This is a genomic window from Mameliella sp. CS4 (genome assembly GCF_019392335.1).
Classification (GTDB): domain Bacteria; phylum Pseudomonadota; class Alphaproteobacteria; order Rhodobacterales; family Rhodobacteraceae; genus Antarctobacter.
In genome coordinates this window covers 1-46499 of record NZ_JAHXRQ010000030.1, presented here as the reverse complement: position 1 = coordinate 46499, position 46499 = coordinate 1, and the positions used below count along the sequence as shown (strand labels likewise).

Here is a 46499-nt window from a genome sequence, read left to right as displayed (position 1 = left end):
GCGTTCCGGTACGACGATCCGGCGGAAATTACCGTCTCATCAAGAGTCCTGACGTCAAACATACTGCCCCCAAAAAAGGATAAATTTATTTAGGTTGTCTGTTTCGATCACTTTCCGAACCCGGACATTTTCAAATCATTTCGACGGGCACGTCGATTAATCTTTTCTTAAAGACTTTGAGGGAATCCGAAAAGCCCCCCTTGCTCATATTTTCCGCGTTTCGGAAAATCCGGGACGTCCGCGCGCTTTTGTCCGGGCGCCTGGCGGGTTTCGTGGCCAGGCTCAGGCCCCGGGAAAGGCGTTGTAGCGCGCCACGTTGCCGCCGGTCACCGCGATCCCGTGGCTGAGAAGCCAGGCATGGGCCTCGAACCGGGGCCCTTTCTGGCCGGGGACGCCGAGCACCAGCCGGCTTTCGATGCCATGGCGGGTCAGCCAGGCGCGGGCGGCCAGCGCCTGTACAAGGCAGTCGCTGCGCCAGGGCACATAGCGGGCCGCCACCGCGATGGCCCAGGCGGCGCGGTCGATGATGCGGCGCTCGGCGGTGCCCAGCACCGGCCAGGGGGCCTGTGGATCGCCGATGCCGGTGGCCCGCGCCAGGTTGCCCCGGCGGACCCACAGCCGCGCCCGGCCCAGCAGGACCGTGGCCCGGGCGACATCGGCCAGCCGCCGCGGCGTGACCTTGCGCAGGGCCCGCAAGGATCAGGCCTCTTGCGCGACGATCAGGGACTGGGCGTCGAGATCCGGCATCACCGCCAGGATATCGCGGCGCAGCACCTCTTCGGAGACATCGTATTCCGCCCCCAGCGTGGCGCAGAGCGTGTTCACCGAGGCGCCATCGCCAAGCAGCTCCCAGATGCGCAGGCCGACCGGGTTCAGGCCGTAATAGGGTCGGTCTTGAAGCTGAGCAGGACAAGTTCATCGCCGGTCTGGGTCGACACCACCTCGGGATGGGTTTTGTAAACTGTGTTCTGGTCCATTCGGGGTCCTTCCAGGCACGGGCGGGACGCGACGACTGTGCGGCGGTCCCAGCCCTCTGTGCCATTGGTGCAATGCTTCAGGCTGAAGAGGTCTCTGTCAATGTCCGGGGTCATGGTAGCGGGCGGCCAGGGTGGCCACATACCCCAGCGCCTCGGCCTCGGTGGCAAACCGGCCCGGCGCGCGATCCGTCGCCTCCCGCGCGATGGTCGCCTGCGAGGTCGCCCCGTCGAAGCGCGACAGGCAATAGCGGTCGAGCTCCAGCCGGGCGGTGGACCGCGGCACATGGGCGCCGGACCGGCGGCGCAGATCCGCGGGGGTGACAAAATCGCCAAGCGCGAGCGACTGGGAGAATTTCAGATCCGCCTCCCCGGCCCGGGCAAAGCGGGTTTTCCAGGTCTTGTTGTACCCATCGTGGACCAGCCGGAAATCCAGCTCGATCTCGGCGGTATCGCCCGCGGCCATGACAACCGGGCGCTCGAAGGGCAGGAAGAGCTGGCCGTAGGTCCGTTTTGGCTGATCGGGGGCGTTCGAAAACCGCTGTCCGCCCGCCAGTTCCGCGTCGAACCAGAGGAGAAAGCCATGCGCCGGGGCGCCGCGGGCGGCGGTCAGCGTGACACGGCCACAGACATCCGGATCGCTGATCGTCCGGTAATCCAGTGTCGCGAAATCCGCCGTGTCCGAGAGCACGGAATCCGGTGTGACATAGACCTTGCGCTCGGCGTTGACGGCGAGCCGGCTGCCGGCGGAGAGGTCGAGGTCCATGCCGTTCGCCTGCCAGGGGCGAAAGGTCTCTTCCGCAAGCGTCTCGTCGCTGATCAGGGCGCAGCGCAACCGGTCACATTGGGTGATCAACACGCCGCCGGGGTCCAGAAGACGGGCCCTTGCATCGGCGATGGTGGGAATATGCTGCGTGTACAGCGGCACCACCCCCCGCAGATCGGCGATGATGACATCCGCCCGATACTCCGGGCCCAGGTCCTGCGAGACCCCCTGGATGAATTCGATGCGGTCGGCGCAGCCGTTGGCGCGCGCCATTTCGGGCCCCAGGGCGATCGACCCGGCCGGCTCCACGGCGATCACCCGGCCGGCGCCGTATTTGCAGGCGAGGATCGCGAAAAAGCCGAAACCGGCCCCAAGGTCCAGCACCGTGCACCCGGGTGTGATCGCGGCGCGCAGCGCCTCGGTATAGGCGGTCAGGCGCTGCCGGTCTTCGATCATGCCGCCGTATTGGGTGACGGAATAGGTGCCGTAATTCATATATCTCCGGGCAGAACCGATCGGGCTGCCATCTCCTGTTTGGCGGCCGCCCCGACCCGGTCGAGGGTGGACCGGACAAGATCGACCACCTCGGGCAGGCGGGCGAATTCCCGCGGATAAGACAAGGCAAAGCCGGGCACCGCCGCCGCGACGGCACTGGCCGCGGTCAGACGTTCATGCGCTGCGACCGGATCGGCCGGGTTCAGCGAAAAGCTTTGCCGGAGCAAGGACATGCAGAGCGTCACGGCGGTCACCGGCCGAGCCGCGATTGCATCCGTCCCGTCCCCGGCCTCCAGCAGCAGGACCGCCCGCAGGCGGGGTGTCCCGGCCGGACCACCGACATCGTCCGGGGCGAGGCGGAACTTGTCGAGGTAGTCCGCAACGGGCGAGAGGTCGGCGGGCGGGTCGGGAAACAGGTGGTCAAGCGAATCGGAGAACAGCCGCAGGCTGGGATAGGTCGCCCGCGCGCCGATTTCCGCGCCTTCTGCCCGCAGGTGCAGCGCATCGTCGCCGTGCAGGGTCCAGCCGGCCTTTTGCAATGCCGCCGAAAGGGTCGACTTTCCGCGCCCGGAGTCCCCGACAAGGCAGACCGCATCGGTGTCCCGGGACAGCAGCGCCCCATGGACAACCAGGGGTCCGTCCTCGGCGACCAGGCGCGGCAGAAGGATATCCGAGATGAAATGGTCGAGGTCATGCCGGGACAGGCCGGGGACAAGAGGAGAAACGCGCACTCTCCTGTCCGATCGGGACACCTCTGCCCGGGCGAGATCGGGAAACTCCACGATCAGGCCGCCCGGAGAGCCGGGGGAAGAGGCAACGATCAGATTGCCTGCCGAACACCTCCACAAGACGGAATCGGGGCCGCTGTCCGCCGCCTCGGATCCCGGTGAAAGGGACAATGTCCAGCCATAGCGCGCAAGAATTAGAGACGCTGCAGAGAGGCCGTCAGACATCGCGACGATGTCCCGGCGCAGCCCCTGGTGAACGATCATGGCTATTCGCGGAACGGAACCGCGTCAGCCCATTTCATCGGCCATTGAACCCATGTTCTCATTCCCGATGATCGATCCGCTCGCCGTCAGCGCGGAGACTTCGCCGAAGATTTCCAGCTTCGGTGCGGCATAGGCCTTGCGCGCGCCAGTGTCGGTCTGCTGTGCGGTCTTGTGAAGATTGGTCATAATCTTTTCCCCCGTTCAGGTTCAAATAAGATGCTGCGTATGCACACCGGTCTTGGCGTGCCGGTCGATGCCCGAGAATCCATTCAGGACACGGCCTTCAGATAGCTCCTTAAGAATACCATTTCGCGCCAGAGATCAAGGTCGCTCATGCGCCCGGCCCGGCCCGGTGTCGGGATCAGACCCGGCCTCGCAAAGCGCTGCATAGTTTTCTGGCAGTCGAAGACTCCGGGCTGCAGATCCGGAGATGCGGCGAACAGCGCCCGGGTGAAATCCAGCCCATGATGATCGCGAATCCGGTTCCAGCGGATGGAATCAGGCAGGCGCCCGGCCATCGCGCTGCGCAGGATGTATTTCCGGTAGCCGTCGCGCAGCAACTGGCTGTCGGGCAGCGACAGGACGAAGGCCAGCAGACGGATGTCGCAGAACGGGTCGCGCGGCTCGATTCCCTCGGCCGCGGCGATCCGGTCATAGCGTTCCCGGGCGACGGTGACATAGGGGGCCGTCATCCTTAGGGCGCGGTCCGCCTCCGGCGTGGGGCCCTGCGGAAAGTTGTGCGCCCGGTAGCGCGCCCAACGGTGGGCGAGATCGTATTTCCGGATCAGGGCCGGGGCGGCCGGGCACCGCGCGACGCGCCGCAGGTCCGCCCGCCGGACCAGCCGGGCATGGCGCCGCTGGCGGATCCCGGCGGGAACCAGGATGCCCCAGCCCGCCCGCGCCAGCACCTTCCAGAACGTTCGCCGCCGTCCCGTCTCCAGCGCCTCGTGGCGGGCGAACCGCAGGATGTCACGGGTCCGGGCCTCGCGGATGGCGGCCTCCAGGGCATTTCCCGCCGAAAAGCTCGTGTCGCCTGACAACCCGTCAAGCAGGACCTTCACCCCCGCCTGCGCCGCTGTCCTGTAGATGGCGGCGATTATGGTCATGTGGCCGTCGAAGGGATCGTCAAGATCGTCGAGCCGCGCGCGCAGCGCGGGCAGCAGCGCGTCCAGGGTGTCATGTCGCACGAAGGTGGGGGCAAGTCCCGGCAGGCCCGAGGCCAGTTCGGCCAGCCGGGTTTCGACCCGCGCCGGGTCCGGCCCGGTTCCCGAGAAGGTGGGCAGCGGCCCGCGGCCCTCTGCCGACAGCAACGGCGCAGCAACGGCGGCGACCGCGCCTGAATCCATGCCCCCGCTCAGCATCGACCCCGGGGTTTCCGGGCTGCGCAGGCGGCAGCGCACAGCTTCGGTGAAGACCTCGGTGAAGGCCTCGGCATAGGCGGCATCCGACGGCAGATCGAGCCGCTCTCCCGGTTCCAGCCGCCAGTAGCGCCGCAGCCGCAGGCCGCCCGCCCCGACCGTCAGGCAATGGGCGGCGGGCAGGCGCAGGATCCCCTCGAAGGGGGTGATCTCGTCGTCGATCGATTCGAGGTCACCATCTAGGAAATCCAGCACCCGCGCCTCGTTCAGCCGCTTTGGCACCGCCTCCAGCGTCACCAGCGCCCGGGCGTCGGTGGCAAAGGCGAACAGCTGCCCGGGTTGGTGCGTGTAGATCAGCTGCCGCACGCCCATGTGATCGCGGGCACAAAACAGCACCTGCCGCCGCGGGTCCCATATGGCAAAGGCGAAATCGCCCAGCAGGTGATCGACGCAATCCTCGCCCCAGCGCAGGTAGGCGCGCAGGATCAGGTCGCCGTCGCCGATGTCCTGCCCTGCCCCCAGCGCCGTCAGCAGCGCCTCCCGGTTGTCGATCCGCGCATCGGTGGTGATCGTGCAGCCGCTGCCGGGGTGGCTCAGCGGCAGGCGTTCCAGGGCGGCCTCGGGCGTGGTGACGAGGCTTGCATGGCCAAGCGCCACCGGCCCGTCCTGCCAGGTCTGTGTGCCGTCGGGTCCCCGACGGCGCATCCGCGCCAGGACCGGCGCCAGCGGATCGGGCGGCAGCGCCGCGCCCGCCAGATCCCACAGGCCGCAAATCCCGCTCATGCCGGTCCCTGCCCGGCCCGGTCGTCGGCGATGGGCACGACCCGGCCTTCCGCCAGCCGAACGGTGGTCTGCGCCAGCGCCAGGCTCGCGGGGCGATGGGTGATCAGGATCACCGTCCGCCCGGCCAGCGCCTCGCGCGCCGACTCCACGAAGGCCGCCTCGCCCTCGGGATCGAACATGGCGGTGGGCTCGTCGAGGATCAGGATCGGGGGGTCCTTGACCAGAGCGCGCGCAAGCGCGACCCGCTGGCGCTGGCCGCCCGACAGGCGCACCCCGCGTGAGCCGATGGTGGTGTCGAGCCCATCGGGCAGCGCGCGGGTGAAATCATCCGCGTGGGCCAGGTCGACCGCCCGGTGCAGCGCGGCCTCGGATACGTCCGGCCGTCCGAAAAGGATGTTGTCGCGCAGGGTGCCGTCGAACAGCAGCACCTGCTGCGGCACCACCCCGATGAAGCCGCGCAGCGTCGCCAGGTTCAGGTCCCGGATGTCGGTCCCGTCCAACAGCACCCGGCCGCTGTCGGGGTCCTGAAAGCGCAGGATCAGGTCGACCAGCGTGCTCTTGCCGGCGCCGTTCTCGCCGGTCAGGGCCAGCACGCGGCCCGCCGGAACCGTCAGGCTCACCCCGTCCAGTGTGCCGCGCCGCCCGCTATGGGAAAAAGACACATCCTCGAAACGGATCTCGCCGGCCACGCTCTCGGGGCGCAGGCCCGTGATCATGTCTTCGCCCGGCTCGTCCAGGACATCCTCGAACCGCTGCAGCGATCCGCGCACCGCCTCTGTCCGGCCCCAGAGGCTGGCCAGGCCCGAGATCGGCTGCGTCAGCATTCCGGCATAAAGCAGCAGGCTGACCAGTTCGCCGATCGGCAGTTCGCCCGAGCGCACCCGCGCACCGGACAGCCACAGCACCAGGATCACCGCCGCCGCCGCAACGAAGCGCAGCAGCGGTCCGGTCGCCACCTGCAGGCGGCCGACCCGGATCCCCAGATCCCTCTGGCGGTGCACCAGCCGGGCGTAGCGGGACGCTTCGCCGTCCTCCCGGGAGAAGCTCTTGATCGCGGGCAGGATGGCAAGGTTTTCCTCGGCCAGCGAGATCGCCGCGCCATAGGTGTCGCGCAGGTCCTGCGACAGCGGGCGGACGCTGCGGTAGGCCAGCTTGGCGGCCAGGACAAAGACCGGCACGGCCAGCGCCAGCGGCAAGGCCAGCGCGGGGTCGAGGCGCAGCATCAGGACCAGCGCGCCGATCAGCGTCAGCACCGTCGGCAAGAGCGCGACGAGGTCGCCGGTCAGGTAATCGGCAATGGTGTCCACGTCCCGGGTCAGCACCGAGATCTGGTCGCCGGGCCGCCGGGTGTGGAAATACCGGACCGGCAGGCTCTGGAAATGGTCATAGAGGCGGGTGCGCATGTCGGCCAGGATGCGCTGCGCCGTGGTCAGCAGCGCCAGCCCGCTGGCGATCCCCAGTGCCGTGCGCAGGGCGATCAGCCCGATCAGGGCCAGGGCGACGGTGGCGATGCTGACATCGGCGCTGTCGATCAGCCCGCCGGCCAGCCTGCCGCCGACCCAGGGGATGGTCAGCGCGGCCCCGGTTTCGACCATCTGGAAGGTCAGCGCCAGCGCCAGCCTGCCCCGGTAGGGCACCCCGAACCGCAGGACCCGTGTCAGCTTCACAGGTGGGTCCCTCCCTTGCGGAACAGCGCTCCGAGGCCTTGCATCGCCCGCCGCAGGTAGAGCCTGGGCAGCGTTTCACGACACCCGGCCCGGCCAAAGGCCGCGCGCATGTAGGCGGCGGGGGGAAAGGCGGTTTCCCGCAGAAAGCCGATCTTTTGCCCCATCCCGGGGGTGGCCGCCAGGTCGGCCAGCAGCCGGCCGCCGCGTCCGGCCCTGAGAAAGCGGACCGGGCCCTCGTCCTGCGGCGCCGCCTCGAGCGCCCCCAGCACCGCATCCGGCAGATCGAGGCCCGCCCAGTCCCGGGCGGCGACAAGCGAGCCGTGACAGATCCGCAAGAGCCCCTTGTCGCGGGCCCGCCTCAGGAAACGATCCCAGTCCCTCGCGGTGAATTCCCCGGCGAGCCGGACCATGTCCAGCAGCCAGATCAGGCGGTTTTCGCTCAGGTGCGCGGCACCCGCCACCATGATCGGTTTGGAAATATGCATGAAACGGTGGCAACAGGCGAACAGCATCGCATCGACGTGGCCGGGACGCAGAAACCCGGGGTGCAGCCCGCCCAGCGGTTCGGCCCGCGCCCGCAGCTCGGCATAGGTGAACAGGGCGGCCAGTGCTGCATGGTTGTTCGTGCGCCGGTGCAGGTCGATGACGTGGTACAATCCGTGCGCGTCGCGCATTTCGTAGGAACATTGCGACGATACGATATGCCCGCCGGGCTCGAAGGCCAGCGAGAACCCCTGTGCCTCCAGGATTTTCCGGGCCGGTTCGAAATCCGCCTCGGCGACCAGCATGTCGGTGTCGCCCCGGGGCCGGAGGACGGGGGTGTCATAGACCGAATAGGCCAGCGCCGTGCCCTTCAGGATCAGCGGCGCGATCCCCCGCGCGGCGAAGTCCGGCGCCAGCCGGGTCAGGAGGCGCCTGTGCGCCAGTTCCTGAAAGGCGTGCCCCCGCGCCACGGATTGCATGCGCCCGGCGATCTCCGCTGGCAGGGTCTCCATCAGGAGAGGATCGTCGGCGAGGGTGCCGGTGATGCCGTGATAGGTCATCCGCGCGACCAATGCGTCAGGGTGTTCCGCGTCCGGCCCTGGCCAGTCGCCCCCGGGGGCGCGGCGCAGGCAGGCGGAAAGCCATGCATCGGTCCGGTCCGGTGTCACGGAATTCTCCGAAGGCCCCATGACGCTCCCCTTTCAACCGCCTTGCGGCGTCCGCTCCGGGCGGCCTTGTCCGGCAAGACGGCTCAGCCGTCTGCCCGGCGGTGCCCGCAGTACATGTTCCCGATTGCGCTCCGGACCGGACCAGACCCGCAGGGACTGCCGGGCAGCGCGTTCTCTGGGGGCTCAAGGCCGGTCATGGTCGCAATCCTGAATGAAACTGGGGTAAATCGGCACCATTCTGTCTATATCGGGCCGACCGCAGGCGACAAGCGTCAAATCGCGGCCCTTTTCAGCGCGCGCAGCGGTCCCGCAGAACATAGTCCAGGGCAAAGTAGTCGCGGATGAAATCCTCGATGTCGGGCGTCAGCATGACCGCATTGGGCAGGTTCTTGAACCTGTCCAGCCTGGCCGGGGGCACATCGGCCAGCGCCTCGTCCACCGTGCCCTCGTGGCGCGGGGCCACGTTCTGCATCCCCAGCCGTTCCCCCTGCAGGTCCTGCCCGCAGCGGTCCAGCACGAAACGTTCAAAGGCGTCGATGTCCTCGATCCGGAACAGGTGGTCCCAGCGGCAGGTTTCCAGGTAGCGCGACTGCGGCGCCCAGTGCGGGTCCATCTCCTCGCGCGGGGCGAGGTTGATGTAATGGCAGAACTGGCGAAAGGTGATCCCCGCCTCGACCTGCTCTTCGGTGATCTCCTCGCAGCCCAGCAGGAAGCGGTAGACCGGCGTGGTGTGATGCAACACCGATGGCACCCGGCGGTTGCGCACGAACTTGTCCCAGTAGCAGCTGATCAGCCGGTCGACCGGATCGCGCAGCAAGGCCACCCGCGCCCAGTCGGGATCGCGCATGATCCGGTCGACCTCCCGTTCGGACCGATAGCGCGCCTGCAGCCGCACCTTGCCGCTGTCCAGCAGCGTGTGCACCGGCTTGTCCACCGTATGTCCCGACAGCCGCAGCGCCCAGTCCTTGACCGAGGTATTGGCGACCTTGGCGATCGGGCAGAACAGGATCCGCGCCGCGTCCACCACCAGGATCGACCCGTCCCAGCGCCCGCGCCGATGGGTCGCCAGCACCGGCCCCTTCTTCCAGTACTCGCGCGAGTTCACCATGTTGTTTTCCAGCCGCCGCAGCGGCAGCTGGCGGTCGATCAGCGCCTGCGCCGTTTCCGGGTGCGGGCTGCGGCCGAGGTAGAACCGGTAGGTGGCCTCGATCAGGTCGGCGTCGACGGGGGCCTTGGGATCCGGGTCTGTGCGATCCATGCGGTCTCTCCTGGGGTCAGGCCGCGCCGAGGCGGGCATAGGCCGGGGGCAGCGCGTCCAGCACCGCCTCCCATGTGTACTGTGCCACGTCCCGGGGGCTGCGGCTGCCGGTCAGCGTATCGGCGAAAAGCGCCCGCACATGGGCGCGGAACTCGGTCTCGTCGGCGGCGACATGGACGCCGCCGAGGGTCATGGCCTCTTCAAAGCCGCGAAAGGCCATGCGCATGGCGATCACCGGCTTCAGCGTCAGCAGCGCCTCGGCGGTCTTGAGGTTGGTGCCGCCGCCGGAATTGATCGGCAGGCAGATGCCTTTCGCATGGGCCAGCAGCGCCTGCAGCGTGTCCTCTTCGACCCGGCCGGTGATGCGCACCAGGTGGTCGTTGAGGCGGCGAAAATGGCGGTGGCGGCTATCCGCGCGCAAGAGATCGCCGACCCCGCCGACCACGGCCAGGCGGGCGTCGGGCGGGATGCAGCCGGGGATGCGGCCGATCACGTCCCAGTAGCCCTCGGCATTGGGCCCATGGCCGCTGCCGGCCAGCATCAGGTAGTCCTCGGCGATCGGGCGCGGCACGGATCTGTCCAGCGCCGGCGGCCAGCAGCCGTTGGGCGCCACGACGACGGGGGTGTCCTGTCCGGGCGCGCGCCAGCCCTCCAGCACCGCGGCATCCGCGGCGCTGACCGCCAGCACCAGGTCGGCGCGGGCCACCGCCTGCCGCTCCATCGCCTCGGTCTCGGCGCGGTAGCGCGCGGGCGCCAGCACGCTCTCGATGTTCTGCGAGCCGTAGACGACGGCGGGGCGCCGCTCCAGCCCCTCGGTCAGGGCGTCCAGCAGCGGCATCAGCCAGGGCTGTTCGACATGCAGCACCTCGGGGCGGATCTCTGCCAGCCGGCGGCGCGCGGCCTCGAAGACGGGCAGGCCCGGGCGCAGCAGGGTATGCATGTGCAGGTCCTCGCGCAGCCCGGCCCGGGCCAGCTCGCCGTGCAGCTCCACCGGCAGCGCGGTCAGCGCCTCCTCGGCGTCATGCTGCGGGTAATGCGGCCCAAAGAAGAAGGGCATGGCCCGGACCTCGTGGCCCGCCCCGCGCAGCACGCGGCAAATCGCCTCCAGCCGGCGTTGGCCGCCGTGGAACGGAGAACTGACGGGATAGGTCGAAAGCGTGACGATCTTCACGGGGGCAGAGCTCTTGTTGGCCGGGGTGCGCGCGGTTCGGGCGGTGTATCGCCCCGTTCGGGGCCGGAATGCAATGTGCCAACTGTGCCACGCTCTCCGGGTCGGAGATCTGCCGCGCATGGGGCTGCGTCGGAAAGAAGAGGGGGCCAGCCCCCGGCGGTTCAGCCGGCGCGGCTCTTGACGTCGTCGTCCTGTCCGAAGGCCTCGAAATCGGCCAGCAGGTTGGCGCGGAATTCTTCCCAGCTGTAGCCGCCGAAGGCCCGCGCCCGGGCCAGGGCCTCTGCATAGGCCTCGGCATCGCTCATCAGGGCAAAGGCGCGGGCCATCCAGGCCTCTCCGTCCATCAGCGGCAGCGTGTCCGCCGCGCCCTGTGCGGCCTCGACGATCGAGGGCGCGTCGGAGGTCAGGCAGGGCTTGCCGTGGTTCAGGCTTTCGACCACCGGCAGGCCCCAGCCCTCGTAGTGCGAGGGGTACAGCGTAAACCGGCAGTTGTCATAGAGCACGCCAAGGGCGGCGTCATCGACATCCGTCAGGATGCGGATCGCCCGGTGCGGCAGGCCCACGTCCTCGGCCAGCATCTCGGCAAAGCCCTCCATGCGCCAGCCGGGCTGGCCGACAAAGACCAGCGGCGGCACCTCGCCCGGGTGGCGCTTGTGCAGCTCGCGCCAGAGCCGGTAGGCGAAATCATGGTTCTTGCGCGGTTCCATCGTGCCCACCATGAGCACATAGCCGCCCGGATCGAGGTCATGCCGGGCCAGGGTGGCGCGGCTGGTCTCGGCGTCGGCGGGCGCGGTGCTGTCGGCGCCCAGCAGCACCGGCGTCACCCAGCGGTCGTTCAGCGGCGGATAGCCGTGGTCGGAGACATGCGCCAGCAGGTCCTGCCGGGTGGTGTCGGAGATGGTCCAGACCTGGTCGACCCCCCAGAGCACCCAGTGCAGCGCCAGCGGGAAGGTTTCCTTGGTGGTGGGTTCGGTCAGGTGCCGCCAGAGCACCGGGATCAGGTCGTAGATCAGGTAATGCACCGTCCAGCCATGCGCCTTGCGGGCGTGGTAGGCGTATTCGTAGCGGTCGTCCGACCAGAAACCGCCGACGGACAGGTACTGTGTCACCTCTTCCGGGGCGATGGCGTTGTCCGGGGCAAAGCGGGCCTCGGCCTGCGCGTCGAGCTGGCCGTGGTGCAGCTGGTGGTTGACCATGTCGGTGCGCGACATCCAGGGGCCCAGTTTCGGCGCCAGCCGTTCGGCCGGACCCAGCCAGCGGCGCAGGCTGGAATATTCCTCGAGGCTGACGCAGGAGAGCGCGCCGGCGATGGCCGCGTCGCGGCGGATCTCGGTGGCGGGATCGCTGTCGGGAAAGCTCCGGATCGCGCGGCGGATGTCGCGCGCCAGCCGCAGCCGCCGCAGGTGGCGCCGCCACCGCGAGGGCGACATCGCCACCCGGTCCCGTGCCGGCACCTTCCAGGCCCGTGCCGAGAGCAGCGCGTCGATTTCCCCGGGCGGGACCCGGTAGTAGCCGCCCAGGACGGGATGGTAGATGCCGAAGGTGACCGCCTCGCCATAGGCGGTGCGAAAGGCGCGGATCACCTCCTGTTCGACCCTCAGAAGCCCCATCGCCTTCCAGTGGCGGAAATTGTAGCTGGTGGTGATATCGATCAGGATCATGGATGGCCCGGTGCGGGGAATTTGGCGCGTGGCTATAGCAAGCGGCGCAGCCTGCCAAGGGCGCGCGGGCGACAGTGGCGGAGCGCCGCATTCCGTGGCAGAAGCGGCGCGGTCAGAGACCTGGACGAGGACATGGGATGGTGGCGAAGCCCGGCGCGGCCCCGGTGCGGGCGATCCTGCACATCGGGGCACCGAAATGCGGCAGCTCGGCGTTGCAGCGGGCGCTGAGCGCCACGCCGGTGCTGCGGGGGGCGGACGGCACGCGGCATGTCTACCTGGCGGGGCGGCAGGGTGAGGCGGGGCTGGTGCCGGTCACGGGTCGGCGGCTCTCGGCGATGATGCGCCACGCGGTGCATGGCTATGTCTGCTGGCCCAATGTCGCGCGGCAAGACGATCCGGGCGCCTACTGGGCGGCGGTGGGCCGCGCCGTCGGTGCCGAAGGCGCGCGCGGCCATGTGCCGATCCTCTCCAGCGAGGGCTGGGTCGCCCATGCGGGGGAGGCCCCGGCGCTGGCGCGCGCCGCGGGGCTGGATCTGCTGGATGCGGTGGCCTTTGTCCGGCCGCCGATGGACTGGCTGAATGCCGCCTACTGGCAATGGGGCATCTGGCACACCGGCTTCTTTCACAACCGCCAGGTGGAACGCTGGCTGGAGCGGGCGCGCTACGATGTCGGGCCGCATGTGGCGGCCTGGGCGGCGCAGCCGGGGGTGCGGCTGGCGGTGGAGAGTGCGCGCGGCGACGTGGTGGCGGGGTTTGCCGCGCGTTACGGCCTGCCCCTGACCCCGGCGGGCCAGGTGAACCGCGCCCCGCCCCCGGCGCTGACCGGGTTCTTGCTGCGCAACCGCCGCTTTCGCCCGACCCCGCATGACAGCGCGGTGGAGTTTGTCGTGCAGCGCTGGTGCGATTTCGCGCCTTCGCAGAAACTCTGGGCCTTTCTGCCGCGGCATGCGCAAGGCGTCTGGCCGCGCCTGCAGGAGGACGTGGCCCGGATGATGGAGGCGCTGCCGCCGGAGGTGGCAGAGCGCCTGCTGGCCGAACCGGGCTGGACCTCGCTCGATCCCTACTGGGCGCGGATGAAGGCCGGGCCGACGCGGCTGGATGCCCCCGAGGACCTGGCGGCGCTTTTCGACGGGCTGGCCGAGGGCGCGGCGCGGGCCGGTGCAAAGCTGGGCGCGGGGGGTGTTTCGCGCGCGAAACCCGCCACCTCGGCCCCGGTCGAGGACTGGGACAGGGCGATCGCCGGGCTGCTGGACCCGCTTCTGGAGGCGGATCTGCGCTGGCGCCGCCGGGGGGCGCTCAGGCGGATGATCGGGGGCTAGAGCAGGAAATCCTCGTCGGTCAGCAGGATCGGCAGCAGGCCGGTGTTGCGGATCTCCAGCCTGTCGGCGCCGCTGCCCAGCAGCAGGCTCTCGCCCGGGTCCAGCGTCACCGATCCGCCCGGCGTCCAGACCGGGTCGGCGAGGCCGGTGAGGTTGATCCGGTCCTGCCCGTCCTCGAAATCGGCGATCCTGTCATGGCCCGCGGTGAAGACAAAGACATCCGCCCCCGGCCCGCCCACGATCCAGTCGTCGCCCGCCCCGCCCGAGAGGGTGTCGTCGCCCGCCTCGCCGCGCAGCCAGTCCGGCCCCTCGCCGCCCTCGAGCAGGTCGGCGCCCGCACCGCCGAAAAGCGTGTCCGCCCCGGCGCCACCAAAGAGCCCGTCCCCCCCCGGCCCGCCGAAGAGCCCGTCGCCGCCGGCCTCTCCGATCAGCCAGTCGTCACCCGCGCCACCCTGCAGGTGGTCGCCCTCGGGGCCGCCCAGCAGGCTGTCCTCGCCGTTGCCGCCCGAGAGCGTGTCGCGCCCGGCCCCGCCGCGCAGCCAGTCGGCGCCGCCGTTGCCGACCAGAAGGTCGGCGCCCTTGTCGCCGTGCAGGCTGTCATGGCCGGGTCCGCCCGCCAGGCGGTCGTCCCCCGGGCCGCCGCGCAGCAGGTCCGCCCCCTGCCCGCCCGACAGACCGTCCGTACCGTCGCCGCCCAGCAGCGTATCGGCCCCCGCGCCGCCCTGCAGGGTGTCGTCATCGGCCTCGCCGCGCAGCCAGTCGTCACCTTCGCCGCCATCCAGCGTGTCCTTGCCCGCGCCGCCAAAGAGCGTGTCCGAATGAGGCCCGCCCGCCAGCAGGTCAGACCCCGCGCCTCCGGTCAGCAGGTCGTCGCCGCTCTCGCCGGTCAGGGTGTCGGTGCCGCTCTCTCCCTGCAGCGTGTCGTCGCCCCGCCCGCCCAGCAGCAGGTCGTGCCCCGTTCCGCCCAGCAGGTGGTCGTCATCCGCGCCGCCGGCCAGCCGGTCGGCGCCGGCGCCGCCAAAGAGCAGATCCTCGCCCTCCTCGCCGCCGAGGGTATCGTCGCCCGCCTGGCCCAGCAGCCTGTCCTTGCCGGTGCCGCCGCGCAGCAGGTCGGCCCCCTCGCCGCCGAAAAGCGTGTCGTTGCCCGCCCCGCCCAGCAGCATGTCGTCGCCACCGCCGCCACGGGCCCGGTCGTGGCCCGCCATGAGCGCCAGCAGATCCGCCAGCGGTCCGCCGGTCAGGAAATCGTCGAAGAGGGTCGGCCCCGCCATCTGTTCACCCCGTATGCCCTGCGTCCCCCACCCGCCCCGCCTGCACCGGATGCAGAATCGGGCGCCGCGGCCCCGGGGACGCGCGCCCGCGCGTCCCCGGGGGACGTGCCGCCGGTCTACCCGCAAGCGCCCGCGCGACGGAGGGAATTCGGACAGTTTGGTTAAACTTGTCGAACTCTCTGAAAGAAAAGGGAAAGCTTTTCCGCCCCGCGCCGGGGGCGGCCCCGGCCGGACGCCGCCGGGTGAATGTTCACGGTTTGTTAAGCCCGGGAGGCGAGGTTGTTAACCAAGATGAAGAGGGCGGCGCAGCCCGTCCCGGAGGATGTCCGCCATGACCACAACCTATCAGTCCAGCTCCTCCACCACCGTTTTCGTTGCCAATGGCGCCAACGTGGTGCTGCGGGATTACAACGATATCTACACCGCCAACGGCGACGGGTTCGAGCTGATGGCCGGGCCGCTGATCACCAGCCTGTTTGTCTATGGCTATGTCTGGGCCGACGACAACGGGGTCGAGGTGCTGGCCGACAACGTGCGGATCGCCAATTTCGGCATGATGAGCAGTTTTACCGGCGATGCGATCAACCTCTCCGGCGGGGCCGGCACGGTCGAGATCCTGAACTACGGCACGATCCTGGCCAATGACGGCGAGGTGATCGACATCGACAGCGCCGGGGACAAGACCATCACCCTGTTCAACGCGGGCACCCTGTCGGCGCGGGACGCGGACCTGGTGTTCGACGGGGCGATCGCGGGGATCTCGATCACCAACACCGGGCTGATGGACGGCGCGGGCCTGGCGATGAGCGGCACCGGATCCAGCCGGCTGGTCAACTCGGGCGAGATCCTGGTGACCCATGTCGACATGCGCTCGACCGGGCCGGCGGTGCTGATCAACCGCGGCACGATCACCGACCGCGACGGGGCCGGAGAGCTGATCCGCACCGGCAATGGCACCGGGGACACGGTGGTCAACGCGGGCACGATCCTGGGCGACATCGACCTGGGCGGCGGGCCGGATTTCTTCGAGAACGCGGGCCCGGGCGTGACCAGCGGCCGGGTGCTGGGCGGCGATGGCATCGACACGCTGGTCGGCGGCGAAAGCGCCGACGTGCTGGAGGGCGGCAGCGGCACCGACACGCTGGTGGGACGCGGCGGCGACGATCTTTTGGACGGTGGCGCCGCCGACGACCTGATCCTGGCCGGGCTGGGCAGCGACGAGCTCTTGGGCGGCGCGGGCAATGACACGATGACCGGCGGCGGCGGCGACGACAGCCTGTCGGGCCAGTCAGAGGCGGATGTGCTGGTGGGCCAGGACGGGTCGGACTGGCTGGACGGCGGCACCGGCAACGACACGATGGACGGCGGCGACGGCAACGACGTGCTGGAGGGCGGCGACGGCGTGGACGTGCTGCGCGGCCGCGCCGGCGAGGATGAGCTGGCCGGCGGGTTGGGCCTCGACTTCCTGACCGGGGGGGCGGATGCGGATATCTTCGTCTTTCGCAGCACGGCCCAGGCGGGGATTGGCGCGGCGCGCGACCAGATCCTCGATTTCGAACCGGGGCTGGACCTGATCAACGTGGTCAGCATGTCGCCGGGGGTGTTTTCCTTTGTCGGCACCGCGGCCTTTTCGGCGCCCAACCAGATCCGGGTGATCGAGACGGCGACCGGATCCAGCATCGTGCAGTTCGACGTCGATGGCGACGGCACGGCGGATGCCGAGATCCGGGTGGCGGGCGTCACCGGGCTGACGGCGGACGATTTCGCGCTGTAGCGCCGGGCCGCGCCCCCCCGGGCAGCCTGCCGCCCCTGCCCCGGCGTTTGGCGACCAGTTGAAACAGATCAAGGTGGGACGCCCGGCATCGGCGCATGGTTCCGGCAGGGACATGCCAAACCGGGGAGAACCGCATGCCGAGTTTCACCATCACAGGGTCCAGCACCACGCCACAAAGCCTCAACGCCTCGGAGATCGGGATCGTCACCGGAACCGGCGCGTTGACCGTGGCGGGCACCGACGCGATCAGCGTCAGCAGCACGGAATATGTGCGCCTCGTCGTCCAGGGATCGGTCACCGCGGTCTCAACGGCCACAACCGAGTCCGCCGTCTTCGGCTTTTCCGACTTCCTCGATGTCTATGTCGGGCCGGGCGGGCTGTTGCAGGCGCTGCGGGGAAACGGCATCTCGGTCAGCCCCGAAAACAGCCTTGTGGTTGTCAACCAGGGCACCATCCTCGGCAGCGGTTACGGTATCCTTGCCTCGAACATCCGGCCCTTCAACGCCACGATCGTCAACCATGGCCTGATCGAAAGCGGCGGATCCGCGATCCTCACCGGAACCGAGACAGGCCAGGTCTACCTGGTGAACCACGGCACGATCACCAGCCATTTCGGCACGACCCTGGACCTGAACGGCGATCTTGGCGACCAGGGGGCCGTCCGGGTGCACAACACCGGCGTCATCTCCGGCGCCAACTGGGCGCTGCGGACCAGTTACGGCGACGACATCGTCAGCAACGCCGGGCTGATCATCGGGACGGTCCTTCTTGGCCATGGCGCGAACCGCTACGAGGGGCAGTTTGGCCAGGTCCTGGGAACGGTCCAGGGCGGTGGCAACATGGATACCCTGGCGGGGGGCGACCAGACGGATGTATTCGACGGCTGGTTGGGCGACGATCTGCTGGTCGGGCGCGGCGGCGACGACAGCCTGACCGGCGGCGCGGGCAACGACTATCTTCTCGGCGGATCGGGCAATGACCGGATGGACGGCGGCGAGGACGCCGACACGCTCAACGGCAACGGTGAGGACGACACGATCCTGGGCGGCGCGGGCAACGACATCCTCGTGGGCCAGGACGGATCGGATTCGCTCGACGGAGGCACGGAGAACGACACGCTGGACGGCGGCGCGGGCGACGACATCCTTGACGGCGGCAGTGGCAACGACATCCTGCGCGGGCGCGCGGGCGAGGACGATCTTGCCGGCGGACTGGGCCGCGATTTCCTGACCGGAGGTCAGGGCGCGGACAATTTCGTCTTTCGCGCGCTTGCGGAAACCGTCGTGGGGGCGAACCGCGACCAGATCCTCGATTTCGAACAGGGGCTGGACAGCATCGTGGTCGCGGGCCTCTCGCCCGGCGTGTTCGAGTTCCGCGGCACCAGCGCCTTTGCCCCTTCGGGCAACCCCGAGCTGCGGCTGGTGGAAACGGCGGCCGGCTCGACCATCGTGCAGTTCGACGTGGACGGCAACGGCACGGTGGATGCGGAACTCCGCGTGGCCGATGTCACCGGGCTGACGGCGGAGGACTTTGTGCTGTAAGCGGCGGCGGACATCCCCACGCGTGTCTTTCGCCGACCGATACCCGCACAGGGTGAAGCGGCGGGCCCTCACAGGGGAATGTTTTGACCTTGCGTCAATTTTGGCCAAGCATGGAGGCAGGTTTTTTGTCCCCCGGTCCCTCCGGGGTGAGATTTGTTTTCGCGCCTTGCGCAGATTTTGACAGAGAGGAGATATCACCATGCCCAGCTTTTCGCTCAATACAACCGATACCGTCGCCAAGACGCTCAGCAACAACCAGGTGGGCCTGATCGGGGTGAACGGCGCCCTGCAGGTCTTCGGCCCGGCCATCACCACCTCTGGCGCGGCCTTTCTCTCGGTCGCGGGCAGCGTGCAGGGGTTCAACAACACCATCGATGCCACCAACGGCACCTCGTTGACCCTGATCGTCACGCAGACCGGCTCGATCACCGGCTTTGGCCCGGCGGTCGTCGCCAATCTCACCACCGAGAGCATCATCTCGAACAGCGGCACCATCCAGACCAACGGTGACGTGCTGGTGCTGACCGCCGATGCGCAGGCGCCCAACGGGCTCAACCACAACGTCCAGAACAGCGGCGTGATCAGCGGCAACCGCGATGCCATCGTGCTGCAGCACAACACGCTGGGCGTCACGGAAATCCTCAACTCGGGCACGATCATGGCCGGGCGGCACGCCATCGACAATATCCTGACCACCAGCGGGATCACCCTTGTCCGCAACACCGGCGAGATCATCGCCGGGCAGGACGTGAACACCGGCAGCGGCCTGGATTTCGCCTATCGCGGCGGTTCTTCGGCCGACTATCTGGTCAACCAGGGGCTAATCAACGGGCTGGTCGACATGGGCCCGGGCGCGGATTTCTACAATGCCGCGGGCGGCACCACCGCCGGGGCGGTCCGGGGCGGCACCGGCAATGACACGCTGCAGGGCGGCGACAGTGCCGACCGCCTGGAAGGCGACAACGATGCCGACCTGCTGATCGGCCGCGGCGGCGATGACGTGATCAACGGCGCCGCGGGCAGTGACATGATGCTGGGCGGCGCCGGCAACGACAGCATGACCGGCGGCAACAACAACGACACGATGAACGGCAACGCGGGCGACGACACGATGGAAGGCGGCGCCGGCAATGACATCCTGGTGGGCCAGGACGGGTCGGACCTGATGGACGGCGGCGCGCTGGACGACACGATGGACGGCGGCAACGGCGACGACATCCTCGAAGGCGACACCGGCAACGACATCCTGCGCGGCCGCGCGGGCGAGGACGAGCTGGCCGGCGGACTGGGCCGCGATTTCCTGACCGGCGGGCAGGATGCGGATGTCTTTGTCTTCCGGTCGCTGTCTGAAACCGTGGTCGGCGCCATGCGCGACCAGATCCTGGATTTCGAACAGGGGCTGGACAATATCGTGGTGGCGGGACTGTCCCCGGGGGTGTTCGAGTTCCGCGGCACCGCAGGTTTTGCCCCCTCGGGCAACCCCGAGTTGCGGCTGATCGAGACGGCCACGGGGTCGACCATCGTGCAGCTCGACGCCAATGGCGACGGCACGGCGGATGCGGAGATCCGGGTGGCGAACGTGACCGGGCTGACGGCGGACGACTTCACGCTCTGAGATCGGCGGGGGTCTGCCCGCCTGTCCCGAGGGCATTGACCTTCCCGGGTGGCTTCGCAAGGCTCCGCAGGGGGCCCGGGCCATGTGGTTGCGCCAATTCTCCGGCGGCGCAGGGACGCAAAGCGTCCCGGTTCGACACCGCCGGCCAGGCCCGTTCAAGCAAGATCTGACGGGAAAATAGATCATGGCCATACGGACAATCACGAGCACCACCACTGGCATCGACGTCGACACCTTCGGCGATCTCTGGATCCTCCGCGACGGGTTCAGCCTCGGCAACGCGGGAGATGCCTTCGATTTCCTGGATTTCACCAGCAGCACCCTGCTGGTCGAAGGCCTGGTCTATTCCCAGACCGATGCGATCGATTCCGGCGTGGGGTCGGGCGCCAATACCGTCACAGTGAGCGCGACCGGAACGGTCTACGGGGACAGCGACGGCATCGAGTTGACCGGGAACGGCCACGAGGTCTTCAATTCCGGCACCGTGACCGGTGCCGGGGACCGCGGCATCCAGATGATCGGCGACAGCAGCGAGGTGGTGAACACCGGCACCGTCTCGGGTCAAAGCGACGGCCTGTCGCTTGAGGGGAACAACGGGGTCCTGATCAACCACGGTTCGATCAGCTCGGCCGCCTACGACGGCGTGAATGTCGCCGGAACCGGCAACTACGTCAGCAACAGCGGCCAGATCGTGGGCGCGCGCCACGGGGTCGAGTTCAATACCGTGCTTGCCGAGACCAATACCCTTGTCAACGCGGGCACGATCACCGGCAATACCACGGCGGTGCGCGGCGATTTCGGCGACGAGACGGTGATCAACAGCGGCACCATCCTCGGCCTGGTCGAGCTGCGGGACGGGGCCGATTTCTTCAACAGCAACGGCGGCACGGTCTCTGGCACGGTCCTGGGCGGCGCCGGTGACGACACGCTGCAGGGCGGTGAGAACGCCGACGTGATGGAGGGCGGCGACGACGCCGACCTGCTGATCGGGCGCGGCGGCGACGACGTGCTGGCGGGGGACGCGGGCAATGACATGATGCTGGGTGGCGCCGGCAACGACAGCATGACCGGCGGCAACAACAACGACACGATGAACGGCAACGCGGGCGACGACACGCTGGAGGGGGGCGCCGGCAACGACATCCTGGTGGGCCAGGACGGGTCGGATTTCCTCGACGGCGGCACGCTTGAGGACACGCTCGACGGTGGCAACGGCGACGACGTGCTCGAAGGCGACAGCGGCAACGACATCCTGCGCGGCCGCGCCGGCGAGGACGATCTTGCCGGCGGACTGGGCCGCGATTTCCTGACCGGCGGGCAGGATGCGGATCAGTTCGTGTTCCGCAGCACGGCGGAAACCGTGGTGGGCGCTGACCGCGACCAGATCCTGGATTTCGAACAGGGGCTGGACAGCATCGTCGTGGCGGGCCTGTCCCCGGGTGTCTTCGAGTTCCGCGGCACCAGCGCCTTTGCCCCCTCGGGCAACCCCGAGTTGCGGCTGCTGGAGACGGCCACGGGGTCGACCATCGTGCAGCTGGATGTGGATGGCGACGGCGCGGCGGATGCGGAAATCCGGGTGGCGAACGTGACCGGCCTGACGGCGGAGGACTTTGTCCTTTGAGCCCCTGCCTGTGCGCATGACGGGCATGGCCGGTCCCCGGACCGGCCCATACAGAAAGATACTCGACGGTTGGAAATTATTAACCTAGCGTAAACGAATTAAATTCGCCGCGCTTATTCAAGTTTCCGGTTTTCCCGCGACGGATCCAATTTGGCAATACTGGCCCAAGAGGACAGAACGTCCCGGTCTGTGGCCACCAGACGAGGGGCTATGGACCATGCCATCATTCCTGCAAAAGGTTGGCGGATTTTTTACGAGCGATGGGCTTGGCGCCGTCGGCAACGTGCTGACCATCGCCGGGACCGTCTACACCATCGCGGGCGAGATCTATTCGCATGTGAACGGCGACGGCACCTTCAACGACGTCGAGGACCCCAGCCTGGCCGCCATCGCCGCCTTGAAGGAGGAGCTGAAGGCCGAGATCGACGGATTGCGCGACGACATCGCCGACCTCGAAGCCGCCCTGACCGATCTCATCGTTTCGCAGATTTCGGGCGTGCAGCAACAGCTGCTGGCAAGCGCGCAGTCACGCGCCAAAAGCGCGCTCGACCTGTTGGCGTCTTACGCCATCGACCAGGATGTCGACCGGGGCGAAATCATCGCCGACGCCTCGCGCGCGCTGCGCGACGCGCTGGGGCAGGCCGAACAGTTGCTCCGGCCCGGGCAGGACCTGGAGACGATCAAGGTGGCGATCGGCGCCGTGGCCTACACGCTTTATGCCCGGATGGAGGTTGCGCGCGAACTGGAGGGCGGCGAGATCGCCTCTGACAAGATCGCGCAACAGATCGAAGATGTCATGACATTCTTCCAGACCGTGGTCACCTATGTCACGGACCGCCTGAGCGTTGAATACGGCTTCGAAGAATGGCGGCAGACACCGGGCGACCCCGACTACGATGCGGCGTGCCAGGCGCTCTATGAACAGTATATCAGTGATTATCCGCCCAGTTCGTCCGTTTTCGTCGTCTTCCTCGACGATGCCGAGTTCCTTCCGTTCTATTCCGCAAGCTTTGAAGACAACATAGGCCGGGGCGACCTGGGCTATTACAACAGCCCCTTCGCCTTTTCACCCGACAGTGTCGACAACAGCGCCGGAGACTTCGAAGGCCCCTACAAGGTCGAGGGCACGTCCTCCAGTTACTACATCCCCTCCATCGACAGGGTCATCACGCTTTATGTCGGTGAGTATTATGACAATGCCGGGAACCCGGTGGACTCGACCCACCCCGAAGCGCGGTCGGCAAACGAAATCTGGTTCGCCGAGTGCAGCGCCTGGGTGCTGGAACAGACGCTGCAATGGTTCGGCATCGACCGCGTCGCATTCGCCGAAACCGTCGCCAATTACGCCGACCTGACGGATGGTGAGCAATTTGTCCTGCCCAGCATTCCGGGGTTCGACAATGCCGGCACCGTGGTCGGCACCGATGGCGACGACCTGATCATCGGCAACGACGGCGACGACCTGCTGCAGGGCGGCGGCGATCCGGACATCATCAAGGGCAAGGAAGGCAACGACACGGTCCAGGGCGGCACCGGCGGCGATCGGCTGGAAGGCAACGAGGGCAACGACCTGATCGAGGGTGGCGAGGGCGATGACGCGCTGATCGGCGGGCCGGGGGACGACACCATCGACGGCGGCGACGGGCTGGACCTGGCGATCTATTCCGGGACACGGGCGGACTATGTGGTCAGCACCTACGCGGATGCAGGCATCCGCTATGTCCAGGTCGAGGGGCCAGAGGGCACCGACACGCTGACCAATGTCGAACGGCTGGTCTTTGACAACCGCATCGTGCAGATCCAGAGCGGCGGCGGCTCTCCGGGGGTGATCGGCGACATCCTGTTTGCCGACGGGACCCGGCGGATCGCCGACGACCGGATTTTCCTCACCGGCTTTGGCTTTGCGCGGGCCGAAGGCGGCATGGGCGAGGATACGATCAGCTCACTGGCGACGCTGGACACGGTCATCAACGGCGGCCCGGGCAATGACCTCCTCAGCGGGAGCTGGTCCTCCGTTTTTGACAATCTGAGCACGGCGGTTTTTTCCGGTCCGCGCGGGGCCTATCTCATCCATCCGACCGAATTCGGAATCGATCCTGTCATCGAGGTCAGCGGCCCGGACGGGAAGGACATCCTGACCGGCTTCACCGAGCTGGTGTTTTCCGACATGACGGTGGGGATCGTCCGGGCGGAATTCAACTTTACCACCTTCCAGGGCACGGGCATTGGCTACATCAACGATGACATCCTGCTTGGCACGACCAGTCGCGACCATCTTGAAGGCGGCGGCCGCAACGACACCATCCTGGCGGGCGGTGGCGACGACACGATCCACGGCGACGGCACGGCGCCCGGGCCGGACGGGTCCGACCTGATCCATGCCGGCGAGGGCGACGACCTGGTCTGGGGCGATGCCGGCAACGACACGATCCGGGGCGAGGCGGGCCAGGATACGCTGAACGGCGGCATGGGGCTGGACATCCTGGACGGCGGCACGGGGTCCGACACCGCCTCTTACCGCGACTCCGCCGGCGGTCTGATCGCAGATCTGCAGTTCCCGGCGATGAACACCGGCGAGGCCAAGGGCGACAGCTATACCAGCATCGAGAACCTCGAAGGCTCTGCCTTTGCCGACAGCCTGCGCGGCGACATGTTCGACAATGGGCTGTTCGGTGGTATCGGTGACGACACGCTGATTGGCCGGGGCGGCAACGACCTGCTGTCGGGCGACCAAGGCGGGGACCGGCTGATCGGTGGCGCGGGCACGGATACGGCCAGCTACCTCACCGCCGCTGCCGGGGTGATTGCCGACCTTGCCGCACCGGCCTCCAACACCGGCGACGCAAGGGGCGACAGCTATTCCTCGGTCGAGAACATCCTGGGCTCGACCTGGGGTGACGTCCTGCGCGGGAACCACCTGGGGAACCTGATCCAGGGCGGGGATGGCGACGATGCGCTGATTGGTCGGCAGGGGGCCGATACGCTTGTCGGCGGCGATGGTTTTGACGCGCTGCGCGGCGACGGCGGCAATGACGTGCTGCGCGGCGGCGCCGACGACGACCTGCTGATCGGCGGGTTGGGGCGCGACATGCTCACCGGCGGCGCCGATGCCGACTGTTTCGCCTTTGCCTCTGCCGCCGAGATGGGGGCCAATGCCAACCGCGACCAGATCCTCGACTTCGAGCAGGGCGTGGACATGATCTCGCTTGCCGGGGTGGTGCCGGGCGTGTTCGAATTCCGCGGCACCGCGGGTTTCGATCCCTCCGGCAACCCCGAACTGCGGCTGATGGAGATGGCCTCGGGCTCGACCATCCTGCAGGTCGACGTGGATGGCGACGGCACGGTGGACGGTGAAATCCGGGTGGCGGACGTGACCGGCCTGACGGCGGATGATTTCGCGCTCTAGGCACCCGCAGCCAGGATTTGCAGCAGACGCGCCCCTGCCTCTATGCTTGTGCTGGCAGGGACGTTACCGATTGCCGGGGCACAGCGCTTCATTTTCCCCCTCATGCAGTGAAGGAGCCGTGGCATGGCAACCGTCTACCAATCGACCTCCACCTCCGCGATGGTCACCGTCACCAATGGCGACGCGCTCGTCGTCCGCAGCGCGGTGGATATCTATGCTCCCGGGACGGCTGTCACGCTGTCCGGCGGCACCCTGACCACCCGGCTGATCAATGACGGCGATATCTACGGCACCTCCCCGATCCGGGTGGACGCCAGTACCTCGCGGATCGTCAACAACGGCGGCCTCACCGCGACCCTCCTGGACGCCATCGAGTTCCGGGGCGGTCTTGGCTATCACTACATCGAAAACGCGGGACGGATATCGTCGGCGCAGGACCTGATCGACATTTCCTCTGTCACCGGTCCGGTGAATGTCGAATTCGTCAATACCGGTACGGCGATCGCCCAGGGGTCGATTTTTTCCGGCAGCGAGAACCTGAACATCGTGCTGCTCAACAATGCCGGGCGTCTGTCCGGGGCTGTTCTCGACATGGACAACAGCTTTTCCGCCCAGCTTGTGAACACCGGGATCCTCGATGTGTCGCGGATTGAAATGGGCTCGATGTACTGGACGCGGTTCAACAACAGCGGGATCATCGGCGATGTCTATGGCAATACGCATATCGCCACGTCCGACGGCGACGACACGGCGCAGAATGCCGGGACGATCTTTGGATGGCTTGACCTGAAAGGCGGCGCGGACCGTTTTGAATCCTCCGGCGGCGGCTGGGTCTCGGGCCATGTGGAGGGCGGCGACGGCAACGATACGCTTTCCGGCGGCAGCGATGCGGACGAGTTGCGGGGCGGCAATGACCAGGATCTGCTGGTGGGCCGCGACGGCGACGACACGCTGCTGGGCGACGCCGGGTTCGACATGCTGCTGGGCGGGAACGGCAACGACGTGATGGATGGCGGCAACAACAACGACACGCTGATCGGCAACGGCGGCGATGACACCATGGCGGGCGGCTATGGCAACGACCTGATTCTGGGCCAGGACGGGGTGGACCAGATCGACGGCGGCGCGGGCAATGACACGATGGACGGCGGGGCGGGCAATGACGTGCTCGAGGGTGGCGCGGGCACCGACGTGCTGCGCGGACGCGGCGGCGAAGACGAACTGTCCGGCGGCGAGGATCTGGATTTCTACACCGGCGGCACCGGCGCGGATGTCTTCGTCTTCCGCTCGATCACCCATGCCGGGATCGGCGCGCAGCGCGACCAGATCCTGGATTTCGAACAGGGCCTGGACGTGATCAACGTGGTCGGCATGAGCCCCGGCGTCTTCGAGTTCCGCGGCACCGCCGGTTTTGCCCCCTCCGGTAACCCGGAGTTGCGGCTGTTCGAAACGCCCACCGGATCGACCATCGTGCAGGTCGACGTGGATGGCGACGGCAGCGTGGACGCGGAAATCCGGGTGGCCAATGTCACCGGGCTGACAGCCGAGGATTTCGCGCTCTGACGCTTGTGCGGCGTCCCGCCCGCTGCCAGAAAGCGGGCATGGAGGACGATCCCGCCGAGACCCTGAACCTGGCCCTGCTGGAGGCGCTGCGCGACCGTGTGGCGGACGCGGGCGCGGCCCCGGGCGAGGATTTCGACGCCTGGGTGCTGGAGCTTTTGCAGGGTTACCGGCTGTTGCGTGGCACGGGCCGGATCACCCCCGGCGAACAGCGGCTGATCCTCGAGGTCATGCGCGTGCTGGAGACCCGCCACGGCGCCGCCCGCGACCAGGTCCCGGCCCAGCCGCAGCGCTACATCGCCTCTTACCCGCGCTCGGGCAATACCATGACGCTGGGCATGCTGAAGGCGCTGACCCCGGTGCTGACCACCTCGGACATGCGCGACAGCAAGCTCTGCACGATGCCGGCGCTGGAACGCCCCGGGTTCCCGGCGCTGCGCCTCAGCAAGACCCACCAGGTGCCGGCCTGGCGCCCGGAAAACCGCTATCTCTTTGTCTTCCGCGACCCGCGCGATCTGCTGCCCTCGCTGGCCTACATGACGCTGAAGGCGGGGGAGCACGCGTTCACCGAGCGCCACCAGATGGTGGATTTCATCGCTTTCCTGCATGAGCGCTACGTCTTTGGCAGCTGGCTGGACTTTGCCCGCGCGGCGCTGGCGCTGCAGGCGCATGAGAACGTGGCGATCCAGCAGTACGACGCGCTGGACAGCGACTGGCGGGCGCTGGCGCGGGCGGCGGACTTCTTCGGGCTGGACGTGACCGAAACCCGGCTGCGCGCGGCCTTCGCCGCCCGTGGCCAGACGCTGGAGAAGATGCGGAGCAAGCCGCGCTGGGGGCTGGACGGGGCCGCGCCGCCGGGCAGCCTGTATCAGGCCTGGATGGCGGCGCGGGGCGGCTCGAACTGGCGCGAGACGCTGGACGCGGCGGCAAAGGAGGCGCTGAAGGCGCGCGGCTATACCCCGGCGCTGATCGCGCTGGGATATGCCGAAGATGAAGACTGGTAGGGGCGGGTCTGGCCGGGGATGTTTCGCGCGCGAAACACCCGGGGATCAGCCCTCGGCGGTGTCCATGAACGCCTGCGCCATCGCCTCGGCGCTGGCGATGAAAGCCTCGCTCAGCGCACCGCGTTCGGCCGGGCAGGCCAGGTAATAGCTGGGCAGGAACTTGTCATAGGCCAGCCGCCGCCGCGTCATCTTGTTGAGGAAGATGTCGTAGAGGTCATAGTCGAGATCCTCGAAGAACCCCGAGAACTCGGCCATCGTATAGCCGTTCAGCCGGGCCGCATGGCGCGGCGTGTTCTCGAAGCAGATCACCGGGCGCAGGTCCTTCAGCAGCTGGCCTCCGCCGCGCAGTGCCGGGAACTCGGCGTGTTCGATGTCCAGCTTGATGAAGGCGCAGGAGGTCAGCCCCTCGTCGCGGGCGATCTGGTCGAGCTGCACGAAGGCCACGTCGACGGGTTTTTCCTCCCCCCCCCTCGCCGGGGTGGACGTGGCCCTCGTAGAGCGAGGACCAGCCCGAGAAATTCTCACGCACGTAGAAGGTGGCATGGCCTTCGCGGTCGGCGGCGGCGCCTTCGACGATCTTGAGCGTGTCGCGGAAGGCCGGGTCCTTTTCGATCCGCTCCACCAGGGCGGCGGCGACGCCGGGGCTGGCCTCGATGCCGATGCCGCGGCCCTCCGGCCCGACCTGCCGGGCCATCGGGAAGAGGTGGTGACCGACCCGCGCGCCCACGTCGATGAATGTGTCGCCCGGCTGCAGGACCTCGGTGTAGTAATGCGCCAGCAGGCGCTCGCAGAAATCGTGATGCGTGCGCTGGTAGAGGATCAGGTCCTCGATCCGGTCAGGGTCGTTCAGCATGGGCAAGGCTCCGGTGGCGCCGGCCCCCGGTGACCGGGGGGACGCCGGTCAAGGTCAAATGTAGTTGTAGCGCAGCAGGGTCGAGGAATAGGTCTTGTTGATCTCGGCGATCGTCTCGGGGCTGAGCTTGGTCATGTAGTTCTGCGGGTGCACCTGGCGGATGTGCTTGGAGGCATCCTCGGCCTTGGGCACCACGTTGAAGCGGTTGGCCAGGTTCATCGGCTGACCCGGCTTCATCTTCCACTCGAGGAAGTTGAGCATCGACATGATCCACTTCTTCTTCATGTAGATGATTTCCTCGTACTGGAAGAGCCGGGCCTTCGGATGGGCCTTGAGCACCTCGGAATAGGTTTCCAGCTTTTTCACGAAACTGCCGACCTCGCGCAGGGCGAACTCGTTGATGTCGCTGCCCAGGGTGGCCTTGCGCTGCTCCTCCATGTGCTTGAACAGCTTGTCGTCGGCATCCTTGCCCGGCATCGGGTGGCTCTGCGAGAGCGAGAAATACTGCGACACGACGGCATCGCGCGGGTCGCGGACCAGCACGATCAGCGGGCAGTCGTTCAGGCAGGGGATCTCGTACTGGTTGGGGAAATAGCGGAAGCCCGAGTAGACATAGCCTTTGGGCTTGAAGATCTCGCTGGTCTCGGCGGGGATATCCGCGTCCGAGATGCCGGTGTTGAAGAAATGCGACTGGATGTCGACGAATTCATAATCCAGCATTCCGCAGGCGGCGCGGATGAGGTTGTTCATCAGCGTCGAGCCGGATTTATGCACCGACATGAAGAAGACGGAAGAGATGTCGGGGCTGCGCGACTCGGGCAGTTCGTAGATCGTCTTGCCCTTGTAGGCGATGCTGGCGGTCATGGGTGTCTTGTCCTCGTCTCTTGCCGGCCCCGGTTGTTCCCCGGTCTCTGGCGTGATCTCTGCTCCGGCCTCTGGTCGGATTTCGGTGCGGCGGCCCTGTATCCTGCGACCGGGCCAGAGCGTCCTGTTTCTTGTCATGCGCGTCAACGTCCCATCTAGATGTCCCGCAGAACGGACAAAAGCCGGTCTTTCGGTGTGGCGGCCAGGATACGTTCCAGCCCGTCCAGGTCGGCGCTGTGCCAGGGATAGAGCCGCTTGAACCGGCTCATGGCCTCGCCGTCGCCGGCCCCTTCGGCATCCCAGTCATAGGTCGGGCGGGTCTGGTCGCGCCCGGTCATGACGTAATGCACAAAGGGATTCATCCCCGCATCCGCCACGTCGGAATTGCGCAACAGGTAGTGGCTGCCGTCGAAGAAGGGGTTGGGCTGCGCGCCCATGTCGTGCCCGATCTCGAGGTAATGCAGGATCGGATCCTTGAAGGGGCTGTCGCCGCCCATGTAGCGGGCGCGGTACCAATCCTCGTAGAACAGGCCCGACCGGCGCAGGAGCTCGGCCTGGGATTCCATCTTTTCGGGGTCCGACAGGATCGCGCGTTCGCCGAAAAGCTGCAGGTAGAGCCGTTCCACCGCCTTGACCGAGGGCGTGTTGGTGCGCGCCACGCGGAAACTCTCGCGCATGCATTGCAGGGTGCGCTTGGCCGACATGCCGCCGCCGACATAGGTGGCGATCACCGAATGGCAGTGCACGAAGGTGGCGCCCTTGCTGCGCATGGTGAACATGAAGTTGTGGTCGGCGGTGATGTCGAAGCTGAGGTCGTAACCCTCGGTCGCCAGCAGTTCGCGCCGGGTCAGCGTGGCCTGGTGGCAGGGGATGCCGGTCCACCAGCCGGGCTTGAACTTGCCGGCCTGCAGCTGCGCCCAGGTGTCAGCGAAATCGGCGGCCTTGTGCAGGTTCGACACGCCGGTGTCATGGCGGTAGATATGGTCGCCGGTGATGAAATCCGGCAACTCGCGCCGACCCAGCCAGGCCCCGGGCCCGCCAAAGACATTGTGCATCGCCACCTCCAGCGAGGTGGGCAGGTGGAAATAGTCGCCGGCGTTGATGAAGATGATGTAATCGCCGGTGCCCATGCGGGCGGCCTTGTTCATCGCGTCGTAGACGCCCTTGTCGGGCTCGCTGACATAGATGTCGAACCGGTCCTTGTGGCGTTCCAGGATCTCGACCGTGCCGTCGGTCGAGGCGCCATCGACCACCACCACTTCCATGTTGCGGTAGGTCTGGGCAAAGATCGAGGTCAGCGTCTCCTCGACCTCGGCGGCGGAATTGTAGCAGACCACCGCGACCGAGACCTTGGGCAGCGGCTCGCGGGTGATGCGTTTTTTCGCAAAGCCCCGGCCCAGCCCGGCGCGCACGTAGGCGCCCAGCTCGCGGTAGGGTTCGGGATCGCCGAGATCCTCCTTGAACAGCAGGTCCGACAGGCGGTTCTTCATGTCCCACTGCCATTCGCGGTACCCGTGCTGCACGGTGCGCCAGGCACGGCGGCCGATGCGGGCGTGCTGGCCCAGCTCCAGCGGCTTGGGCTTGTCGACGTCGTAGAGCAGCCCGTTGATCCCGTGGGTGATGTATTCGTTCATCGTGGGATTGTCGGGGGCGATCACGCATTTGCCCGCGGCCATGGCCTCGAGGAAGGACATGCCGATGCCCTCGAATTCCCGGGGTGCCACGTAGATGTCGCAATCGTCGACGATACGGCGATAGTCCGAGGCCTTCTCGAACCAGGTCGAAACCGTGAGCGGGCGCTTGGCCTGTTCCGCCTCGACATCGACCGCGGCGCGCAACGAGGGGTCGCCGGCCAGGTGCAGGTGGAAGGGCAGGTCCGGCATCTTCGAGACCAGCGTCTTGACCGTCTCCCAGCTTGGCCGGTCGGTGCGCTGCCAGAAAAACGCCTTGGGCGGGCGGGGTTTCTTCAGCCGGTCCCAGACGGGGGTGGCAACCGGTTTCGGGAAGTAGCGGAAGAAGAAGGAATTCACGCCCTGGCTGGCGACGCGGTAATGCAGCGTGGGCGAGAAATTCACCACCCGCACGTCGTCGCGATACGCCAGTGCCTGCCAGTAGTCATCGCCCAGCATCCGCGCGCCGTCGTACATCGGCACAAAGACCAGCCGTTTCGCCAGCCGCCGCTCGGCGATCGCGCGGGCCAGCATCTCGATCTGGAAGACGCAGATCAGGTCGTAGTTCTCGGCCTCCAGCGCCTCGAGGTCGAAGGCGGCCAGGGTGGCCGGATCGGGCAGCGTGTCGCGGCGGTGGAACGTGGTGGCATTGGCCTCCAGCAGCTCGGCCATGAAGTTGGTCGAGGCGGTCTTGCGGTGGTATTCATGGCCGATGTAGCAGATCTTCACGTTGGCCCCTCCCGGATCAGCTGTCGCGCTTGTCGAGCTGGTTGAGCAGCGAGAAGATCACCGCCTCGTAGCGCGCCTCGCGGGCGCGGGCATCGTGCAGCCGCATCAGGGCCTCGGTCATGTCCAGCGGATCGACCTGCGCCGGGCGGATCGCCACGCGGCGCTGGGTGACCACCAGGCTCAGCGGGCGGTGGCCCAGGTCGGCGCCCCAGAACTGGCCTTCCTTGACCAGGTCGATGTCCAGGATCAGCTCTCCGGGGACATCCGCGGCGACGGAAACCAGCATGTTGCGGGTGTAGTGCCGGCCCTTCTGGGCGGCAAACGCGTCGCTGTCGGCGCGGTACTCGCCCACCAGCGCGCCGCGCACCGGTTCCTCGGGCAGGCCCGCGTTGACATAGAGCTTGGCGCCGATCTTCACTGGCTCGGGGTCGTCCCCGTAAAGCGCCAGCGGCGCGCCCTTGCCCACCGACAATGTCACCGGAACCGATGTCGTGCCTTCGCCGCTGAAGCAGAAGAAGGGCTGTTCGACGCGCAGGTCGTAATGCAGGTTGGTGGAGTCGAAGAGGTTTTCGGTGGGGCTAGACTGGTCCATGTGGTTGGCAGATCCGTCCATGGTGGTTCTCAATATGTCCTCGGCCTCGGAAACATCTGCCCCGGTCCCCCGGTTGGCAGGAGGTCCAAAGGCCCCGGGCGAGACCTGCCCGAAGAGGCGTTTTGCAACCCCTGCGGGTTACACCGAGCGACGTATGCATGGGCCAAAACCGAGTTACAAGGTGCAAAAATGTGCCGTTGGCGGCCCGATGCGCGGGCCATTGCCGGTTTCAAGGGCAATGGCCCGGAATTTAATCGTTCGCATTTTTCCCGTCGCGCGGCGCCAGCCCGGAGAGCGCCGAGACCAGCGCCCCGGGCGCATGGGCATCGCGGGCGTTCCAGTAGCTGCCCGAGCTCTTGTAGCCCAGCCGGACATGGGGGTGCACATGGGCACGCAGCTGCGGCAGGCTGAGCAGGGTCAGCCCCTGGTCCGCGGCCCCCTCCGCCTCGGCCAGCCAGGAGGCCGTCGCCCGGGTCACCAGCCCCGGCCCGGTCTTGAACCAGGTGCCGTCGTTTTCCCGCGCCAAGAGCGACCGCCCCGCCGCCTCCAGCGCCCAGAGCAGCAGCGGATGCCCCTGGGGCGCCGCGATCACGTTGTTGGCCACCGCCCCCCAGGGTTCGCGCGCCAGGATCAGCCCCGGCCCCTCGGCGATGAGCGCGCCCGCGTCGCCGGTCAGCCGGTCGTCCGCATCGGCGTAGATCCCGCCGTGCTTGTAAAGCAGGCAGAGCCGCAGGAAATCGCATTCCTCGGCGGGCGAATTGGCCAGCTGGAAGGCGCGGGCATGGCCGGTGCCGAACTCCTTGCGCAGGAAGGCCAGGGCGCGGGCCCGGTCGTAAAGATGATGGTCGAACCCCGGCGCGTCGCGCCAGCTCTGCATCAGGGCGGCGACCTCTTCGGGGACCGCGGGGCTGTTCCAGTACTGGAAGATCAGCCGCGGCACGGTCTCGCCTGCGCCGGGCCGGGGCCCGAAACGGGGGGCCTGGGCCGCGACGAGGCGCTTGGCCGGAAAGAAGAAATCCCGCGCCAGCCGCACCTCGACCTCCGCCTCCGGCTCTCCCGCCTGCAGGGCGTGGTCGCGCGCGGCATGGTAGAGCCGCAGCTCGTTGAACTGCGCCCCGTGCAGCGTGGTCGAGAAATGCGCCGTGTTCTGCCGCCCCGCGCCCGGTTCGCGCTGGACCTCCTGCGCGGCGCGGGTCGAGGCCTCGAGATCCCCCAGCGCCAGCGCCAGGTCCAGGAACTGCCGCGGCGAGAGCGTTTTCAGCCCCTGCGCCGCGCGCGCCTCGGCCATCTCGCGGGTCTCTTCCAGGCGGCCCTCCTGGGTCATCAGCGCCATGCGATCGGGGCCGGTGTCCAGCTCCGCATCGCGCGCCTCCAGCCGGTCCAGCCAGGCATGGCCCGCCGCCAGCTGCCCGGTCTCGATACAGGCGCGCAGGAACTGGCGGCGCAGGTACGGCGCGCCGGGCCAGCGCGCCACGCAGGCCCGCAGGTAGCGAAAGCCCGACCGCGCATGGCCCGCGTCCAGCAGCCGTTCCCCGACCAGGGCGGCGCCCTGGGTATCGCGGGGGCTGGGCAGGTCGGCGCGGGCCTGGGCCAGCGCCTCTTCGGGGCCGGAAAAGAGCGCGGCGGAGAGGGCGCGAAACTCTGGCACGCGCGAGGGCGCCAGCCGGCTTTCCAGCGCCTCTTGCAGCGCCCGGGCGCGGTCCGGCGGGACGATGACCCGGGCGCGGGTCATCAGGAACTGCGCCACCAGCGGCGAGATTCGCGCCCGTTGCCCCAGGCTGTCGACCACCGCCAGCGCGGCCCCGGCGTGATCGGCCTGTTCGCCCAGCTTGAACAGGCGCAGCAGTTCCGGCTCGTTCATCCGCGGCGCCATTTCCGCCAGCCGGTCCAGCAGCGCGGCGCGGCCCGCGACCTGCCCCGCCTGGCCCATCAGCTCCGCCGCCTTCAGCCCCGGCGCCGGGCCGGTCGCGGCATGATCCGCCAGCACCGCCAGCCCGGCCTCGGGCGCGCCCTGCGCCTCATGCGCCTCGGCCAGGCCCAGCCGGGCCTGGGCATTGTCCGGATCCGCCTCCAAGCAGGCGGCATAGCGCGCCTCGGCCGCTGCCGCATGGCCCGCGGCCAGTTCCGCCCGCGCCAGTTCCAGCATCAGCCGCGGCTCTCCGGGCCGGGTCTCCAGCGCCGCCTCCAGCGCGGCGATGGCGGCCCCGGACTGGCCCATGTGCACCAGCAGCCCGGCCCGGCGCGCGATCAGCGCCAGGTGATCCGGGCAGGCCTGCACCCCGGCCTCGGCCAGGGCGCGGGCGCGGTCCGGGTCGCCGGCGGTCTGGGCGATGTCGATCCGGCCCAGCCAGGCCCCGGCCTGGCCCGGGTCCTGCTCCAGCACCCCGGCATAGACGGTTTCCGCCCCCGCAAGATCGCCGGTGCGGCGCATCAGCCCGGCCTCGAGCAGCGCCAGCTGCAGGTCCCCCGGCGCCCCGGCGCGCAGCGGCGCCAGCCGGTCCAGCGCCTCGGACAGCCGCCCCTCGGCATCCAGCGCGCGGACGCGCTTGATCTCCAGCGCCCGGGCCTGCGGGCCGGGCAAAAGTGGTGTCGCCGCCTCGATCAGCTCCAGCGCCCGACCCCCCTGCCCCCGCGCCAGGGCGATCTCGATCCGGGCCAGCCAGGCACCGGGATGATCCGGGCGCAGGTCCAGCACCCGGCCGTACATGGCAAAGGCCCCGTCCAGGTTGCCGGCCCGGTGGCGCATCCCCGCCAGCGTGGCCGCCAGCGGCATGTCACCGGGCGCCGCCTCCGACAGGTCTTCGAGCAGGGCCAGCGCCTCGGCGCGGGCGCCGCCCGCCTCCAGCGCGCGGGCCTGCTTGGTCACGATCGCGACCCGGTGGCCCGGGCATTGCGTCAAAGCCGCCTCGCAGAGCTTGCGCGCCCGCCGCGCCTTGCCCCGGCCCAGGGCGATCTCGATCCGCGCCAGCCAGGCCCCGGCATGATCCGGGCGCAGCTCCAGCACCTGCGCGTAAAGCCGCGCGGCCTGCGCCGCCTCTCCCGCCTTCTGGGCGGCCTGCGCCTCGGCCATCAGGCCGGGGATCGTCACGGTCCCGGCGGGGTGCGGGTTCGGCATGGGGTACCTCTTTGTCCTCTCAACTCACCGGCGCAACTCTGGGGGGGGCGCCCGCGGCTGTAAAGCACCCCGCGCGCAAGGCTCCGCGGAGCCACCGCAAAGCGATTGCCTTTCGCAGCCCTGCAAAGTAGGCAACCTGCAATCTGCGTCGAGGGGACCCCGAAGACATGAAAAAAGCGTTCATCACCGGTGTCACGGGACAGGATGGCAGCTATCTGGCGAAACTTCTGCTCGACCAGGGCTACGAGGTGCACGGCGGTGTCCGGCGGATCAGCCAGGTCGAGACCACGCGGCTGGATCTCCTGGGCATCACCGGGGACGTGCAGCTGCACGAGTTCGACCTGGGCGAGGCGAACAATATCTTCCGCACCATCAAGACCGTGCAGCCGGACGAATTCTACAACCTGGCCGCGCAAAGCTTTGTCGGTGCCAGCTGGGATCTGCCGGTCTATACCGCCGAGATCGACGGCGTCTCGGTGGTGCGCATCCTGGATACGCTGCGCACGCTGGTGCCCGAATGCCGCTTCTACCAGGCCTCGACCTCCGAGATGTTCGGCCTGGTGCAGGAGGTGCCGCAGACCGAGACTACCCGGCTTTACCCGCGCTCGCCCTATGGTGTGGCCAAGGTCTTCGGCCATTACATCACCATGAACTACCGCGAGAGTTTCGGCATGCATGCCTCCTCGGGGATCCTGTTCAACCACGAGAGCCCCCTGCGCGGCAAGGAATTCGTCACCCGCAAGATCACCCTGGGCCTGGCCCGGATCGCGCATGGCGGCAGTGACCCGGTGGAACTGGGCAACATGGACGCGCAGCGCGACTGGGGCTTTGCCGGCGATTACGTCGAGGGCATGTGGCGGATGCTGCAGCAGGATGTGGCCGATGATTACGTGCTGGCCACCGGCGTCACCACCACCATCCGCGACTTCTTTACCTATGCCGCCACGGCGCTGGGGATGGACCTGGAATGGTCCGGCGAGGGGGAGGGCGAAACCGCCACCTGCCGCACCTCGGGCAAGCTGGTGATGCGGGTGAACCCGAAATTCTACCGCCCCGCCGAGGTCGATCTTTTGATCGGCGATGCCAGCAAGGCGCGCGAGAAACTGGGCTGGGTGCCGCAGGTCACCGTGGAACAGCTGGCCGAGATGATGGCGAAATCCGACTACGATGCGCTTGCCTGACACCCTGCGCCGCCGGCTGCGCGGGCCGGTGGCACGTTGGCGCGGGTTCCGCGGCAACCTGGATGGCGAGATCGGTGGCGCGCTGGTGGGCTGGGCGCTCTTGGCAAGGGGCGGGCCGGCCCGGGTCGGGCTTTACGTCCGCGGCGCGCTGCTGGCGCAGACCTCCGCCCATGTCTATCGCGGCGACCTGGCCGCGCAGGGGATCGGCCAGCTGCCCGGCGACGGGCGCGCCGGGTTCGCCCTGCCCCTGACCCCCGAGATCCGCGCCCTGCTGCGCGCCAATGGCGGCAGGGGCGAGCTGCGGGTGATCGGCGCGCGGGGCGGCCTGCTGGGCCATTGGCGCCCCGAAGGCGCGGACAGCCCCGCCTCCCAGCCCGTCCCCTCCCGGCCCATCATACCCCTGCCCGAGGACAGCCCGCCCCTGGCCCGCCGGCTCTACGGCGACCTGCAGCGGCTGGCGCTCTGGCAGGAGGGGCCCGCCCCGGACCTGACCCCGCGCCCGGCACCGCCGGTGCAGGCGCGGCTCTTTGCGCCCGAGGATGGCGAAGGCCGCCCCCTGCCCCGGCCTCTCTTTGCCTATGCCGAGTTCCTGCGCCTGCGCGACCGGCTGGAACGCCGCTTCGACCCGGCCCGCCGGCCCGGCGATCTGCTGCCTTTCCTGCGCCATTACCTCGACGATTACGGCAGCGCCCGCGCCGGGCTGCGGATTCCGCTCTCGGCGCAGGCGATTGCCTGGCTCAATGCGCCCGGCGACGGGGATGCCCCCTCGCGCGCGATCGGCGCCTTTCGCGACGAGGTGCCGGGGCTGGAGGGCGCGGCGCTGGCCTATTGGTGGGCCGCCCACCGCGCCCCCCGGATGGGCTGCGAGGACTGCCTGGTGCCGGACGCGGTCCTGGCCACGCTCTCGGCCCTGCCCCCGGAGCAGCGGGCGGGCGACTGGCCGCTGTCGGCCTTCATGCTGCGCTTTCGCGCCGAGGTGCCGGAGCTGGCGGCGCTGGACCCCGGGCGCCCGGAGGGGCGCCGCGCGCTGACCTGCGCCATGATGGTGCTGGCGCTCTCGCGCCCCGACCTGTTGCGCTACATCCCCGAGGCGACCCGCGCCGCCGCGCTGGAGGGCGGCGCGCTGGCGGGGGTCTGCCGGGACATGGGCGGGCCGGACATGACTCCGGCGGGCTATGCCCGGGCGCTGGCCCGGGCGGGGTTCGACCTGGACAGCCTGTCCTTTGCCTGCCGCACCGCCGAGGGCCACCGGGCCGAGTTTGCCCGCCACGCGGCCCCCGCAGCCCCCCCCGAAGCGGGACCCGAGACCGAGGTGCAGGTGATCGGCCCCTTTGCCCGTGCCTCGGGGCTGGGCCAGGCCACCCGGCTGTCGGCGCGGATGCTGGACCAGGCGGGCTTTGCCGTGCACCGGGTGGAATTCGCGCTCGACAACCCCTCGCCGGGGGCACCCGGCGAGGCCCGCGCCGCCTGGCGTCCGGCCCGCGTCAACCTCTGGCATCTCAACATCGAGGCGCTGCCGCTGGCCGCCGCCTACCTGCCGGACGTGTTTTCGGGCAGCACCAATATCGCCTATCCCTTCTGGGAGCTGGACAGCCCCGCCGCCTGCCATTTCCTGGGCCTGACGATGGTCGACGAACTCTGGATGGCCGCGCCCTTCGGCGTCGAGAGTTTCGCCCCGCATTGCGCCTGCCCGGTCCACGAGGTCGGCATGAGCTTTGAGCCCCTGCCCGAGATCCCGCGCGACGCGGCCCGCGCGTTCCTGCGCGCCCGGACCGGGGCCGGGCCGGAAGACTTCACCTTCCTGGTCAGTTTCGACAGTTTCTCCTTTCTGGGGCGCAAGAACCCGCAGGGCGTGCTGGCCGCCTTCGAACGGGCCTTTCCCCGGGACGCGCCCGAGACCCCGCCGGTGCGGCTGCTGATCAAGACCCAGAACCGGGCGAGGGTGGCCGACCCCGCGCAGGCCGGCATGTGGCAGGCGGTGGACACGGCGCTGGCGCGCGATCCGCGCATCACCCTGCTGGACGCGACCCTGCCCTACGACGAGGTGCTGCGGCTCAAGGCGGGCGCGGATGCCTATGTCTCTCTGCACCGCGCCGAGGGCTGGGGCTTTGGCATGATCGAGGCGATGAACCTGGGTGTGCCGGTGCTGGCCACGGGGTATTCCGCCAACATGGCCTTCTGTTCGCCCGAGACCTGCTGGCTGGTCGACTACCGGCTGACCGAGGTCGGCCCCGACGATTACATCTTTGTCCGCCCGGGCCAGCACTGGGCCGAGCCGGACATCGCCCATGCCGCCGCCCAGATGCGCGCGCTGCACGATGATCCCGAAGACCGCGCCGCCCGCGCGGGGCGCGCGCAGGCGCGGATCCGGCGGGATTTCTCGCCCACGGCGGTGGGCGCGCGCTATGCCGCCCGGCTGCGCCCCCTGCTGGCGGGCGGCCTGGCGCCCCGGACCGGGGGCTGAGGCATGGCGGCGCGGCTGATCCTGCACGCGGGCTATCACCAGGCCGGAGCCGGGCTGATCCGGCAATGGCTGGAGGATCACGCCGAGGTCCTCGCGCCGCAGCTGGCGCTCTACGGTCCCGATCACCCGCAGGTCGCCCCGCTGCGCGAGGCGGCACTGGCCACGGCCCGGGGCCGGGCAGGCGGGCGCGCGGCGCTGGCCGAGGCCGCCCGCGCGCTGGCCGAAGCGCTTGCGAAGGAACCCGCGCCGCAGGTCTGCCTGAGCGAGGAAAACCTGCTGGGCCGTCCTTTGGGCCATGCCGAGGCGGGCCACCTCGAGACCGAGATCTATCCCGGCCTCTGCCCGATCCTCGACACGCTGATGACCGAGCTGGCGGCCTTCGACCCGGTGCTGGCCCTCTTCGAACGCGATCCCGGGGCCTGGCTGGAGAACCTGCACCGGCAGGCGGTGAACCGGGGCGGGTTCGCGGGCGATTTCGACAGCTACCTGGCGCGGTTCGACCCGCAGGTCGACTGGGCCGGCCTGCGCGACGAGATCACCTTTGCCCTGCAGGGGCGCGGCGCCCTGGCGGCCTGGTCCTTCGAAGAGGAGTTTCCCCGCGGCGCGGTCGCCGAGATGGGGTTTTTCCGGCTGCTCGACATCCCCGAACCCCTGATGGAGCAATGCCGCCCGACCCTGCGCGCACATCCCGCAGCGGCCCCCACGCCAGAGCCCGACGCAGGCAAGGCCGGGGCCCCGCCGCCAGTCCTGCTGATGGGCGGCGCCAATGCCCTGGTGCCCGAAGGCTGGGGCCATGTGCTGCGGCGCGACCATGCCCGGCAGGTCGCGCCACAGAACCTCTCGGGGGCGGCGGGCACCACGGCCACGGCGCTCTACCGGCTGCTGGCGCAGGGCGGGGACTGGCCCGGGGCGCCGGTGATCTGGGAACAGGGGATCAACGAATACACCCACCTGACCGGCGGCCAGGACATGGACAGCCTGATCTACCACGTCGAATGGCTGTTGCAGCTCTGCCATCGGCAAGACCGGCCCTTCGTGGCGCTGCTGACGCGGACACGGATGCAGGCCCGCATGGCGCAGGACGACAGCTATGTCTCGCGGCTGCGCGCGCTCTTCGCCGATTACGGCGTCACGGTGGTGGATGCGGATGCGCTGATCCGGGTGCTGGAGCGTGGCCCGGTCGCGGACCTGGAGGCCTGGTACGCGCGCAACGCGGTCCACGACACCGAGACCCCCCTGCCCCGGCGGCTGGCCGAGACCGCGCTGGTGGCGCTGGAAACAGCGCCGGTGCCGCGCCCGCCCCGGGACCGCGCGGCGCATTTCGAGGCGCTGACGCTCTGCCTGCGCGCGCCGGCCAGCCGCCCCGGCAGCTTTGCGCTGGCCGGGATGGACTGCCCCTTTGCCCCTTTCGGCGAAACCCTGCCCATCGCAACCCCGGGCCGGGCGCTGGCGGCGATCCTCGTGACCTCGGGCAGCGGCCCGGTGATCCGGATCTCGGCCGGGAAAACCCTGCTGGGGCGCTATGTGACGCAGGTTCCGCACGGTCCCCGCCACCCGCGACAGCAATTGCGCCAGCTGGTGCTGGGCCAGGGGGCCGGCGGGGTTGAGATACCCGGCGGGGTGGTGCAGATAGACATCGACACGCGTCCAGATACCCCGGTCGATACCCCGCCAGATACCCAGTCAGACAAGCCGATCATCCAGACCATGTATCACCAAGACGAACCACCCTCCGATCCGCGGCCCTCCGGGCTGGTGGCGCTTTTGTGCGAAGAACCCCGCAAGGGGGTGGCCCGATGATTTTGCTCCAACTCGAAGGATATTGATTCAATGATCTTCCCGGTTCTTCTCTGTGGCGGGTCCGGCACCCGTCTCTGGCCGCTCTCGCGCAAGTCCTACCCCAAGCAGTTCGCCGACGTGGTGGGCGAGGAAAGCCTGTTCCAGGCCTCGGCCCGGCGCTTTACCGGGAATGGCTTTGCCGCGCCGCTGGTGGTCACCGGGGACCCCTTCCGCTTTATCGTGACCGAGCAGCTGGACGAGATCGGGCTGGAGCCCTCGGGCATCCTGATCGAGCCGGAGGGCCGCAACACCGCGCCCGCCGCCGCCGCCGCCGCGCTTTTCGCCCTGGCCCAGGACGCCGACGCGATGATCCTGCTGGTGCCCTCGGATCACGCCATCTCGCAGCCCGAGCTGTTCCGCGACGCGGTACTGGCCGGCGCGCCCGCCGCCGAGGCGGGCCAGATCGTCACCTTCGGCATCGCGCCGACACGTGCGGAAACCGGCTATGGCTGGCTGGAAACCGGCACCGAGCAGAACGGCGTGTCAAAGCTGGAGCGCTTTGTCGAGAAACCCGACGCCGCCACCGCCGAGACGCTTTTCGCCGACGGCCGCTATCTCTGGAACGCGGGGGTCTTCCTGGCCAGGGCCAGCGTGCTGGTCGAGGCCTTCCGCAGCCACGCCCCCGAGATGCTCGACCAGGTCGCCGCCGCCATGCAAGCGGCGCAGGGTGACCTGGGCTTTACCCGCATCGACCCGGATCTCTGGGCGCAGGTCGCCGATGAATCGATCGACTACGCGGTGATGGAAAAGGCCTCCAACCTCTCGGCGGTGCGTTTCGACGGCCACTGGACCGACCTGGGCGGCTGGGAATCCGTCTGGCTGGAATCCGAACGGGACGAAGAGGGCAACGCGGTTTCCGACCATGCCACCGCGCTCGACTGCGAAGGCTCGCTCTTGCGGGCCGAGGCCGGCGACCAGGAGCTGATCGGCATCGGGCTCAAGAACGTGGTCGCCGTGGCCATGCGCGACGCGGTCATGGTCGCCGACATGAGCCAGGCGCAGAACGTCAAGCAGGCGGTCAAGGTCCTCAAGGACCGCGGCGCCAAGCAGGCGACAAGCTTCCCGGTCGATCACCGTCCCTGGGGCTGGTTCGAAAGCCTGGTGATCGGCGAGCGGTTCCAGGTGAAACGCATCCACGTCCACCCCGGCGCCTCGCTCTCGCTGCAATCGCACCACCACCGGTCGGAACACTGGATCGTGGTGCAGGGCACGGCCAAGGTGACGGTCGACGAAGAGGTCAAGCTGATCACGGAAAACCAGTCGGTCTACATCCCGCTGGGCGCGGTGCACCGGATGGAAAACCCCGGCAAGGTGCCGATGGTGCTGATCGAGGTGCAGACCGGCTCCTACCTGGGCGAGGACGACATCATCCGCTACGAGGACGTCTACGCGCGGAGCTGAGGTCGACCGTTGCAGGAAGGGGGCCGACCGGAGGCATGCGTCCTGCATGCCCCCCGTCCCTGCGGGACTCCCCCCAGGGTATTTGTGCAACCAAAGAAGCAAGGGCGCGGCGCGGGTCTCTCCGCCGCGCCCTTGTTGCGTCCTGCGCAAGCGACCGCGCGCCCCGAGGTGGGTCATCCGGAGGCCGGCTGCGTGCGACGAAGCTGCCGTTCGCCGCAGACATCGGACCATGTGCTTATGTGGTCGTCGGCAGGAAGCCACCCAATATGGTGCCCCGCGTCCGGATGGACTGTACAAGTTGGTAACAGCGCCGCAACTTGGCATTGAACCCGCCGGGTTCCGCCTGATCAAAAAAACCGCAAATCTTCGGAGAAACCGCTCATGCCCAAAAGCCCCTGATTTTCCTGATTGCCCTCCTCGCCACGCCTGCGATGTCGGATATCTCGGACGAGGCGAATGCCTGCATTGACGCGCTTCGGGCAGCCCATGGCAATATCGGCGGCGAAGTCTTGGGACAGGAAGGCAGCGAAGCGGGCACCCTCGTCCGGCTTCGCGACGCGAACGGGGCAGAGTACGAATGCGTCGTCTGGTCCGGCCCCGAGGTTGCGGAATTGCGGCGCGTCGGAACCGGACCGAGTGGTGCTGACGATGGCGGAGGTGCGATGGCCGGGGTTGTCTCGGGCACCAAGCGCGTGTCCTTCGACAAGGGCACGAGCGGGACGGCCATGACAGCGACACTGAACCCGGAGAGCTCCGTGCGCTATGTCCTCGGGGCGAGCGACGGACAATTCCTGAACGTGGATATCGGTTCGCACGGCGGCGCGCTGGACTACAGGATAGAGAACCCGGACGGGTCGGAACTGCTGGGTCTGATGGCATCGGACACGCCCTACGAAGGCCAGCTTTGGCAATCGGGCGACCACGTCATCGAGATCCTGAATGCCGGGGCGCAACCGGTGACATTCGATATCGGGATCGGAATCAGATAACCGTTTCCGGTCACTCAAGCGATGCAGGGGCGTTTCTGCCTTCTTTGGTTTGGAAAATGCCGCGGAGAGCGCGAGAGGCAGCGCCTCTCGTACCTTCGCCTGCGAAGGTCTTCAGCGCGCCGATGAAACCTCCCTCGGAGGTTTCATCGGCCTTCGCCTGAACCGGAGCTCAGCCCGGCACCGCGATCTCCCCGTCCACCTCCACCGTGACCGGCTGCGGGAATCGCACCGCCTCGGGCGCATCGGCGCCATGCGGCAGCAGCACCGTGGCCTCCAGCCCCGCCTCCGTCAGGCGCACCGATTGCACCCAGCCCTCGCCGGGGCTGTCGCTCTCTTCGGCGGCCAGCACCGCCAGGTCATAGGCCGCGCCATTGGCGATCAGGCTGTTCCCCTGCCGCTCCAGCACCAGCTCCCCCTCCCGGCGCACCGGGGCGAATACGATCGTCAGCTTGGTCATGGCTTTCCTCCTCAGGCCCAGCGTCCAAAGGCCAGGAGGCCGGTGGCATAGGCCACCCTTGCCCCCGACAGCCCCCAGACCGAGAAATTCACCCCCGCCGCGGTCGGCGCGCCCACGCTGGCGAAATGCGCCGTCTGCACCTGGCCCGTGGCCTGCACGACGGGCACCGTCCCGCCCAGGAAACCGGCCGGAAAGCTCCAGAGCGTCTGGCCCGTGGCGCTCGATGTCTTCTGCTGCCAGCAGAGCTGGGTGCCATCCGCCAGCCGCAGGTAATGCCCGTTGGCATTCTCGCCGCTTTCCAGCACCGCACCGGTGGGGGTGCCGCCTGTCTGCGCGACCGTGCCCAGCAGGTTGCCCGGCCCATAAGCGTAATCCGCCCGCGCCAGTTTCCCCGTGCCGGTGTCGGTGGCGCTGTCCTGCACCGCCGCCCCCGTGGCCGTGCCGCTGGCCCCGTCGAAGCTCAGCGCCGTGACCCAGGCGGCGCCGTCGGCGCTGACCTTGATGGCGAACTCATCCGACCCGGTGGTGCCCATCTCGGCCCGGCCGCTCCAATCGGTCTGGAAGAGCAGGCTGGCGGTGTCGCTCTGGGCCGCCTTGTTGACCTTCAGCTGGTGGCCCGCGCCGTCATGGGTCAGCAGGGTGGCAGGCGCCACACTGGTCAGCCGGTTGGTGGCATCCGCCGCGCCGTTCACGCCCAGCCTGTCCGCCTGCAGCGCCCCGGCCCCGTCGCGCCAGGCGATCCCGTCGAAACGGACTTGCGTATCTTCCGAGAGTACCCGGGCGCGCCAGCCCGCCACCGGGGCCTGAAAGATCCATGTATTCATGTCGTATACAGCGATGGTGCCGTCCTGCCCGGCCCAGTCGCCGGTGGCGCCGGCGGGCACCAGGTAGCGGTCGCCCTGCGCCGGGCTGGCGGGCGGCGCGGTCACATCGCGGGCGATCACCGCCAGCTGCACCGCCACGTCCAGCCGCCGCAGCGCCTCGTTATGGGTGACATGTTTCTGCGCCTGGGACGGCAGCAGGTAAGGCAGCGTGAGAACCGCCGAGACATCGGACATGGGACAACCCTCCTCGAAGCACGGCGCCCAGAGCTAGGGCGGGAAGGTTAACCGGGCTCTATGCCAACGCACGCCCCCGGCAGGATCGCGCAACACCGCAGGGCGAGGGTCACCCCGCCGCCGCCATGTGATGCAGCCGGTAGCGCCCGGCGGTGCCCGCGACCCCAGCCGCCGCGCGCAGCTCCCCGGCCAGACCCTCCAGCGCCTCCGCCGCATAGCCCGTGACCAGCATCAGCCAGGGCATCACCTGGTCCCTGCCGCGCAGCGCCTGTTCGCGGGTCATCGGTGGCGCCGCCGCCGGGCGCAACAGATGCGCCGTCACCAGCCCACGCCGCGCCACAAGCTCCGGCAAGAGCCCCTCCAGCCGGGCGGCCAGCGCCGCTTCCGCCCCGGCCTCGGGGGTAAAGCGCAGCACCAGCGCCTCGCCGCCCAGGCCGATCCCCGCCCCCGCCAGAACCTCGGCAAAGCCCCGCACCATGCCGCGAAACCGCGGCATCATCGCGCCCGTCCAGGGCGTCGGGTCGTTCAACCGGTCGAGGTAGGGCTGCGAGGTCGCCACATCCGTACCCGTCACGTCATAGGTCACCAGGTTGCGCGGCCCGTCGTCCAGCGCGACCCAACGCACCGCCCGCAGGAACCCGGGCACGGCGAGGCGCTCGGCGAAATGTTCATGGCTGTGCCAGTCGTCGTGATCGGCGTCGTCCCCCTCGATATCGTAGAACAGCACCATGACCGCCTCGCCCAGCATCGCCGTCCCTCCCCTGTCGACGGGGCAAAGGCTAGCCGGAGGCGGCGGGGCTGTCACCCGTGCGGGGGATACCCCGACGGCAGAGCGGAGCCGCGCCGGTTGGGGCAGAATCGCGATAGTTTAGCGATTGCAGCCTGACCCCGCGTCGGCTGAACACCCTGCTGAGACTTCACATCCTGCCCCGCCTGCTCTCCGTACACGCTGCGCGATAAGAGAAATGCAACGTGTCTGTGCAAACCTCGCCACCGCATTTCCTGGGAGCGCAACTATGGCAACAATCAACGGGGGCAGTGGCGACAATACCTTGAACGGGACATCCGGGAACGACACGATCGTCGGCGGCGAAGGGGCCGATGCAATCGACGCCGGGGCCGGAGACGATATCGTCCACGGAGATGACGCCTTCGGATCTGCCGACGGCGGCGACACCATTGATGCAGGCGACGGTGCAGACACGGTCTATGGTGCCGATGGTGACGATGTCATCCAGGGCGGTGCCGGGGCGGACAGCCTGCATGGTGCCGAAGGCAACGATATCGTCGATGGCGGCGATGGCAATGACACGCTCTATGGCGATCAGGGGAATGACACGCTCGATGGGGGCGGTGCCGACGACCTGATCTATGGCGGCGACGGCGATGACGAAATTCGCGGCGGCGCGGGTAATGACACGATCTACGGACATGCCGGCGCGGATTCGTTCGTCATCACGACAGGCAGCGAAAATGACGTGATCGAAGATTACAACGCAGGCGATGGCGACATCCTTGTCATCGACTACCCGGGGATTACGACCTACGCCGAACTTGAGCCTTACCTGAGTGACGATGGCAATTGGGGCACTCTGATCTCTCTCCCGGACGGGTCCGTGACCCAGGTCAAATGGTTGAACTATGGGTCTCAATCAGCGTCGGATTTCAGCTTTCAGTCGGGTCCGCTGTGTTTTCTGAAGGGCACCCTGATCGATACGGCGACAGGCCCCAGGCCGGTCGAGACGCTGCGCCCGGGCGACATGGTCGAGACTCTGGATAGCGGAATGAAACCGATCAGGTTCATTTCCTGTAGACGTTACAAGTTGAGAGTGTCAGGTCTTCTGTGTATGACTGATCCGGTTCATGCTTCACGGAAAGGAAGCATGAATGACCATCTCGA

At 68.4% G+C, this 46499-nt stretch carries 34 protein-coding genes and 1 pseudogene; 14 read left to right on the top strand and 21 right to left on the bottom strand.

Translation table 11 applies throughout. The annotated features are described in order from the left end of the window. Nucleotides 1-282: 282 nt before the first annotated feature. From KZZ07_RS23615 to KZZ07_RS23565, 11 genes are all read right to left on the bottom strand, one after another. Nucleotides 283-696, bottom strand: a complete 414-nt coding sequence (locus tag KZZ07_RS23615) for a lasso peptide biosynthesis B2 protein (protein ID WP_219518233.1) — start codon at nt 694-696, stop codon at nt 283-285. Between the two features lie 3 nt (nt 697-699). After that, nucleotides 700-825, bottom strand: a complete 126-nt coding sequence (locus KZZ07_RS23610) for a PqqD family peptide modification chaperone (protein ID WP_370631244.1) — start codon at nt 823-825, stop codon at nt 700-702. A 249-nt stretch (nt 826-1074) separates the two neighbouring features. After that, entirely contained in the window at nt 1075-2235 is a 1161-nt protein-coding gene (locus KZZ07_RS23605) for a 50S ribosomal protein L11 methyltransferase (protein ID WP_219518231.1), read from the bottom strand. Then, nucleotides 2232-2966: a phosphoenolpyruvate carboxykinase (ATP) gene (locus KZZ07_RS23600; protein ID WP_219518230.1), complete on the bottom strand. Its 735-nt coding sequence runs from the start codon at nt 2964-2966 to the stop codon at nt 2232-2234. Before KZZ07_RS23600 ends, KZZ07_RS23605 begins: the two co-directional genes overlap by 4 nt. Before the next feature lie 285 nt (nt 2967-3251). Further along, complete coding sequence (locus KZZ07_RS23595) at nt 3252-3413, bottom strand: hypothetical protein (protein ID WP_219518228.1); 162 nt, start codon at nt 3411-3413, stop codon at nt 3252-3254. An 83-nt stretch (nt 3414-3496) separates the two neighbouring features. Next, on the bottom strand, nt 3497-5368 hold the full coding sequence (locus tag KZZ07_RS23590) for an asparagine synthase-related protein (protein WP_219518226.1): 1872 nt from the start codon (nt 5366-5368) through the stop codon (nt 3497-3499). Further along, on the bottom strand, nt 5365-7035 hold the full coding sequence (locus KZZ07_RS23585) for an ABC transporter ATP-binding protein (RefSeq protein WP_219518225.1): 1671 nt from the start codon (nt 7033-7035) through the stop codon (nt 5365-5367). The genes KZZ07_RS23590 and KZZ07_RS23585 overlap by 4 nt, the downstream gene beginning before the upstream one ends. Then, entirely contained in the window at nt 7032-8207 is a 1176-nt protein-coding gene (locus KZZ07_RS23580) for a nucleotidyltransferase domain-containing protein (protein WP_219518223.1), read from the bottom strand. Before KZZ07_RS23580 ends, KZZ07_RS23585 begins: the two co-directional genes overlap by 4 nt. 268 nt (nt 8208-8475) lie before the next feature. Continuing rightward, entirely contained in the window at nt 8476-9444 is a 969-nt protein-coding gene (locus tag KZZ07_RS23575) for a sulfotransferase family 2 domain-containing protein (protein WP_219518221.1), read from the bottom strand. A 16-nt stretch (nt 9445-9460) separates the two neighbouring features. Further along, nucleotides 9461-10615 (bottom strand): glycosyltransferase, encoded by a 1155-nt coding sequence (locus tag KZZ07_RS23570; protein WP_219518219.1) that lies wholly within the window; start codon nt 10613-10615, stop codon nt 9461-9463. A 161-nt stretch (nt 10616-10776) separates the two neighbouring features. Next, complete coding sequence (locus KZZ07_RS23565; protein ID WP_219518210.1) at nt 10777-12276, bottom strand: glycosyltransferase family 4 protein; 1500 nt, start codon at nt 12274-12276, stop codon at nt 10777-10779. A gap of 137 nt (nt 12277-12413) precedes the next feature. On the opposite strand from KZZ07_RS23565, the gene KZZ07_RS23560 reads away from it, so the two are divergent. Beyond that, entirely contained in the window at nt 12414-13595 is a 1182-nt protein-coding gene (locus KZZ07_RS23560) for a hypothetical protein (RefSeq protein WP_219518208.1), read from the top strand. Here the strand turns inward: KZZ07_RS23560 and KZZ07_RS23555 are convergent. Continuing rightward, nucleotides 13592-14866, bottom strand: coding sequence for a calcium-binding protein (locus KZZ07_RS23555; protein WP_219518206.1), 1275 nt, complete (start codon nt 14864-14866; stop codon nt 13592-13594). The two genes, KZZ07_RS23560 and KZZ07_RS23555, sit on opposite strands and share 4 nt — an antisense overlap. A 331-nt stretch (nt 14867-15197) precedes the next feature. Here KZZ07_RS23555 and KZZ07_RS23550 point away from each other — a divergent pair, with 331 nt between their 5' ends. The 7 genes from KZZ07_RS23550 to KZZ07_RS23520 all read left to right on the top strand — a co-directional run bounded on the left by KZZ07_RS23550 (nt 15198) and on the right by KZZ07_RS23520 (nt 27387). Beyond that, the gene (locus KZZ07_RS23550) at nt 15198-16640 is read left to right on the top strand and encodes a calcium-binding protein (RefSeq protein ID WP_219518203.1); all 1443 of its coding nucleotides are present in this window, start codon (nt 15198-15200) and stop codon (nt 16638-16640) included. 134 nt (nt 16641-16774) lie between these two features. Then, the gene (locus KZZ07_RS23545; RefSeq protein WP_219518202.1) at nt 16775-18181 is read left to right on the top strand and encodes a calcium-binding protein; all 1407 of its coding nucleotides are present in this window, start codon (nt 16775-16777) and stop codon (nt 18179-18181) included. 199 nt (nt 18182-18380) lie between these two features. Further along, a complete protein-coding gene (locus tag KZZ07_RS23540) occupies nt 18381-19796 on the top strand; it encodes a calcium-binding protein (RefSeq protein ID WP_219518200.1) in 1416 nt (471 codons plus the stop codon). A 184-nt stretch (nt 19797-19980) separates the two neighbouring features. Then, nucleotides 19981-21417 carry a calcium-binding protein gene (locus tag KZZ07_RS23535; protein WP_219518198.1) on the top strand — a complete coding sequence of 479 codons (1437 nt, stop codon included), beginning with the start codon at nt 19981-19983 and terminating at the stop codon, nt 21415-21417. Nucleotides 21418-21634: 217 nt separating this feature from the next. Further along, a complete protein-coding gene (locus KZZ07_RS28010) occupies nt 21635-24823 on the top strand; it encodes a calcium-binding protein (RefSeq protein WP_219518188.1) in 3189 nt (1062 codons plus the stop codon). A 123-nt stretch (nt 24824-24946) separates the two neighbouring features. Continuing rightward, entirely contained in the window at nt 24947-26386 is a 1440-nt protein-coding gene (locus tag KZZ07_RS23525) for a calcium-binding protein (RefSeq protein ID WP_219518186.1), read from the top strand. A gap of 38 nt (nt 26387-26424) precedes the next feature. After that, nucleotides 26425-27387 carry a sulfotransferase domain-containing protein gene (locus KZZ07_RS23520; RefSeq protein ID WP_219518184.1) on the top strand — a complete coding sequence of 321 codons (963 nt, stop codon included), beginning with the start codon at nt 26425-26427 and terminating at the stop codon, nt 27385-27387. 45 nt (nt 27388-27432) lie between these two features. Here KZZ07_RS23520 and KZZ07_RS23515 read toward each other — a convergent pair whose 3' ends face one another. The 6 genes and pseudogenes from KZZ07_RS23515 to KZZ07_RS23490 all read right to left on the bottom strand — a co-directional run bounded on the left by KZZ07_RS23515 (nt 27433) and on the right by KZZ07_RS23490 (nt 35210). After that, nucleotides 27433-27930: an FkbM family methyltransferase gene (locus KZZ07_RS23515; protein ID WP_255564550.1), complete on the bottom strand. Its 498-nt coding sequence runs from the start codon at nt 27928-27930 to the stop codon at nt 27433-27435. A 1-nt stretch (nt 27931) separates the two neighbouring features. After that, nucleotides 27932-28081, bottom strand: a pseudogene (locus tag KZZ07_RS28155) (hypothetical protein); the annotation flags it as partial. Nucleotides 28082-28294: 213 nt separating this feature from the next. Next, nucleotides 28295-29242: a sulfotransferase domain-containing protein gene (locus KZZ07_RS23505; RefSeq protein WP_219518180.1), complete on the bottom strand. Its 948-nt coding sequence runs from the start codon at nt 29240-29242 to the stop codon at nt 28295-28297. Nucleotides 29243-29259: 17 nt separating this feature from the next. Beyond that, nucleotides 29260-31503: a glycosyltransferase gene (locus tag KZZ07_RS23500; RefSeq protein ID WP_219518171.1), complete on the bottom strand. Its 2244-nt coding sequence runs from the start codon at nt 31501-31503 to the stop codon at nt 29260-29262. 16 nt (nt 31504-31519) lie between these two features. Next, on the bottom strand, nt 31520-32116 hold the full coding sequence (locus KZZ07_RS23495) for a hypothetical protein (protein WP_219518169.1): 597 nt from the start codon (nt 32114-32116) through the stop codon (nt 31520-31522). 229 nt (nt 32117-32345) lie between these two features. Beyond that, nucleotides 32346-35210, bottom strand: coding sequence for a tetratricopeptide repeat protein (locus tag KZZ07_RS23490; RefSeq protein ID WP_219518167.1), 2865 nt, complete (start codon nt 35208-35210; stop codon nt 32346-32348). Between the two features lie 167 nt (nt 35211-35377). Between KZZ07_RS23490 and gmd the strand changes: the two genes are divergently transcribed. The 5 genes from gmd (at nt 35378) to KZZ07_RS23465 (ending at nt 43084) form a co-directional block, all read left to right on the top strand. Beyond that, a complete protein-coding gene (gene gmd / locus KZZ07_RS23485) occupies nt 35378-36391 on the top strand; it encodes a GDP-mannose 4,6-dehydratase (protein ID WP_219518165.1) in 1014 nt (337 codons plus the stop codon). Beyond that, nucleotides 36378-38855, top strand: coding sequence for a glycosyltransferase (locus KZZ07_RS23480; protein ID WP_219518163.1), 2478 nt, complete (start codon nt 36378-36380; stop codon nt 38853-38855). Before gmd ends, KZZ07_RS23480 begins: the two co-directional genes overlap by 14 nt. A gap of 3 nt (nt 38856-38858) precedes the next feature. After that, complete coding sequence (locus KZZ07_RS23475) at nt 38859-40655, top strand: SGNH/GDSL hydrolase family protein (RefSeq protein ID WP_219518160.1); 1797 nt, start codon at nt 38859-38861, stop codon at nt 40653-40655. A 30-nt stretch (nt 40656-40685) separates the two neighbouring features. Continuing rightward, complete coding sequence (locus KZZ07_RS23470; RefSeq protein WP_219518158.1) at nt 40686-42095, top strand: mannose-1-phosphate guanylyltransferase/mannose-6-phosphate isomerase; 1410 nt, start codon at nt 40686-40688, stop codon at nt 42093-42095. 431 nt (nt 42096-42526) lie between these two features. Further along, nucleotides 42527-43084, top strand: coding sequence for a hypothetical protein (locus tag KZZ07_RS23465; protein WP_219518157.1), 558 nt, complete (start codon nt 42527-42529; stop codon nt 43082-43084). Nucleotides 43085-43253: 169 nt separating this feature from the next. Here the strand turns inward: KZZ07_RS23465 and KZZ07_RS23460 are convergent, their stop codons facing one another. The 3 genes from KZZ07_RS23460 to KZZ07_RS23450 form a co-directional block, all read right to left on the bottom strand. After that, nucleotides 43254-43541, bottom strand: coding sequence for a hypothetical protein (locus KZZ07_RS23460; RefSeq protein ID WP_219518154.1), 288 nt, complete (start codon nt 43539-43541; stop codon nt 43254-43256). 11 nt (nt 43542-43552) lie between these two features. Then, complete coding sequence (locus tag KZZ07_RS23455; RefSeq protein WP_219518152.1) at nt 43553-44599, bottom strand: DUF2793 domain-containing protein; 1047 nt, start codon at nt 44597-44599, stop codon at nt 43553-43555. A gap of 109 nt (nt 44600-44708) precedes the next feature. Beyond that, nucleotides 44709-45347: a hypothetical protein gene (locus KZZ07_RS23450; protein WP_219518150.1), complete on the bottom strand. Its 639-nt coding sequence runs from the start codon at nt 45345-45347 to the stop codon at nt 44709-44711. 217 nt (nt 45348-45564) lie between these two features. On the opposite strand from KZZ07_RS23450, the gene KZZ07_RS23445 reads away from it, so the two are divergent. Then, the coding region (locus KZZ07_RS23445; protein WP_219518149.1) for a Hint domain-containing protein at nt 45565-46499 on the top strand (935 nt) is incomplete at its 3' end.

Excerpts from the sequence above, each read along its gene's own strand:
- KZZ07_RS23605 (WP_219518231.1), bottom strand. The coding sequence starts at position 2,235 with ATGAATTACGGCACCTATTCCGTCACCCAATACGGCGGCATGATCGAA.
- KZZ07_RS23595 (WP_219518228.1), bottom strand. The coding sequence starts at position 3,413 with ATGACCAATCTTCACAAGACCGCACAGCAGACCGACACTGGCGCGCGC.
- KZZ07_RS23590 (WP_219518226.1), bottom strand. The coding sequence starts at position 5,368 with ATGAGCGGGATTTGCGGCCTGTGGGATCTGGCGGGCGCGGCGCTGCCG.
- KZZ07_RS23580 (WP_219518223.1), bottom strand. The coding sequence starts at position 8,207 with ATGGGGCCTTCGGAGAATTCCGTGACACCGGACCGGACCGATGCATGG.
- KZZ07_RS23575 (WP_219518221.1), bottom strand. The coding sequence starts at position 9,444 with ATGGATCGCACAGACCCGGATCCCAAGGCCCCCGTCGACGCCGACCTG.
- KZZ07_RS23565 (WP_219518210.1), bottom strand. The coding sequence starts at position 12,276 with ATGATCCTGATCGATATCACCACCAGCTACAATTTCCGCCACTGGAAG.
- KZZ07_RS23560 (WP_219518208.1), top strand. The coding sequence starts at position 12,414 with ATGGTGGCGAAGCCCGGCGCGGCCCCGGTGCGGGCGATCCTGCACATC.
- KZZ07_RS23555 (WP_219518206.1), bottom strand. The coding sequence starts at position 14,866 with ATGGCGGGGCCGACCCTCTTCGACGATTTCCTGACCGGCGGACCGCTG.
- KZZ07_RS23550 (WP_219518203.1), top strand. The coding sequence starts at position 15,198 with ATGACCACAACCTATCAGTCCAGCTCCTCCACCACCGTTTTCGTTGCC.
- KZZ07_RS23545 (WP_219518202.1), top strand. The coding sequence starts at position 16,775 with ATGCCGAGTTTCACCATCACAGGGTCCAGCACCACGCCACAAAGCCTC.
- KZZ07_RS23540 (WP_219518200.1), top strand. The coding sequence starts at position 18,381 with ATGCCCAGCTTTTCGCTCAATACAACCGATACCGTCGCCAAGACGCTC.
- KZZ07_RS23535 (WP_219518198.1), top strand. The coding sequence starts at position 19,981 with ATGGCCATACGGACAATCACGAGCACCACCACTGGCATCGACGTCGAC.
- KZZ07_RS28010 (WP_219518188.1), top strand. The coding sequence starts at position 21,635 with ATGCCATCATTCCTGCAAAAGGTTGGCGGATTTTTTACGAGCGATGGG.
- KZZ07_RS23525 (WP_219518186.1), top strand. The coding sequence starts at position 24,947 with ATGGCAACCGTCTACCAATCGACCTCCACCTCCGCGATGGTCACCGTC.
- KZZ07_RS23520 (WP_219518184.1), top strand. The coding sequence starts at position 26,425 with ATGGAGGACGATCCCGCCGAGACCCTGAACCTGGCCCTGCTGGAGGCG.
- KZZ07_RS23515 (WP_255564550.1), bottom strand. The coding sequence starts at position 27,930 with ATGCCACCTTCTACGTGCGTGAGAATTTCTCGGGCTGGTCCTCGCTCT.
- KZZ07_RS23505 (WP_219518180.1), bottom strand. The coding sequence starts at position 29,242 with ATGACAAGAAACAGGACGCTCTGGCCCGGTCGCAGGATACAGGGCCGC.
- KZZ07_RS23495 (WP_219518169.1), bottom strand. The coding sequence starts at position 32,116 with ATGGACGGATCTGCCAACCACATGGACCAGTCTAGCCCCACCGAAAAC.
- KZZ07_RS23490 (WP_219518167.1), bottom strand. The coding sequence starts at position 35,210 with ATGCCGAACCCGCACCCCGCCGGGACCGTGACGATCCCCGGCCTGATG.
- gmd (WP_219518165.1), top strand. The coding sequence starts at position 35,378 with ATGAAAAAAGCGTTCATCACCGGTGTCACGGGACAGGATGGCAGCTAT.
- KZZ07_RS23480 (WP_219518163.1), top strand. The coding sequence starts at position 36,378 with ATGCGCTTGCCTGACACCCTGCGCCGCCGGCTGCGCGGGCCGGTGGCA.
- KZZ07_RS23475 (WP_219518160.1), top strand. The coding sequence starts at position 38,859 with ATGGCGGCGCGGCTGATCCTGCACGCGGGCTATCACCAGGCCGGAGCC.
- KZZ07_RS23470 (WP_219518158.1), top strand. The coding sequence starts at position 40,686 with ATGATCTTCCCGGTTCTTCTCTGTGGCGGGTCCGGCACCCGTCTCTGG.
- KZZ07_RS23465 (WP_219518157.1), top strand. The coding sequence starts at position 42,527 with ATGTCGGATATCTCGGACGAGGCGAATGCCTGCATTGACGCGCTTCGG.
- KZZ07_RS23460 (WP_219518154.1), bottom strand. The coding sequence starts at position 43,541 with ATGACCAAGCTGACGATCGTATTCGCCCCGGTGCGCCGGGAGGGGGAG.
- KZZ07_RS23455 (WP_219518152.1), bottom strand. The coding sequence starts at position 44,599 with ATGTCCGATGTCTCGGCGGTTCTCACGCTGCCTTACCTGCTGCCGTCC.
- KZZ07_RS23450 (WP_219518150.1), bottom strand. The coding sequence starts at position 45,347 with ATGCTGGGCGAGGCGGTCATGGTGCTGTTCTACGATATCGAGGGGGAC.